Consider the following 56,097-nt stretch of genomic DNA (forward strand, 5'->3'; position numbering starts at 1 on the left):
CGGGAGCTGGTGCCCTATTCCGACCTGGACCTGCTCCTGGTGCACAACGGGCACAAGGGCGTGGACGAGATCGCCGAGAAGCTGTGGTACCCGCTGTGGAACTCCGGCATCGGCCTGGACCACTCGGTGCGCACGGTCGGCGAGGCGCTGCGCGTCGCGGCCGGCGACCTGCGCACCGCGTTGGGGTTGCTGGACATCCGCCACATCGCGGGCGACCAGGAGATCGGCCAACGGCTGGCCGACAGCGCCCGGCAGGCGTGGCGCACGGGGGTGCGCACGCGGTTGGACGAGATGGCCGAGTCGGCGTCACGGCGCTGGGCGCGCAGCGGCGAGATCGCGCACCGCGTGGAGCCGGACCTCAAGCACGGCCGGGGCGGGCTGCGCGACGTCACGCTGCTGGACGCGTTGAGCGCGGCGCAGCTGACCGACCGGCCGTCCGCCGAGGTCAACGAGGCCCGCAAGCTGCTGCTGGACGTGCGCACGGAGCTGCGCCGGGTGGCGCGCAAGCCGCGTGACGTGCTGCGCGCGCAGGACGGCGACGAGGTCGCCACCGCGTTGGGCATGCAGGACCGCTTCACGCTGGCCCGCTCGATGTCGTCGGCCGCGCGCACGATCGTCTACGCGGTGGACGTGGCCATGCGCACGGCGCGTGCGGCGGTGCCCAAGCGCGGGCTGGGCGTGTTCGCCCGCTCCCCGCTGCGCCGGGCACCGGCCCGACGCCCGCTGGACGAGGGCGTGGTGCTGCACGGCTCCGAGGTGGCGCTGGCGCGTGACGCCATGCCCAGCCGCGACCCGGCGCTGCTGCTGCGGGTCGCCACGGCCGCCGCCCGCAGCAAGCACCCGATCGCCCCGGGCACGTTGACCAAGCTCGCCGACTCCGCGCCCGAGCTGCGCCAACCGTGGCCCGCGGAAGCCCGCGACGAGCTGCTGGCGCTGCTGGGCACCGGCACGGGCCTGATCGACGTGGTCGAGGCGCTGGACCGCACCGGCCTGTGGGGCAGGTTGTTCCCGGAGTGGGGCGCGGTGCGCGACCTGCCGCCCCGCGACGCCGCGCACACCTGGACCGTGGACCGCCACCTGGTGCAGGCCACCGCGCACGCGGCACGCCTGGTGACCAGGGTCTCCCGGCCGGACCTGCTGCTGCTGGGCACGCTGGTGCACGACATCGGCAAGGGCAGGCAGGCCGACCACTCCGAGGTCGGCGCGGCGATCACCACCCAGATCGCCGAACGGCTCGGCCTGTGGCCGCAGGACGTGGCCACGCTCACCGCCATGGTGCGGCACCACCTCCTCCTGCCGCACACGGCGACCCGCCGTGACGTGGAGGACGAGGCGACCGTGCGCCGCGTGGTGGACACCCTCGGCGGCGACCCGGTGCTGCTGGAGCTGCTCTACGCGCTGGCCGAGGCGGACGCCGTGGCCACCGGGCCGGGTGTCTGGTCGGACTGGAAGGCCTCGCTGATCAGCGACCTGGTCGCGCGCTGCCGCACGGCGATGGCGGGCGACCCGCTGCCCGAGCCCGAGCCGTTGGACCAGCGCCAACAGGATCTCGCGCGGGCCGTGCTGGCCGGCGGCAAGCCCGACGTGCTGATCGACCCGGGCCACCACGCCGCCACCGTCACGGTGGTCGCGCCCGACCGGCCGGGCACGCTCTCCCGGGCCGCGGGCGTGCTCGCGCTCAACTCCCTCGAGGTGCACGCCGCGTCGCTGCGCTCGCACGAGGGTGCGGCGGTCGACGTGTTCACCGTGTCGCCCCGGTTCGGCTCGCTGCCGGACGTGACCCTGTTGCGCGAACAGCTCACCAGGGCGTTGGACGGCTCCCTCGCGCTGGCCGACAAGCTGGCCGCGAAGGAGCGCGACTACGGCGGCCCGCCGCTGGACCCGCCGCCGCCGAAGGTGCTGTGGTTCGACGACGAGTCGACCGGTGCGGTGGTGCTGGAGCTGCGCGCGGCCGACCGGATCGGGCTGCTGCACCACGTCGCCGACGCGTTGGAGCAGTCCGGTGTGGACATCGCGTGGGCGAGGGTGTCCACGCTGGGTTCCACGGTGGTGGACTCGTTCGCCATCACCGTGCCGACCGGCCTGGACACCGCCCAGCGCCGACGGGTCGAACGGGCCGTGCTGCTGGCCGCCCGCTGAGGTTGCGTAGGTCTACGCACAACCGACCGAGGGGGCTCACGCTGCCGGTGGACCCCCGTGCCGGGAGAGGCTTCTCCCCGTGGCGCGGGGGGACCGCCGGCGTTCGGGGGGACGCGGCGGGGACGGCGCCACCGCGTGATCGGGAGCGGCCCGTCGAGGGGTTGGGCCGCCCCCGATCACGCCGGAACTCGTGGACGTCCGAAACGTCTCTTTAGTATGGATGCGATGACCGCTGTCGCCGTGAGGCCGCGCTCGCTGGTCGTGCTGGCCGGACTGCCGGGAGCGGGGAAGTCGACGCTGCTCGCCGCCGCCGACACGGACGGCGCGCCCGCCGTGGTGCTGGATTCCGACCAGGTGCGCACCAGGCTCCGCGCCTTGGTCCCCGCTGCCCTGCCCTACCGCTTCTACCGGCCGCTGGTGCACCTGGTGCACCGGCTTCGCATCGTCTGGTTCGCGGTGACCGCGGGCGGCCTGCTGCTCGTGCACGAGCCGTCCACCCGACCGACCACCCGCGCCGGCCTGGTCGTCGTCGGCGCGCTCACCAACCGGCCCCGGCACTTCCTGTGGCTCGACGCGAGCCCCGAGGAGGCGCTGTCCGGCCAGGTCGAGCGGGGGCGGCTGATCCGGTCGCGCTCGTTCGCCCGGCACGTGCGCCGCGCGGCCAGGCTGGGGCCCCGGTTCGCGGCGGGCGTGCCGCCGCGCGGCTGGCACGGCCTGACCCTGCTGACCCGGCGTGACCACCTGCGCCTGTCGGTGACGCCGACGTGAACGGCTACCCTGAGGGCGAGGAACCCACCGACGACGTGCGAGGTCTGGCGGCATCGTGTTCAACACCCTTTCCGACCGGCTCACCTCGGTCCTGCAGAACCTGCGGGGCAAGGGGCGGCTGTCCGAGGCCGACATCGACGCCACCGCGCGCGAGATCCGGGTCGCGCTGCTGGAGGCCGACGTCGCGCTGCCCGTGGTGCGCACGTTCATCGCGAAGGTCAAGGAGCGCGCCAAGGGCGCCGAGGTCAGCCAGGCGCTGAACCCGGCCCAGCAGGTCGTCAAGATCGTCAACGAGGAGCTGGTCGGCATCCTCGGCGGGGAGACCCGCAGGCTCAACCTGGCCAAGAACCCGCCGAGCGTGATCATGCTCGCCGGCCTCCAGGGCGCCGGCAAGACGACCCTGGCGGGCAAGCTCGCCAAGTGGCTCAAGGGCCAGGGCCACACCCCGATCCTGGTGGCGTGCGACCTCCAGCGACCCAACGCGGTCACGCAGTTGCAGGTGGTCGGCCAGCGGGCGGGCGTGCCCGTGTTCGCGCCCGAGCCCGGCAACGGCGTCGGCGACCCGGTCGACGTGGCCCGCAAGGGCATCGAGGAGGCCAAGCGGGCGCAGCACGACATCGTCGTGGTCGACACCGCGGGCCGCCTCGGCGTGGACGAGGAGATGATGCGCCAGGCCGTCGACATCCGCGCCGCCGTGCAGCCCGACGAGGTGCTGTTCGTGGTCGACGCGATGATCGGCCAGGACGCGGTGAACACCGCCACGGCGTTCCGCGACGGCGTGGGCTTCACCGGCGTGGTGCTGACCAAGCTCGACGGCGACGCCCGCGGTGGCGCGGCGCTGAGCGTGCGCGAGGTCACCGGCCAGCCCATCCTGTTCGCCTCGAACGGCGAGAAGCTGGAGGACTTCGACGTCTTCCACCCGGACCGGATGGCGAGCCGGATCCTGGGCATGGGCGACATGCTCACCCTGATCGAGCAGGCCGAGCAGGCGTTCGACGCCGAGCAGGCCGAAGCCGCCGCGGTCAAGATGGGCTCCGGCCAGCTCACGCTGGAGGACTTCCTGGAGCAGATGCTGGCCCTGCGCAAGATGGGCCCCATCGCGAACCTGCTCGGCATGCTGCCCGGCGCGGGTCAGATGAAGGACCAGCTGGCCAACCTGGACGAGAAGCACCTGGACCGGGTGCAGGCGATCATCCGGGGCATGACCCCGGCCGAGCGCGACGACCCCAAGATCATCAACGCGTCCCGCCGGTTGCGCATCGCCAACGGTTCGGGCGTGCGGGTCAGCGACGTGAACGACCTGGTCAACCGCTTCTTCGAAGCCCGCAAGATGATGAGCCAGATGGCCGGCCGCTTCGGGCTGCCGGGCGCGGGCGGCAAGAACAACCGCAAGGGCAAGGGGAAGAAGGGCAAGAAGGGCAAGGGCCGCGGCCCCACGCCGCCGAAGGTGCGCGGCGGGTTCCCCGGCATGCCCGGCATGATGCCCGGCATGCCCGGCATGCCGCCCCAGGGCGGCGGGCCCGCGCTCCCGCCCGGCCTGGGCGGCTTCGACCAGCTCCCGCCCGGCTTCGACCCGTCGAAGCTGAAGTTCGACAAGTGAGCGGCCTGCACCTGCGGGGCGTCGTGCTCCCCGAGGGTGGCGACCCGCGGGACGTCTGGGTGGTCAACGGGCGCATCCGCACGAACCCGGTGCCGGGCGCGAGGACCGTCAGCACCGGCGGCTACCTGGTGCCCGGCCTGGTCGACGCGCACTGCCACGTCGGCCTGGGCGCCAAGGGCGCGGTCGACCTGCCCGAGGCCGTCGACCAGGCGCTGGCCGACCGGCAGGCGGGCACGCTGCTCATCCGCGACTGCGGCTCGCCGCTGGACACGCGCCCGTTGCAGGAGCGGCTGGACCTGCCCCGGATCATCCGCGCGGGCAGGCACCTGGCCAGGCCCAAGCGGTACATCAAGTACCTGGGCGTCGAGATCGAGGACCCGGCCGACCTGCCGTCCGCCGTGGCCGAGCAGGTCGAGGCGGGCGACGGCTGGGTGAAGCTGGTCGGCGACTGGATCGACCGGGAGACCGGCGACCTCGCGCCGCTGTGGACCGAGGACGTGCTCACCGAGGCGATCAAGGTCGCGCACGAGGCCAAGGCCAGGGTCACCGCGCACGTCTTCGGCGAGGACGCCCTGCCCGCCCTGCTCAACGCGGGCATCGACTGCATCGAGCACGGCACGGGCCTGACCGACGACACGATCGCGCAGATGGCCCGCGCCGGGACCGCGCTGGTGCCGACGCTGATCAACGTCGAGAACTTCCCGGCCATCGCGGCGGGCGCGGACAAGTACCCGACCTACCAGGGCCACATGCGGGACCTGTACGCCCGCAACCGCGAGACGATCGCCAAGGCGGTCGAGGCGGGCGTCCCGGTGTTCGCGGGCACGGACGCGGGCGGCGGCATCCGGCACGGCCGGATCGTGGACGAGGTCAAGGCGCTGCACGGCGTCGGCATGAGCACGACCCGGGCACTGGGCGCCGCCTCCTGGGCCGCGCGCGAGTGGCTGGGCTTCCCGTCGCTCACCGAGGGCGCGGCGGCCGACATCGTCGTCTACGACGGCGACCCGCGCGACGACCTCGACGCCCTGCGCCACCCCAAGCTCGTCATGCTGCGCGGCCGGATCCACGCCTGACCCGATCACGGAGGAAATCCGTGATCAGACCGGGTGGCGAGGAGTTCTTCCGCCACCCGTGGCGAGTGCTGCCGCCGTCAGGGTGATCTTGAACGACCTCGGGCAGCACTCCGCCCCGCCGGCCCACTACGTTCGGACGAGTGGAGGAACAGCGGGACCGGGACACCGGCCGGGCGCACTGGGGCTTCCTGGCGTTCTTCACCGGCCTGGGCGGCTACCACCTGGCGATCCTCGTGTTCACCGCCGCGACGGCCGACCGCTTCGCCGAGGTCGACATCACCGACCCGCCGGTGCTGGGCCCGCTCCTGCTGCTCGTGTTCCTGCCCAACGTCCTGCTCGGCCTCGGCCCGGTGGTCGTCTCGTGGCGCCGCGGCGACGGGCCGGCCAAGGACTTCGGCCTGATGCCCACCGCGCGGGACTTCAAGGTCGGTCTTGCCGCCGGCGGCGCGGCGCTGCTGGCCGCCTGGCTGCTGGGCGCGCTGCTGCTGCGCATCAACCCGGACCGGTCCGGCTCGTTGGACGAGATCGAGGCCCTCTCCGGCGGCCGCACGATCTGGCTGGCCGCGGCGGCCCTGTTCGTCTTCCTCGGCGCGCCGCTGACCGAGGAACTGCTCACCAGGGGCGCGCTGTGGCAGGGGCTGGCGCACTACCGCATCCCCAAGTTCGCGATCCTGGCCCTCACCGCGCTGGTCTTCGCGTTCCTGCACGAGGAGAGCTGGCGCGTGCTGAGCCTGTTCGCCCAGGGGCTCGCCATCGGCGCGGCCCGCATGATCACCGGCCGGGTGGCCTCCAGCGTGGTGGCGCACGCCACGAACAACCTGCTGCCCGCCGTCTACCTGTACATCGGCTGACTAGGGTGGATGGCTGTGACACGACCGGATGAACCGCCGCCGAGCCTGATCGCCAGCGTCCGCGCGGTGGGACGGGAACCGGAAGCGGTGCCCGCCGGCCAGCGGTGGGGCTTCGGCGCGTTCCTGTTGGTCGAGGCGGTGTTCATCCTCAGTGCGGTGTTCATCACGGCGGTGGCCCGCACCTCGGGCACGGACATCGGCTCCTCGGTGACGTTCGTGCTGGTCGGCTCGATGGTCCCCACGGTCCTGGCCGCCGCCGTCGCGGTCACCATCACCTACCTGCGCGGCAACGGCCCGTTCCGGGACCTGCGGCTGGCCTGGGACTGGGCCGACGTCAAGGTCGGCCTGAAGCTGGGCGCGCTCGGCCTGGTGCTCACCTACGTGGCCGCGGTGATCTGGTCGAGGGCCGTGGGCGACAAGAACGCCACCTCGGCGATCGGCGAGCTCGTGGACGGTGCGGGGCTGCCCGTCTCCGCCGCCGTCGCGATGTTCCTCTACGTGTGCTTCGTGGGCCCGGTGTGCGAGGAAGTGATCTACCGCGGCCTGCTGTGGGGCGCGATCGAGCGGCAGCGCTGGAGCCGGTGGGCGGCGTTCGTGCTGACCACCCTGATCTTCGCGGCGAGCCACCTCGAACCCCTGCGGACGTCGTTGCTCATCGTCATCGCGCTGCCCATCGGCATCGCCCGCCTCATCACCCGACGGCTCACCGCCAGCGTGGTGGCGCACGTCATCAACAACTTCCTGCCGGGGCTGACCCTGCTGCTCGTCTCCGTTGGAGTGATGCCCGCGTGATCGACCTCAACAGCGACCTCGGCGAGGGCTTCGGCATCTGGCGCCTGGGCGACGACGAGGCCCTGCTCGGCATCGTGACCAGCGCGAACGTGGCCTGTGGCTTCCACGCGGGCGACCCGTCGACCATGCGCCGGGTGTGCCGGCAGGCCGCGGTCGCGGGCGTCGCGGTGGGCGCCCAGGTGTCGTACCGGGACCTGGCGGGCTTCGGCCGCCGGTTCATCGACGCCGACCCGGTCGAGCTGGCCGACGAGGTGCTGTACCAGATCGGGGCGCTGGACGCGTGCGCCAAGGCCGCCGGGACCGCCGTCGAGTACGTCAAGCCGCACGGCGCGCTCTACAACGCCACCGTCCACCACGACAGGCAGGCGCAGGCCGTGGTGGACGGGGTCAAGGCGTTCGGCGACCTGCCCGTGCTCGGCCTGCCCGGCTCCCGCCTGCTCCACCACGCCGAACGGGCGGGCCTGCGCCCGGTGCGGGAGGCGTTCGCCGACCGCGCGTACACCCCGCAGGCCACGCTCGTGCCGCGCACCGAGCCGAACGCCGTGCTCACCGGCACGGACGAGGTCGTCGCGCAGGTCCTGCGGCTCGCTCAACGCGGTGAACTGGTCGCCGTGGACGGCTCGGTGATCGAGGCGGAGGTCGACTCGATCTGCCTGCACGGCGACACGCCGGGCGCGGTCGAGCACGCGAAGCGGGTGCGCGCGGCACTGGAGGACGCGGGCGTCACCGTGGCCCGATTCGTGCCGCGCTAGGCCCGTCTGGCAGAATGGTTGGTTGTTCGCCGAGGTCGGTCCCTCTCACCGTGCCATGGCGCCCCAGACACCTGGGCTTTCACCACCCGTGCCCCACTCGGGTGAGGACTGCCCGCACCTGAGCACACGAGAGCACGAGGAGCACCCACACCCGTGGCCGTCAAGATCAAGCTTCAGCGGCTTGGCAAGATCCGTCAGCCGTACTACCGGATCGTCGTCGCCGATGCCCGCACCCGCCGCAACGGCAAGGCCATCGAGACGATCGGCAAGTACCACCCGAAGGAAGAGCCGTCGTTCATCGCGGTGGACAGCGACCGCGCGCAGTACTGGCTGGGCGTCGGCGCGCAGCCGACCGAGTCGGTCCAGCGCCTGCTCGAGATCACCGGTGACTGGCAGAAGTTCAAGGGCCTGCCGGGCGCCGAGGGCACGCTGAAGGTCAAGGAGCCGAAGCCGAGCAAGGCGGACCTGTTCGCCGCCGCGCTGGCCGCCGCGGGCGACGCCCCGTCCACCGAGGCGACCACCCCGAAGAAGAAGTCGGCCAAGAAGGACGACGCCAAGAAGGCCGACGCCGAGGCCACTGCCCCCGAGGCCGCCAAGGACGAGGCGTGAGCTTGTTGGCTGACGCCCTCGAACACCTCGTTCGGGGCATCGTCGACCACCCGGACGACGTCCGGGTGAACCTGGTCACGACCCGCCGCGGTCGCACGCTCGAGGTCCACGTCCACCCGGACGACCTCGGCAAGGTGATCGGCCGCAGCGGCCGCACCGCGACCGCCCTGCGCACCGTGATGGCCGGTATCGGTGGTCGTGGCGTGCGCGTCGACGTGGTCGACACCGACCGCTGAACGCGCGCATGGACGTCGTCGTCGGCCGAGTGGCCAAGGCGCACGGGATCAGCGGCGAGCTCGCCGTCGACGTGCGCACGGACTCACCCGAGACCCGGTTCGCCAAGGGCTCGGTGCTGGCCGCCAAACTGCGTGACGGCACGTCCCGGAACCTCACCGTCGCAGCCGCCCGGAACCACTCCGGGCGGCTGCTGGTGCGTTTCGAGGAAGTGCTGACCCGTGACGTCGCCGAGACGCTGCGCGGCACGTTGCTGCTCGGCAGCACCGAGGACCTGCCGCCCACCGGCGACCCGGACGAGTTCTACGACCACGAGCTCGAAGGGCTGACCGCGCAGCTCGCGGACGGCACGGAGGTCGGCACCGTGCTGGAGGTCGTGCACGGTCCCGGCGGCGAGCTGCTGGTGGTCAAGCGCCCGAACGGCCAGGAGACCCTGGTGCCGTTCGTGCGCGAGATCGTGCCGACGGTGGACGTCGCCGGCCGGCGCGTGGTGCTGGACCCGCCCGAGGGCCTGCTCGATGCGGATTGACGTCGTCACGATCTTCCCCGAGTACCTGGACCCGCTGCGCGCCGCCCTGCTGGGCAAGGCGATCGACAAGGGCCTGATCAGCGTCGGCGTGCACGACCTGCGCGACTGGACGCACGACGTGCACAAGGCCGTGGACGACAGCCCGTACGGCGGTGGTCCCGGCATGGTGATGAAGCCCCAGGTGTGGGGCGAGGCGCTGGACGAGGTGTGCACCCCGGCCACCCGCCTGATCGTGCCCACGCCCGCCGGTCGGCCGTTCACCCAGCGCATGGCCCACGAGCTGGCCGCCGAGGAGCACCTGGTGTTCGCCTGCGGCCGGTACGAGGGCATCGACCAGCGGGTGGTGGACGACGCGTCCCGCCGGATGCGCGTGGACGAGGTCTCCATCGGCGACTACGTGCTGGTGGGCGGCGAGGTGGCGGTGCTGGTGGTGGTCGAGGCCGTCGCCCGGCTGCTGCCCGGCGTGCTCGGCAACCCGAAGTCGGCCGCGGAGGACTCGTTCTCCGACGGCCTGCTGGAGGGACCCAGCTACACCCGGCCCGAGGTGTGGCGCGACCTCGCCGTGCCGGAGGTGCTGCGCTCGGGCAACCACAAGGCGATCGACCGGTGGCGGCGCGACCAGTCGCTGCGCCGCACCCGCGAGCGCCGGCCCGAACTGCTCGACGCCCTGCCCGAAGGCGCGCTCGACAAGCACGACCGCGCGCTGCTGGAGGGGCTGGACTAGGGGCGATTTCTCCCCGCCGCCCCTCGTCTGGCACACTGGACAGGTTGCTGCACCCGGTTCAACTCATCCGGCGTGCGCTAGGCCCGCCCCCGTGCGCGTGTGTAACTCGAGATGTTCCGCGCCCTGGGGGAGTACGCAATACACGTGAGGACGAGGACGGACCACCGATGAACACCCTGGACGCTCTTGACGCCCAGTCGCTGCGCTCCGACATCCCCAGCTTCCGGCCGGGCGACACGCTGAAGGTCCACGTCCGCGTCATCGAGGGCTCCCGCGAGCGGGTCCAGGTGTTCCAGGGCGTCGTGATCCGCCGCCAGGGCGGCGGCATCCGTGAGACCTTCACCGTCCGCAAGGTCTCGTTCGGTGTCGGCGTCGAGCGCACCTTCCCGGTGCACTCCCCGAACATCGCCGAGATCGAGGTCGCCTCCCGCGGTGACGTCCGCCGGGCGAAGCTGTACTACCTCCGCGACCTGCGCGGCAAGGCCGCGAAGATCAAGGAGAAGCGCGAGGCCAAGCCGGCCTCCTGACGCCGGGCACACGCGGAAGCAGTAGCCTGCCCACGTGGCAGATCCCGTGCACCGCTCCGCTGACGAAGACGGTCAGGATCCCGCAGTCGAGTCCACTCCGGACTCGGCTGCGGGCGGCAAGTCGAAGAAGGACAAGAAGAAGCCGCCGCTCTGGCGCGAGCTGCTCGTGCTCGGGGCCACGGCGCTCGTCCTCACGGTCCTGATCCAGACGTTCCTCGCGCGGGTGTACGTGATCCCGTCGCAGTCGATGGAGCAGACCCTCCACGGCTGCCCCGGTTGCAACAACGACCGGGTGCTGGTGGACAAGCTGGTCTACGACTTCACCGACATCGAGCCGGGCGAGGTCGTGGTCTTCCGCGGCCCCGAGACGTGGGGCAACAACGACTTCGCGTCCAACCGCTCGGACAACCCGGTCGTCGCGGGCATCCAGTCGGTGGCCTCGCTGGTGGGCCTCGCGCCGCCGGACGAGCGCGACTTCGTCAAGCGCGTGATCGCGGTCGGCGGGCAGACCGTCGAGTGCTGCGACGAGCAGCACCGCGTGAAGGTCGACGGCAAGCCGCTGGACGAGCCGTACATCTACTGGCAGCCCGGCACGTCACCGGAGAACCACGACCCGTTCGAGCCGGTCAAGGTCCCCGAGGGCCACCTCTGGGTGATGGGTGACAACCGCACGAACTCCACCGACTCCCGCAAGCAGGGCGGCGGCGGCCTGGCGGGCACCGTGCCGGAGGAGAACGTCATCGGCAAGGCTCGGGTCATCGTGCTGCCGCCGTCGCGCTGGCAGGGCATCGGCGACCACAACCCGCAGGCCGTGGCGCTCGGCGCGCCCGCCTGGCAGGGCGCCATCCCGGCGGGCGCGGGGCTGGCCGCGGCGTGGCCGCTGGTGTTCTTCGGCCGGAAGTTGCGCAGGCGGTTGACCAGGGCCTCACAGCCCTGATCGGTACGCTGAGCACGTGGTAGACGTCGCACCGTCGCGCGGGCCCTCCGACGAGGAGGGCCCGGAGCACGAGGAAAAGGTCGAGCAGTGGCGTGCCCGCACGCGCAAGGCGGCCAAGCGCAAGGGCTCGTTCTGGAAAGAGCTGCCGATCCTGATCGGTGTCGCGGTGGTGCTCGCGGTGCTGATCCAGTCGTTCCTGGCGAAGGTCTACATGATCCCGTCGGAGTCGATGGAGCAGACGCTGCACGGCTGCTCCGACGGCTGCTTCGGCGACCGGGTGCTGGTCGACAAGCTCACCTACGACTTCAGCGAGCCCGAACCCGGGGACGTGATCGTCTTCCACGGCCCGGACAGCTGGATCAACCAGGACTTCGTGGCCGCGGAGCCCGCGAACCCGGTGGTCAGGGCGGTGCAGGGCCTCGGGTCGCTGCTCGGGTTCCCCTCGGCGAACGAGGAGGACTTCGTCAAGCGGGTCATCGCGGTCGGCGGGCAGACCGTGCAGTGCTGCGACGACCGCAACCGGGTCATGGTCGACGGCAAGCCGCTGGACGAGCCGTACGTGTACTGGGCGCCGGGTCGCAGCACCTCGCAGGAGTCGTTCGCCGAGCTGAAGATCCCCGAGGGCTACCTGTTCGTGCTGGGTGACAACCGCAACGACTCGTGCGACTCGCGGTGCCAGGGCGACGGGCGCGAGGGCGGCCTGGTGCCGGTGGGCAACGTGGTGGGCAAGGCGCGGGTGATCGTGCTGCCGCCGGCGCGCTGGCAGGGCGTGGGTGACCACAACCCGCAGGTCGTTGCCATCGGCGCACCCGCGTGGCAGGACGCGCTGCCCGCCGGCGCGGGTCTGGCCGCGGCGTGGCCGGTGCTGCTGCTGGGCAGGCGGGTGAGGTCGCGGTTGCGGGGTTCGCGGCTGAGATAAGGTCGACAGGTGATCCGCAAGCCGCCTCGCGTCCAGGTTCGGCAGACGGCGGGCATCTGGGCCTTCGAGGCCGCGTTGGACCGGCGCGGGTTCGGCCCGGTGGCCGGCGTGGACGAGGCCGGTCGGGGCGCCTGCGCGGGACCGCTGGTCGTGGCGTCGTGCGTGCTCAAGCCGGGTGACGCGGCGAAGTTCGACGGGCTCACCGACTCGAAGCTGCTCACCGCCGCCGCGCGCGACCGGATGTACGACCTGGTGCTCAAGCGCGCGCTGGACTACGCGGTGATCGTGATCCCGGCCGCCGAGGTCGACCTGATCGGCGTGCACGTGGCGAACATCGAGGGCATGCGGCGTGCCGTCGCACGATTGGGTGCACATCCGGGGTACGTCTTGACCGACGGCTTCCCGGTGCCCGGTCTCACCGCGCCGAACATGCCGGTGGTCAAGGGCGACCGGGTGGCCGCGTGCGTGGCGGCGGCGTCCGTGCTGGCCAAGGTCACGCGGGACCGGATCATGACCGGCCTGCACGAGGAGCTGCCCGTCTACGGGTTCGACGTGCACAAGGGCTACAGCACGCCGGAGCACGCGGCGGCGCTGGCGGAGCACGGCCCGAGTGCGCAACACCGCTGGTCGTATGCGAACGTGGCCGCCGCGGCGCAACGGCACGGGCTGGAACCGCCGCACCGGGTGGCGCGCGGCGTGGTCGCCGCCGCCGTGGTCCAGAATGGGACAACCCCGCAGACCAGCGGTGGCAGGCTCGCGACGAGGAGGGGCGCGGATTCGATGATTACCCGCGCGGAGGCGTAATGAGTGCAGAGGATCTCGAGAAGTACGAGACCGAGATGGAGTTGTCGCTGTACAAGGAGTACCGCGACATCGTCAGCCAGTTCTCGTTCGTCGTGGAGACCGAGCGGCGGTTCTACCTGGCCAACTCGGTGGACGTGCAGGTCCGCAACGCGGACGGCGAGGTCTACTTCGAGGTGCGGATGTCCGACGCGTGGGTGTGGGACATGTACCGCCCCGCCCGGTTCGTGAAGAACGTCCGGGTCATCACCTTCAAGGACGTCAACGTCGAGGAGTTGGACAAACCGGAGCTCAGGCTGCCCGAGGACGGCCCGTTCAACTCCTGACACCCGCAAAGTCGCAGGGGCCCGCCCGATGGGGCGGGCCCCTTTGCGTGTTCCGCCCATTACCACGTGGTACCGACAATTCCGTCGGAGCTGTCCACAGCCCCTGAAGTTGTCCACAGTCGGCGAACTCCCCATCGCCGGCTCTCCTCCCGCTCGGCAAGGTCGAACCAGGACCGATCGCGGAGGAGTGGGACATGAGCACGGCAACCGAGCTGGGCAGGCGCGGCGAGGACGCGGCCTGCCGGTACCTGGAGCACCAGGGGCTGTCGATCCTGGCGCGCAACTGGCGGTGCGACGACGGTGAGCTGGACGTCGTCGCCACCGATGGCGCGGTGTTGGTGGTGGTCGAGGTGAAGTGCCGATCGGGCACCACCCGCGGTGCGCCGCTGGAGGCCGTGACGCCGGAGAAGCTGGAGCGGGTGCGCAAGGCGGCCTTGCGCTGGCTGAGCGCGCACCGGGTCGGCCGGGTGGAGATCCGGTTCGACGTGATCTCGATCGAGTGGCCGCCCGAGGGCAAGGTCCGCCTGCACCACCTGCGGGGTGTGTGATGGCGCTCGCGCGGACGTGGTCGGTGGCGTTGTTCGGCGTGGACGGCGTGCCGGTGGAGATCGAGGCCGACGTGGGTGTCGGCACCGTGAAGACGCAGCTGCTGGGCCTGCCGGACGCCGCCCTGCACGAGTCGAAGGACCGCGTGAAGGCGGCGGTGCGCAACAGCGGGCACGACTGGCCGTCGCAACGCGTGACGCTGGGCCTGTCGCCGGCCACGCTGCCCAAGAACGGCTCCGGTTACGACCTGGCCATCGCGTGCGTCGTGCTGGCCGCCGCGCGGGCGATCCCGGGCGAACGCCTGGCCGACACGGTCCTGCTGGGCGAGTTGGCGCTCGACGGCCGGGTCCGTGCCGTCCGGGGCGTGCTGCCGGCGTTGCTGGCGGCCAGGCGGGCGGGCCTGACCGAGGCCGTCGTCCCGGCGGAGGTCCTGCGTGAGGCGGCGCTGGTCGAGGGCATGACGGTGCACGGAGCCACCACCCTGGCCGACGTCCTGCTGTGGCTGAGCGGCGAGCACCGGCTCCAGCACACCAGCCCGCCCGCGGTGTCCCCGCCACCGGACGGCCCGGACCTGGCGGACGTCATCGGGCAGCCGGAGGCCCGGTGGGCGCTCGAGGTGGCGGCGGCGGGTGGCCACCACATCCTGCTGACCGGTCCGCCGGGCACGGGCAAGACCATGCTGGCCCAACGCCTGGCGGGCCTGCTGCCGCCGTTGTCGCAGGAGGAGGCGCTGGGCGTGACCGCGGTGCACTCCATCGCCGGGCTCCTGACCCCGGAGTCCCCGCTGGTCACCACGCCGCCGTTCGTCTCGCTGCACCACTCGACGTCCACCGCGGCGTTGATCGGCGGCGGCACGGGCATGGCCAAGCCGGGTGCCATGAGCCGGGCGCACCGGGGCGTGCTGTTCCTGGACGAGGCGAGGGAGTTCGGCGCGGCCAAGCTGGAGGCCCTGCGCACGGCGCTGGAGGAGGGCGAGGTCCGGTTGGCGAGGCGGGACGGCATCGCCCGCTACCCGGCCCGGTTCCAGCTCGTGATGGCCACGAACCCGTGCCCGTGCGCCCCGCCGAAGGACATCGACTGCGTCTGCCTGCCGGCGGCCCGCAGGCGTTACCAGAGCAAGCTCTCAGGCCCCCTGCTGGACCGCGTGGACCTGCGAGTGGTGATGCGCCCGCTGACCGCCATGAGCGGCGTCGAAATCACCCCACCGGAACCGACCGCCGCCGTCCGCGAGCGGGTGCACAAGGCCAGGACCCGAGCCACCGAACGCTGGTCCGCCCACGGCTGGCTGACCAACGCCGAGGTCCCGGGCCCCGCACTGCGCCGCGAATACGCCCTGCCCAGACACGTGACCACCGTTTTGGACCGAGCCCTGACCACCGGGGCCCTGACGGGCCGAGGGGCCGACAGGTGCCTGCGCGTCGCCTGGACCCTGGCCGACCTGGCCGAAGTCGACCAACCAACCTCCGACCACGTGGCCGCCGCCCTGGAATTCCGAGAGCGCAGGAAATCATGACCACGAACCCCCACCTGTCCTCACCACCCCAAACCCCAACCCCGACCCCTCCACCTCACCAACCACCCTCACCCACCACCGCCCCACCGCTCGCCGTCACCCGGCCCACCGTCCCTCCACCGGCGGCCATTACCTCGCTGGCCTCGACCCCGCCACCCCACACCTCACCGGCCTCCACCTCACCGACCCAGGCCCCATCCACCACCCCGCAGATCTCCACCGCGCCGCCCTCGGCCTCAACCCCATCCACCGCCACCCGATCCACCACAACCCCATCCACCGCGGCCTCACCAACCGCCATGTCCCCAACCACCGGCCTGCTGCCCACTGCCTCACCGACCGCCACCCCACCCATCGCCGCTCTGCCGACCCTCACCCCGCCGACCCTCACCCCACTGACCTTCGCCCTGCCGAAACGCGCGCCGCTCACCGCAACCTCCCCGAGCCCTGGGCAACCGAACTCGGTCGCGCCGAATCCCGGACCACCGAGCCCTCCGCTTTCGAGCGCAGCGCCGCTTCACCCAGCCGTGCCGAGCCTCGCGTCACCGACCCCTGTGGAGCTGAACTTCCCGCATCCCCAAGACGTGTCGCTCGCCCCAGCCGCCCTCGTCTCGGCCCCGCTCAAGGCGGTCTTCGCCAACCCGGCAGCCCCCGTGCCCGCCGTGCCGCCATCACCGAAGGTTGCCGTCCAAGAGTCGGCACCCCACCCCAGCCGAGCGTGGCCGATTGCGGGCCCGGGCGGTGGCGAGGTGGACCGGTCGGTGGTCGGGGTTGGGTCCGGTTCCGGCTCGGCCGCCCGTTTCGGTCCGGATGAATGGTGGCGGTGGCCGTGAGCAGTGATCAGGTCCGGTTGGCGCGGGCTTACCTGTCGCGGGTGGCTGAGCCGCCGGCGGCGGCGCTGGCGCGGTTCGTCGCGGAGGTCGGGCCCGTTCAGGCGGCGGAGATGGTTCGGGCCGGTGAGGTGCCTTCCGGGGTGGACAGCCAGACGTCCGCGCGGCGGGCGCTCGACCAGGCGGAACAGGACTTGGAGGCGGCTGCGAAGGTCGGCGGGCGGCTGGTGGGACCCGAGGACGACGAGTGGCCCCGCTGGCCCTTCAACGCCCTGACCATCGCCGCCGCCAACGGGCTGCGGTGTGGGTTGGAGCCGTTGGCGTTGTGGGTTCGAGGCGAGGCGGATCTGGCCAAGATCACCGAACGGGCGGTCGCGGTGGTCGGCAGTCGGGCGGCTTCCGGGTACGGGCAGCACGTGGCCGGTGAGTTCGGGTTCGGGCTGGCGCAGGCCGGGGTCACCGTGGTGTCCGGCGCGGCCTACGGCATCGACGGGGCCGCTCACCGGGGCGCGATCACGGCCGGCGGGTTGACGATCGCCGTGCTGGCCTGCGGGATCGACGTCGCGTACCCGGCAGGCCACCGCGCCCTGCTCGAACGCATCCCGAGCCAAGGCCTGTTGGTGAGCGAGTACCCGCCGACGCACACCCCCGCGCGTCACCGGTTCCTGACGCGCAACCGCCTCATCGCCGCACTCGCCGAGGGCACCGTGGTCGTCGAGGCCGCACAGCGCAGCGGCGCCAAGAACACCGCGGCGTCCACGGCGGCGCTCGGGCGGGTGCTCATGGCGGTGCCCGGGCCGATCACCTCGGTCAGCTCGTCCGGGTGCCACGAGCTGCTGCGATCCGGGATCGCGCTGCCCGTGACGAGCGTCGCCGAGATCATCGAGTCGACCGGACGGCTCGGCGTCGACCTGGTCGAGGCGACCAAGAACACCGACACCGGACCGCCGCAGGGCGACGCGATGCGGGTCTTCGAAGCGTTGGGCCTGACGTTCGGACACAGCCCGGAGGCGATCTCCGTCGAGTCCGGTGTGGAGCTGGCCCGGGTGCGCGCATTGCTGCCACAACTGGAACTGGCCAGTCTCGCCGAGCGCACGGAAAGCGGTTGGAAGCGCTCCCAGGACGGGAGTTGGCGTGGCGATACTTGACCAAGAGCGCTCGAGGGCGGAGCGTCAGGGGCTATGTCCCCGCCGCCGCCCGCTCGGACACGTCGTGTCGACCTGGTTCGCCTGCGTCGCGCGCTGCCCGCGGACGTCGGCGAGGCCCTGGACCGCTACGAACGCCACCTCGCGATGGAACGCGGGCTGTCACCGCACACCGTGCGCGCGTACCTCGGCGACGTGGTCGCCCTGCTGGTCCACTTAGCCGGCGGCACGCCCGACAACGCCACCGTGGAAGCGATCGACCTGACCGGCCTGCGGTCGTGGCTGGCTTCCCAGCACTCCGCCGGCGCGAGCCGGACGACGATGGCCAGGCGTGCCGCTTCCGCCCGAACGTTCACCGCCTGGGCTTCCCGCAACGGCCTGCTCGCCACCGACCCGGGCCCCCGGCTGTCCGCGCCCCGCCCCCACCGCACCCTCCCCGCAGTGCTGCGGCCGGACCAGGCCGACGCCGCCATGGCGGCTGCCGAAGCAGGTGCGGAACAGGGCGATCCGGTTGCGCTGCGTGACCAAGCCGTGGTGGAGTTGCTGTACGCGACAGGCGTCCGGGTCGCCGAGCTGTGCGGGCTCGACCTCGACGACGTGGACTACTCCCAAAGGGTGATTCGAGTTCTGGGCAAGGGTAGTCGTGAACGCATGGTGCCGTTCGGCGTTCCGGCCGAACGGGCGGTACGGCGCTGGGTGGAACAAGGTCGATCCGCCCTGGTCAACGACCGTTCACAGCGCGCGCTGCTGCTCGGTGCGCGAGGCGGTCGGCTCGATCCCCGTACCGCCAGGCGGGTTGTCCACGATGTAGTGGGTGCGGTGCCCGAGACGGCCGACACCGGCCCCCACGGTCTCCGCCACTCCGCGGCCACGCACCTGTTGGAAGGGGGAGCGGACCTGCGCACCGTCCAAGAGCTACTTGGTCACGCTACGCTCGCAACGACTCAGCTCTACACACACGTCACCGTCGAACGGCTGAAGGCGATCCATGACCGAACCCACCCCCGCTCCTGACGTCGCAGGGGGAGGTTCGCGGACCGCAACCGTGACCTCTCCCTCCGCCGCGCACGTCGGGACCTCGTCGGCGGCGCGCACCGCGACTGGGACGAACGGTCACCACGTGGACGGCGAGTCGCTGGGCACGAACGGGCACGCGTTGCCCGCCGCCCCGGGCAGACCCGCGCACGCGGCGTCCGAGTCGAGGACCGCCGATGACGTGGAAGCCGGGATCATCGCGCTGTGGCACACCTACGGCGAATCGCGCCGGCAGGCCCTGCGCGACCGCCTCGTGCTGCACTACGCGCCGCTGGTGAAGTACGTGGCCGGCCGGGTCGGCACGGGCCTGCCCGCGCACGTCGACGTGGCCGACCTGATCCAGTCGGGCATCTTCGGCCTGGTCGACGCGATCGAGAAGTTCGAGCCCGAGCGAGGGCTGAAGTTCGAGACGTACGCGATGCAGCGCATCCGCGGCGCGATCCTCGACGACCTGCGCTCCCAGGACTGGGTGCCGCGCTCGGTGCGCAGCCGCGCCCGTGACGTCGAACGCGCCCTGGAACGCCTCGGCGGCCGCCTGCAACGCACCCCGACCGACCGCGAGCTCGCCGCCGAGCTGAAGATCGGCCTCGGCGAGCTGCGCGAGCTCTACGCCCAGCTCCAGCTCACCAGCGTGGTCGCCCTGGACGAGCTGATCGCCGCCGGCCGCAGCACCGGCGGCGCTGGTTCGTCGCTGGCCGAGTCCCTGCCGGACGAGGGCGCGGAGGACCCGATCGCCACCCTGGTCGACCAGGACAGCCGCCGCCAACTCGCCGACGCGATCGCCCAACTCGCCGAACGCGACCGCGTCGTGGTCACCCTGTACTACTTCGAGAACCTGACGCTGGCCGAGATCGGCAAGGTCCTGGGCGTCACGGAGTCCCGCGTGTGCCAACTGCACACCCGCGCGGTGCTCCGGCTGCGCACCAAGCTGAACGAGCAGCTGGACGCTTAGCGCTCGCCGGTCGGCGGGGCTCGGTCGCGGGCTTGGTGGCTCGGTGCGGAGGGGCGCTCGCCGGGTCGAGGGCAAACCGGCGGGGCGCTACCCGAAGTGGTGTTGATGCGCGGGGACGTCGGGCTCGTTGCGGGGCGCGAGCCGGTACCTCGGTCGAGGGAATTCAGGTTGAGGGCGACGCAGCGGCGGGTTGGCTCGCCGGTGCGGGGTGCGGGGTGCGGGGTGCGGGGTGCGCGGGTGTGGCGGTGCCGGGGGTGCCGGGGGTGCCGGGGGGTGAGGCGGTGCGCGGTGAGGCGGTCTGGCCGGTCGACTGTCTGAGTGGTGGCTGTGATGAGCGGTGGCGGGGGTGCGGCGGTGGGGCGGTGCCGGGGGTGCCCGGCGGTGTCGGGGATGTGGAGGGTGCGGTGTGGGCGGGTGCGAGACGAGGCGGGGTGAAGGCTGGCCGGTGCGGTGCGGTGCGGTGCGGTGCGGTGCGGTGCGGTGCGGTGCGGTGGGGTGGGGTGGGGTGGCGGTGCGGTGGGTGGCGTAGGTGCCGGGTGGGGAGGTCGGGGGCGGTGGTTGGCGGGTGGTCGGGTGGGTCAGGGTTGGTCAGGTGGTGGGGATGGAGGGGCAGTGGGGTGTGTGAGGTGGATGGCGGCTGGTAGGGGTGTTATCGCAGGTCAGAGTTAGTCTGGCGGGAGATGTGGGAGTGGTGGGTGGAGGGGGGAGTGCGGTTTGGGGTGGTCCGGCTTGGGAGGAGGCGGACGCGGCCGTTGGTCAGGAGGTGCAGTGGGTCCAGGTAGGTGTGGGTGTCGGGTGGGGTTCGGCGGATGGCGCCCCAGTGCAGGCAGGACGGGGTCGGGCAGCCCTCGTGGCCCGCGGTGAGGGTGCCGATCGGGGTTCCTCGGGGCACGTGTTGGCCTCGCTGGACGGTGGGGGTCACCGGTTCGTAGGTGGTGCGCAGGCCGCCCGCGTGCAGCAACGAGACCACCGTGCGGTGGGCTACCGGGCCCGCGTGCAGCACCACGGCGTCGGCGGCGGCCAGGACCGGTGTGCCCGGTGGGGCGGCCAGGTCGACGCCGCGGTGGCCGGCGGCGTACTCGGTGGCCGGGGCCTCGAAGGCTCGGACGACCTGGTGCGGTGGGGCCAGTGGCCAGGCGAAGCGCGGTGGCTTGGCGGCGTGGCCGGTCGGGGCCAGGGGTAGGGTCGTGGCGGCTGTCAAGGCCAGGACCAGCAGTGTTCGCATCGTGGGAGTCATGGGTCCAGCGTGGCGGCGCGGACCGGGGGCTACCAGTGGCTTCTCGCCACCTGTGGACAACTCGGTGGCCTGTGGACAACTGCGGGCCCGGTTCGTGGTTCTCCGGCCTGTCGGCGTACACTCGGTCCGCGGCCCGTGTGAGTGCGGGGCGACTTCGCGTGCCAATGCAGATCCGACCAAGTTTTCGGCGTGGTCGAGTCACGGCGTCCGGCGGTCCTGAGGTGAGACGCCTCCGGTTCGGACGGCGGCAGGGGCACCAGGGCGGCGGTCCGACCCGGCCCGCCGCGATGAACCGGAACGCGCGCCGGCCCACCGCCAGGCGCGCCTGAACGAAGAGGTGCGAACCCGGCCATGGCCGTCGTCACCATGAAGCAGCTGCTCGACAGCGGCGTGCACTTCGGGCACCAGACCCGTCGCTGGAACCCGAAGATGAAGCGCTACATCTTCACCGAGCGCAACGGCATCTACATCATCGACCTGCAGCAGACGCTGACCTACATCGACCGGGCTTACGAGTTCGTGAAGGAAACGGTCGCGCACGGCGGGTCGATCCTGTTCATCGGCACCAAGAAGCAGGCGCAGGAGGCCATCGCCAACGAGGCCCTCCGCGTCGGCATGCCCTTCGTCAACCAGCGCTGGCTGGGCGGCATGCTCACCAACTTCTCCACGGTGCACAAGCGCCTCCAGCGGCTCAAGGAGCTGGAGTCGATGGAGCAGACCGGCGGTTTCCAGGGTTTCACCAAGAAGGAAATCCTGATGATGAACCGCGAGAAGGACAAGCTGGAGCGCACGCTCGGCGGTATCCGCGACATGTCCAAGGTGCCCAGCGCCGTGTGGATCGTGGACACCAAGAAGGAGCACATCGCCGTCGGCGAGGCGCGCAAGCTGAACATCCCGATCGTGGCGATCCTCGACACGAACTGCGACCCGGACGAGGTCGACTACCCGATCCCGGGCAACGACGACGCGATCCGGTCCGCCGCGCTGCTGACCAAGGTCGTGGCCGAGGCCGCCGCCGCCGGTCTGATGGCGCGCTCGGGCGCTCGCACCCAGGCCGCCGACGGTGCCGACAAGCCCGAGCCCGGCCAGGACGAGCCGCTGGCCGAGTGGGAGCAGGAGCTGCTGGTCGGCGCGGACGCGCCTGCCGCTCCGGCTGCCGACGCCCCCGCCGCCGAGGCGCCCGCCGCCGAGGGCACCGAGCCCGTCCAGTCCTGATCCGCGCGCACGCCGCGCCTGCCTCGACCACGGCGGGCGCGGCGTGCGCACCGGGCCAGCACCGACCGGCTCACCACCGCACCACACCCCAGCGCGTACACGCGTCGGCGAGCGAAGCCGACGATCAGACCGCAGAAGGAACGGAAATCGCACGATGGCGAACTACACCGCCGCTGACGTGAAGCGCCTCCGCGAGCTGACCGCCGCAGGCATGATGGACTGCAAGAAGGCGCTTGAGGAAGCCGACGGCGACTTCGACAAGGCGGTCGAGATCCTGCGCATCAAGGGCGCCAAGGACGTCGGCAAGCGCGCCGAGCGCACGACCTCCAACGGCCTGGTCGTGGCCGAGGACGGCGTGATGATCGAGCTGCGCTGCGAGACGGACTTCGTCGCCAAGAACGCCGACTTCCAGGAGCTGGCCTCCCGGATCGTCGCGGTCGCCAAGGCCACCCGCCCGGCGGACGTCGAGGTCCTCAAGGCCACCGACCTCGACGGCAAGGCCGTCGACGCGGTCGTCCAGGAGTTCTCCGCCAAGATCGGCGAGAAGCTGGAGCTGGCGAAGGTCGCCGTCTTCGACGGCACCGTGACCACCTACCTGCACCGCCGCGCCGCCGACCTGCCGCCCGCCGTCGGCGTCGTGGTCGAGTACACCGGCGACAACGAAGAGGCCGCCCGCGGCGCCGCGATGCAGATCGCCGCGATGCGTCCCCGCTACCTCACCCGCGACGAGGTCCCCGCGGACGTGGTGGCCAACGAGCGCCGCATCGCCGAGGAGACCGCTCGCGAGGAGGGCAAGCCGGAGGCGGCGCTGTCCAAGATCGTCGAGGGTCGCGTGAACGGCTTCTTCAAGGACGTCGTGCTCCTGGAGCAGGCGTCCGTGACGGAGTCCAAGAAGACCGTCAAGGCCGTGCTGGACGAGGCCGGTGTCACCGTGACCCGCTTCGCCCGGTTCGAGGTCGGCCAGGCCTGATTCGCGTGAGGGCGGGGTTGCGCGCAGTCGTCGCGACCCCGCCCTTGCCGTGTCCAGAGGAGCACCTGTGAGCGCAGAGGTAGACCACGCGAAATCGGATCACGCCGACGACGAGCCGATCCACGGCTACCGCCGGGTGATGCTCAAGCTGGGCGGCGAGATGTTCGGCGGTGGCGGGGTCGGCGTCGACCCCGACGTCGTGCAGACCGTCTCACGCCAGATCGCCGCGGTCGTCCGAACAGGGGTCCAGGTCGCGGTCGTCATCGGCGGCGGCAACTTCTTCCGCGGCGCGGAGCTCCAGCAGCGCGGCATGGACCGCAGCCGCGCCGACTACATGGGCATGCTCGGCACCGTGATGAACTGCCTGGCCCTGCAGGACTTCCTGGAGCGCGAGCACGGCATCGAGACCCGGGTGCAGACCGCCATCACGATGGGCCAGATCGCCGAGTCCTACATCCCCCGCCGGGCCATGCGGCACCTCGACAAGGGGCGCGTGGTGATCTTCGGCGGCGGCGCGGGCATGCCGTACTTCTCGACCGACACCACGGCCGCGCAGCGCGCGCTGGAGATCGGTTGCGACGTCGTGCTGATGGCCAAGGCCGTGGACGGCGTCTACACGGCGGACCCCAAGACCGACCCGGACGCGCTGATGTTCGACAACATCACCCACCGGGAAGTGCTCGAACGGGGCCTGAATGTCGCCGACGCGACCGCGTTCAGCCTGTGCATGGACAACAACATGCCGATCATGGTCTTCAACCTGCTCACCGAGGGGAACATCGCGCGAGCCGTGCGCGGTGAGAAGATCGGCACGCTGGTGAGCACCCCCGGTGGTCGCCCGTCCTTCTAGACCTGCTGGGATTCGAGCCGAACTGCGCACACCAAGGGAGTCAGTCGTGATTGACGAGACCCTCCTCGACGCCGAGGAGAAGATGGAAAAAGCGGTGTCCGTGGCGAAGGAGGACCTGGCCGCGGTGCGCACCGGCCGTGCCAACCCCTCGATGTTCTCCCGCATCGTGGTCGAGTACTACGGTTCGCCCACCCCGCTCAACCAGCTGGCCAGCGTCGCCATCCCGGAAGCGCGCATGGCGGTGATCAAGCCCTACGACGCCAGCCAGCTCAACGCCGTCGAGAAGGCCATCCGCGACTCCGACCTGGGCGTGAACCCCAGCAACGACGGCTCGATCATCCGCGTGGTGATCCCGCAGCTGTCCGAGGAACGCCGCCGCGAGATGGTCAAGGTCGCCAAGGGCAAGGGCGAGGACGCCAAGGTGTCCATCCGCAACATCCGCCGCAAGGCGAAGGAAGAGCTGGACCGCCTGGTCAAGGACGGTGAGGTCGGCGAGGACGAGGGCACCAGGGCCGAGAAGGAACTGGAGAACGTCACCCACCGCTACGTCGCCCAGATCGACGAGCTCGTCAAGCACAAGGAAGCCGAGCTGCTCGAGGTCTAGTGACCTCGGCGGGTCCGGTCGGGAGTCCGCGCGCGGTGGCCGGTGGACGGCCGTGATGGGAGCACAACAGGTGTCAGGCGGCGGTGACCAGGGCGCGCCGGGGAAGAGTGCGTCACGCGCAGGGCGCAACCTGCCCGCGGCCATCGCCGTGGGCGTCGGCTTGGGCGCGGTCATCCTCGTCGCGCTGCTGACGGTGCGGCAGCTGTTCGTCGGCGTGGTCGCGATCGCCGTCGCGGTGGCGATGTACGAGCTGGCGGGCGCGTTGCGGCGCGGCGCGGGCATCCGCGTGGGCCTGGTGCCCGTGCTGCTGGGCGGTCAGGCCGTGGTGTGGCTGGCCTGGCCGTACGAGCGCGGCGGCGTGCTGAGCGCGTTCGTGGTGACGATCCTGGTGTGCCTGCTCTGGCGGCTCAAGGACGGCGCGGACGGTTACCTGCGCGACGTCACCGCGTCCATCTTCACGGTCGCCTACGTGGCCGTGTTCGCGGCCTTCGCGGTCATGCTGGTGGTGCCGGACGACGGCGTGTTCCGCGTCCTGGCGTTCCTGATCGGCGTGGTCCTGTCCGACACCGGCGGCTACGTGGCCGGCGTGCTGTTCGGCAAGCACCCGATGGCCCCCACCATCAGCCCGAAGAAGTCCTGGGAGGGTTTCGCGGGCTCGATGGTGGCGGGCATGGTCGGCGGTGCGCTCACCGTGGGCCTGATGCTGGACGGCCAGTGGTGGCAGGGCGTGCTGTTCGGCGCGGCCCTGGTGGTCACCGCGACCGCGGGCGACCTGGTCGAGTCGCTGATCAAGCGCGACCTGGGGATCAAGGACATGGGCACGCTGCTGCCCGGTCACGGCGGCCTGATGGACCGGATGGACTCGCTGCTGCCGTCCGCCGTGGTCGCCTGGCTGCTGCTGCACGTGTTCGTGCCCGGCTAGTCGTCGTACGGGTCGTCCACCCGGGTCTCGGTGGCGTCCTCCTCCGGCAACGGCGTGGTGCGGGACGGGTCGATGACCGAGAACACCGCGCCCGTGTGGTCGGCGACGACCGTGATCCGGCCGAACGGCGTGTCGTACGGCTCCACGGTCACGCGCCCGCCCAGCTCCAGCACCCGGGACGCGGCGGAGTCCGTGCCGATCTCCGGCGCGGCGGTGAAGTACACCATCCAGTGCGCCGGCGTGTCCGGCGCGAACGCCCGGCCCATCCGCTGACGCCCGAGCACGGTGTGCCCCTGCACGGCCCAGAGCGTGTAGTCGACCGCCTGACCATCACCGATCTGGGTGATCTCGTACCCGCACAGCTCGCCGAAGAACTCGTCCGCCGCCTGCCCGTCCCGCGTGTTCAGCTCGGCCCACGCGTACGCGCCGTGGCCGTCCGTGCCGAACACCCAATCGGGTGGAACGTGCCGGAAGCCGACCACCGCGCCGGTCGGGTCGGCGAGCACCGTGACGGTGTCCGAGGGCTCCCCGAGCACGTGCCCGCCCAACACCTGCGCCTTCTCCGCCGTGGCACGCGAGTGCGGCGTGTTCAGGTACAGCGTCCACGCGCTCGGCTGTTCGGCGACCACCAGTTCGGCCACCGGCACCCCGTCGACCAGCGCGATCGCGTTGCCCGGCGCGTCGGCGAAGTTCCAGCCGAACAGGCCCGAGTAGAAGTCGATCGCGGCCGGCAGGTCGGTGGTGGCGATGTCGACCCAGCACGGCGCTCCGTGGTGCTGCTCGGCCAGGGCGGGGGAATTGGGGACGATCGACACCACGTACCTCCTGCGAGCCGATTATTCGATCACGCTACGGCTCTAGAGTCGTCCCGTGAAGGGATTCGTACGCGCCGCGTTGGCCGCGGTCCGGCCGGTCGACGTCCTGCCGAGCCCGAACATCTGGCACTGGCCCGAGGTCTACGAGGTCGAGAACCGCGCGCAGGACGTGGACGGCGCGATCTGGAGCGCGCTGCGCGAGGAGTGCGACTGGGTCGGGCGGGACGTGGTGGACGTGGGCTGCGGCGACGGGTTCCACCTGCCGGTGTTCGCCCGACAGGCCCGTTCGGTGATCGGCGTCGAGCCGCACCCTCCGCTGGTGCAGCGCGCTCGGGCACGTGTGGCGGACGTGCCGAACGCCGAGGCGGTGGCCGGGCCCGCGCAACGCCTGCCGCTGCGTGACGCGACCGCGGACCTGGTGCACGCGCGCACCGCGTACTTCTTCGGCCCGGGCTGCGAACCCGGCCTGCGCGAGGCCGACCGCGTGCTGCGGCCCGGCGGCGCGCTGGCGATCGTGGACCTCGACGGCCTCGCCGAGCCGTACGGGCCGTGGTTGTGCGCCGACGAGCCGCGGTACAACCCCGTGGACGTGGAGCGCTTCTTCGCCGACCAGGGGTTCTCGTTGCGCCGCGTGCGCGCGCTGTGGCGGTTCGAGAGCCGTGCGGACCTGGAGGCGGTGTTGCGCATCGAGTTCTCCGCGGCGATCGCGGAGAAGGCCATCGCGCGCACGCCCGGCCTGTCGTTCGAGGTCGGCTACCGCGTGCACGTGCGGCGCAAGCCCGCCGGGATTGTGCTGCCCTGATAGCGCTCACATAGGATCCGGACCGTGGAGAACAGGAACGCGGGCAGGTTGGGTCGGCAGGTCGGGGTCGTGGGTCTGGGCTGCTGGCAGCTCGGCGCCGACTGGGGCCAGGTCGAGGAGTCCGACGCGCTGGCTGTGCTGCACGCGGCCGCCGACACCGGCGTGAACTTCTTCGACACCGCCGACGTCTACGGCGACGGCCGCAGCGAGACGCTGATCGGCAAGTTCCTCCGCGAGCGCGGCGACGCGGGCATCACGGTCGCCACCAAGATGGGCCGCCGCGTCGACCAGACGCCGGAGAACTACACCCGCGAGAACTTCCTGGCCTGGAACGACCGGTCGCGCGCCAACCTCGGCGTGGACACGCTCGACCTGGTCCAGCTGCACTGCCCGCCGACCCCGGTCTACTCGACCGACGAGGTGTTCGACGCGCTGGACGAGATGGTCGAGGCCAAGCGGATCGCCGCGTACGGCGTGAGCGTGGAGACCGTCGAGGAGGCGCTGACCGCGATCGCCCGGCCGGGTGTCGCGAGCGTCCAGATCATCCTGAACGCGCTGCGGCTCAAGCCGCTGGAGCGGGTGCTGCCCGCGGCGGCGGAAGCGGGCGTGGCGATCATCGCCCGCGTCCCGCTCGCCTCGGGGCTGCTGTCCGGCAAGTACACGGCGTCGACCACGTTCTCCGCGGACGACCACCGCAACTACAACCGCAACGGTGACGCGTTCGACGTCGGCGAGACGTTCTCCGGCGTGCCGTTCGAGGTGGGCCTGGAGGCGGTGGAGCGGCTGCGGCCCCTCGTGCCCGCCGGCGCGACCATGGCGCAGTTCGCGCTGCGGTGGGTCGTGGACCAGCCCGGCGTCACGGTGGTCATCCCCGGCGCCCGCAACGCCGAGCAGGCGCGCGCCAACTCGGCCGCCGCGGACCTCGCGCCGTTGCTGGCGGAGGCGCTGGACGAGGTCCGGGCTGTGTACGACTCGCTGATCCGGCCGCTGGTCCACGACCGCTGGTAGGTCACTCCTCGGCGGTGTCCTCCTCGACGTCGAGCTCGCCGAGGATCGCGTACAGCTTGCGGCGGGCCTCGCCGATCACCTCGACGGCGCGGGCCTGCTGTTCGCGCGTGCCCGCGTGGGCCATCTGCTGCATGGCCGCGTGCAGGTGGCGTGCCGCCGTGCGCAGCTTCGCCGCGTGCGCGCCCAGGTCGTCGGTGACCTGCTGCCAGGGCGGCGCGCCGTCGAGGTTCGCCGCCTCGTCCCGACCGGTCTCGGTCAGCGTGAACAGCTTCTTGCCGCCCGCCTCCTCGGTGGAGGCGACGAGGCCCTCGTCGGCCAGCAGTTGCAGGGTCGGGTAGACCGAGCCGGGGCTGGGGCGCCAGAGGCCGTCGGTGCGGCGGCCGATCTCCTGGATCATCTCGTAGCCGTGCATGGGGCGTTCGGCGAGCAGCGTGAGGACCGCCGCGCGGACGTTGCCCTTGCGCTGCCTGCCGCCGCGACCCCGGCCGTGGCCGAAGAAGCCCGGTGGCTCGGGCGGCAGGGGCGGTCCGGGGAACGGGCCGCCGCGGTCGAAGCCGCCGCCGCCGAACCCCCGTCGCGGGTCGCCGAAGCCGTGCTCGCGGTGCAGCCGGTGGTCGTGGTGCCGGTGTCCGTGTCCGTGGAAGTGCATCGTCTTGCTCCTTTACGTCGATCGGTTTCGACGTGTCGACGATATATCGGAACGTATCGCGATGCAACGGTGATGGCGGTCGCAGCCGCCGTGGTCCTGGGCACGTCGTGCGCGTGGGACACTGGACGGTGCTATGACTGCCCTCCCCCTCGTCTTCGACGCGCCCAAGCGCGGGCTGCCGCCGCGCCACCTCGCCGACCTCTCCGCCGACCAGCGTCGAGAGGCCGTCGCCGCGCTCGGTGAGAAGCCGTTCCGCGCCGCGCAGCTGTCGAACCACTACTTCGGCCGGTTGACCGTCGACCCCGACGCGATGACCGACATCCCCGCCGCCGCCCGGGAACGCCTGGTCAACGACCTGATGCCGCCGTTGTGGACGGAACTGCGCAGCGTCGAGGCGGACGGCGGCACGACGCGCAAGACGTTGCTGCGGGCGCACGACGGCACGTTGGTCGAGAGCGTCCTGATGCGCTACCCCGACCGCGCGACGCTGTGCATCTCGTCGCAGGCGGGCTGCGGCATGGCGTGCCCGTTCTGCGCGACCGGCCAGGGTGGGCTGACCCGCAACCTGTCCACCGCGGAGATCGTGGACCAGGTGCGGCGCGGCGCGGCGGCCATGCGCGACGGCGAGCTGCCCGGCGGGCCGGGACGGCTGTCGAACATCGTGTTCATGGGCATGGGCGAGCCGTTGGCCAACTACAAGCGCGTGGTCGAGGCGGTGCACCGGATCTGCGACCCCGCGCCGGAGGGCCTGGGCATCTCGCAGCGCTCGGTGACGGTGTCCACGGTGGGCCTGGTGCCCGCGATCCGGAAGCTGACCGAGGAGAACCTCCAGGTCCGCTTGGCCGTGTCGCTGCACACGCCCGACGACGAGCTGCGCGACACGCTCGTGCCGGTGAACACCCGGTGGAAGGTCGCCGAGGTGCTGGAAGCCGCCCGCGGCTACGCCGACCGCACGGGCCGCCGCGTGTCGATCGAGTACGCGCTGATCCGCGACATCAACGACCAGCCGTGGCGCGCGGACCTGCTGGGCAAGCTGCTGCGCAAGCACCTGGGCCAGCTGGTGCACGTGAACGTGATCCCGCTGAACCCCACGCCGGGCTCGAAGTGGGACGCCTCGCCCAAGCCGGTGGAACGGGAGTTCGTGCGCCGGGTCAACGACCAGGGCGTCGCCTGCACCGTGCGTGACACCAGGGGCCAGGAGATCGCCGCCGCCTGCGGTCAGCTCGCCGCCGAGGGCTGAGCCCCGACCAGCGCGACGGCCGCCGGTGTCCGGGGCCGTCGCGGGCGGGTGTCAGGCGACCTCGTTCAGCTTGCCCGTCGCCACGTCGAAGACGAAGCCCCGCACCGAGTCCTTCACCGGCACGAACGGGCTGTTGCGGATCCTGGCGATCGACTGGCGCACGTCCTCCTCCAGGTCGCTGAACGCCTCCGCGGCCCACGAGGGCTTGACGCCCGTCTCGTCCTGGATCGAGCGCTTGAACTCGTCGTCGGTGAACGTCAGCATGCCGCAGTCGGTGTGGTGGATCAGGATCACCTCGCGGGTGCCCAGCAGGCGCTGGCTGATCGCCAGCGAGCGGATCTCGTCCTCGGTCACCACGCCGCCCGCGTTGCGGATCACGTGGGCCTCGCCCTCGTTCAGGCCGAGCACCCGGTAGACGTCCAGGCGCGCGTCCATGCACGCCACGACGGCGACGCCCTTCGCGGGCGGAAGGGGGAGGGGGCCGGAGAAGTCGGCCGCGTAGGCCGCGTTGTTCGCCAGGAGTTCGTCCGTCACGGACATGCCGGAGTCCTCATCTGCGGGAGCGGGTGACGTGTGCGCTGCGTCACCGAGCCAACTGCCGCACCGGTCGTTCGGGCAACCGGTGCTCAGCCCGTGGGACCGATTGACCGCGTCCTACCCACTGTTCGGGCCAGGAGAGGACCGCTCACGTCGAAACCACCCGCGGACGGCGAAACTCCCGGCACGCACGAGCGCGCCGGGAGTTCGGGTGTCACGGGGGTCAGCGGCGCCAGGAGGTGCGGCTGCGGACCTGGTCCCAGATCAGCAGGCCGGCCATGGTGACGCCGGTCAGGACGACCCAGATGTCCTCGGTGCGGCCGTGGTGGTTGCCGATCAGCAGGGCGAACACGCCCAGGGTGGAGAGCCAGCCGGCGATCTTGATGCCCTTGGGGAAAGTGCCGTGCCAACCCCACTCGGCCGAGGGCTCCTCGTGGGGGTCGACCGACGGACGCTTGTCCAGTTCCGAGGACGAAGACACAGCCGCACGACCTTCCTGCCCGATCACGTTCACCAACGGCGTCATCGTCCCACACGCGCGCGCACGCCGGGACGTGAGGTGCGCGGCACCGCCGGGCCGATCGCGGACGTGCCGGTCGGCGGGCGTCACCTGCGTCAACTTTCGTCGGCGAGGGTCGAGACCAAGGAACGCGGCCGGCGGGCGGGCGGTTCTTTACCGTTGCCCCCGTGACGTCCGTCGTTCAACGGCTCCGGCCCGCCCTGCCGGATCTGCGGGAGGCGCCCGCCGCGTTCCTGCGCGCCCACGCCGAACGCCTCCGCCGGGTCACGCCCCTGCGCGTGGGCCGCGAGGTGCTGGCCGTCCTCGTGTTCGTCGGCCTGGACCTGTTCCCCGGCTGGGTCTCGGGCAGTTCGCCGCTGTCCGGCTGGGCGATGATCGCCCTGGGCATCGGGTACGTGGCGATCTACCTCACCAGGCTGCTGTTCCCCGCCGTGGCGCTGCTGGCCGCCACCTGGGTCGTCTTCAGCTCCGAGCACGGCGGCATCGCGTTGGTGGTCATGCTCGCCTACGCCGCCGGCTACCGGATCGCGCCGTGGCAGCGCGCGCTGCTCACCGGCGTGCTCGCGCTCGCCCTGCACATGTTCGCCTGGGGCGTGTCCACGCCGGGCCTGTCCGGGCCGTTCGGCCAGTGGGTGATGCTGACCGTCTACTGCATGGTCGTGGCGCTGCCGTTCCTGGTCGGCCGGTACGCCGCGCAGCGCAACGCCCTGGTCGCGGCCTTGCAGGAGCGCGAGGAACGGGTGGTGCGCGAGCGGCGGATGGTGTCGCGCCAGGTGCGGCTGCGCGAGCGCAACCGGATCGCCCAGGACATGCACGACAGCCTCGGCCACCGGCTCAGTCTCATCTCCGTGCACGCGGGCGCGTTGACCATGGACACCGGCCTGGACGAGCGCCAGCGGGAGGCGGTGCGGGTGCTGCGCAGCGCGGCCCTGACCGCGATGGAGGAGCTGCGCGGCGTCATCGGCGTGCTGCGGCGCGACGAGGAACCGGAAGAGGACCAGGTGCGCCGGACGGTCGACGCGATCGACGAGCTGGTCGACGGCGCGCGGCGGGCCGGCGTGCGGGTCAGCCTGGTCCGCGGCGGCCAGCCCGTGCCGCTGCCCGCGAAGGTCAGCCACGCCGCGTACCGCATCGCGCAGGAGGGCCTGACCAACGCCAACAAGCACGCGCCGGGCGCGAGCGTGCAGGTCACCGTGAAGTACGAGCCGGACGCGCTGGTCGTGGAGGTGCGCAACAACCCGCCCCGCGCCAAGCCCGCGGGCGGCGGTGGGTTCGGGCTGATCGGGCTCGGTGAGCGGGTGCGGCTGGCGGGCGGCATGCTGCACGTCGGCGAGCTGCCGACCGGCGGGTTCCGGATCGCGGCCGTGCTGCCGTACGAGGACACGGCGGCGGCGGGCGATGAGCCGTCGGACGACCCGGTGGACGGCGAGGCGTCCGCGCCGGCCAAGCCGACCGGCATCCGCAAGTGGGCGGGCGTCGGTTCGATCGTGCTGGCGGGGGTCGTCGTGCTGGTGGTCGTCGGCGGCTACACGTGGATCGGGTCGCAGCCCGTCACCAAGGTGGTGTCCCAGGAGCTGTACGACTCGGTGTCGGTGGGGCAGTCGCAGGCCGAGGTGATGGCGAGGCTGCCGGGCGGGGCGGAGCCGCCGTTGGGCGACATCAGGTCCAAGGCCGCACCCGAGCCCCCGGGTGCGCGGTGCGAGTACCGCGTGGCCGACGTGCAGACCTACTCGTCCCGGGCGACCAAGATCGTGCGGTTCTGCTTCGCGAACGGCACCCTGGTCGAGAAGAACACCCACTTGCAGGGGATGTGAACGTGATCCGGGTCCTCATCGCCGACGACGAGCCGCTGATGCGCGCGGGCATCAAGGCCATCCTCGGCACCGCCGACGACATCGAGGTGGTCGCCGAGGCCGGTGACGGGCGGGAAGCCGTCCGGCTCGCCCTGGAACGGCGGGTGGACGTCGCCGTGCTCGACATCCGCATGCCCCGCCTGGACGGCCTGGCCGCCGCGCGCGAGCTGCGCACCGCCGCCCCGTCGGTGCGGGTGGTGATGCTCACCACCTTCGGCGAGGACGACAACATCGTCCGGGCCCTGTCCGACGGCGCGGCCGGGTTCCTGCTGAAGGACTCCGCGCCGGAAGAACTGCTCCGCGCCGTGCGCGCGGTTCACTCGGGCGAGGCGTACTTGTCGCCCATGGTGACGAGCCGGGTGGTGGGGATGGTGGCGCAGGTGGGCCAGCCGCGCCGCCAGGAGGCGATGCGCCAGGTCGAAGGGCTGACCGAGCGCGAGGTCGAGGTGCTGGCGCTGCTCGGGCTGGGCATGTCCAACGCCGACGTGGGGCAGCGGCTGCACATGAGCGAGGCGACCGTGAAGACCTACGTGAGCAGGCTGCTGGCCAAGCTGGGGCTCACCAACCGGGTGCAGGCCGCGCTGCTGGCGCGGGACGCGGGCCTGGCCAACTGACCGCGCACACGGGTGTGCCCCGCCGATTGCTCGACGGGGCACACTCAGAGTAGTTGTCGACTACGAGCGTCGTCATGCCCTGGCGCGGTTGCCGGTCACCATCCGGTAGATGCCGAGCACGATCAGCGAGCCGAGGATGGCGAGCAGCCAAGTGCTCAGGTCGAAGAAGGTGTTGATGTCGGTACCGAAGATGGCACGGCCGACGAAGCCACCGATGATGGCGCCGACGATGCCGAGCAGCATCGTGATGATGATGCCGCCGGGGTCCCGACCAGGCATGATGGCCTTGGCGATGGCACCCGCGATGAGGCCGAGGACGATCCAACCCAAGATGCCCACGGGGGCTCTCCTTCCTGAAGGCCGCGACGGGCGGATCCGTCGGGCGCTTGATCGAGGAATGCCCACGTTCGAGTGAGACCACGCGTGCGTTATCGTTCCGTTATCGAAGTACCGCTGTGCGGCCTATCAGGAAGCCTCGGGAACAATGGGTGGTGATGAGCACACCACGCACGATCCTGGTCCTCGGGTCGACCGGGTCGATCGGCACCCAGGCCCTGGACGTCGTCGCCGCCAACCGCGACCGGTTCTCCGTGGTCGGACTGGCCGCGGGCGGCGCGGACCCGGCCGCCCTCGCCGCCCAGGCGCTGGACTTCGGGGTCCGGGCCGTGGCCGTCGCCCGCGCCACCGCGGTCGAGGACGTCACGCTGGCCCTCTACGCCGAAGCGCAAAAACGCGGTTACTCGCGCGGCGCCTTCACGTTGCCGCGAATTTACGCCGGTCCGACCGCAATGACCGATTTGGTGGATTCGACGCCGGCCGACGTGGTGCTCAACGGCATCACCGGCTCCATCGGCCTGGCGCCCACCCTGCACGCGCTCAAGACCGGCGCCACGCTCGCCCTGGCCAACAAGGAGTCGCTGATCGCGGGCGGCCCCCTGGTGCTGCGGGCGGCCAGGCCGGGCCAGCTCGTGCCGGTCGACTCCGAGCACTCCGCGCTGGCCCAGTGCCTGCGCGGCGGCCGCGCCGACGAGGTCGCCAAGCTCGTCCTCACCGCCTCCGGCGGCCCGTTCCGCGGCCGCACCCGCGCCGACCTGGCCGGCGTCACGGCCAGTGACGCCCTGGCGCACCCCACGTGGTCGATGGGCCCGGTCATCACGGTCAACTCGGCCACCCTGGTCAACAAGGGGCTGGAGCTGATCGAGGCGCAGCTGCTGTTCGGCGTGCCCTACGACCGCATCGACGTGGTGGTGCACCCCCAGTCGATCGTGCACTCGATGGTCACCTTCACCGACGGCTCCACGCTCGCCCAGGCCAGCCCGCCGGACATGAAGCTGCCGATCGCGCTGGCCCTGGGCTGGCCCGACCGCGTCCCGGGCGCCGCCGCCGCGTGTACTTTCGATGTCGCGACGGCGTGGACGTTCGAGCCGCTGGACGACGAGACGTTCCCGGCGGTGCGACTGGCCAGGCAGGCGGGCTCCGGCGGCGGCTGCCTGCCGGCGGTCTACAACGCGGCGAACGAGGAGGCGGTCGCGGCCTTCCTCGGCGGCGGCACGTCGTTCACCTCCATCGTGGACACTGTGGAACGGGTGCTCGCGGAGGCGGACGGCTGGGCGCACGAGCCGGTCGACGTCGACGAGGTTCTCGCGGCGGAGCAATGGGCCCGGGCGCGGGCGCGGGAACTCGTGGCCACTTCGGTGGGGTCTGGAAGGGACTGACGTGCTCGTTTTCCTGGGCATCCTGCTGTTCGCCCTGCTCATCGGCATCTCGATCGCGCTGCACGAGCTGGGCCACCTGGCCACGGCGAAGATGTTCGGGATGAAGGTGACCCGGTACTTCATCGGGTTCGGGCCGAAGATCTGGTCCTTCCGCCGGGGCGAGACCGAGTACGGCCTCAAGGCCATCCCGGCGGGCGGCTTCTGCGAGATCACCGGCATGACCGCCCTGGAGGAGGTCGCGCCGGAGGACCAGCACCGCGCGTTCAACCGGCAGAAGACCTGGAAGCGCGTGGTCGTGCTGTCCGCGGGCTCCGTCACGCACTTCATCGTCGGCTTCGTCATCCTCTACTTCATGGCCTTCACCATGGGCATCCCGAACCTGCGCGACAGCGCGGTGATCGCGGAGGTGGCCCCGTGCGTGCAGAACAGCACCGACGCCGCGTGCGCCCCCGGCGCCCCCTCACCGGCCAAGGACGCGGGCTTCCGGGCCGGCGACGAGATCGTGGCGGTGGCCGGCGCGTCCACGCCCACGTGGTCCGACGTGCTGACCAAGACCCGCGAGCGGACCGGCCCGACCGAGTTCCGGGTGCTCCGCGACGGCGAGGAGCTGACCCTCACCGCCGACGTGGCCCGCGTCGAGCGCGAGCTGGAGCGCAAGGACGGCACCCGCTACAAGGAGGAAGTCGGCGCGATCGGCGTCATCCAGCAGCGCAACTTCGAGTACAACGCGATCACCGCGTTCGGCGGCGCGACGCAGTTCACCGGCACGATGTTCGAGAACACCTGGCGCGGCCTGATCAACTTCCCGAAGAAGATCCCGGCCGTGATCGAGGCCATCGGCGGCGGCGAGCGCGACATCGACAGCCCGGTCAGCGTGGTCGGCGCGAGCCGGCTCGGCGGCGAGGCGGTCGACCGCGGTCTGTGGCAGCTGTTCTGGCTGATGCTGGCGGGGCTGAACTTCTTCGTGGGTGTGTTCAACCTCCTGCCGCTGCTGCCGCTTGACGGTGGTCACATTGCCGTCAACCTGTACGAACGGGTGCGAAACTGGATCCGGAAGCTGCGCGGCCTGCCCGCCGGAGCGCCCGTCAACTACCTGCGGTTGCTGCCGCTGACCTACTTCGTGATCTTCGTCGGCGGCTCGGTGACGCTGTTGACGATCACCGCCGACATCGTCAACCCCATCAAGCTCTTCCAGTGATCCCAGTGAGAGGTGCCAGTTCATGAGTGACGGCGTCATGCTCGGTCTTCCGGCGATGCCTCCTCCGGTGTTGTCGGAGCGGCGCAAGACCCGCCAGCTCATGGTGGGCTCGGTCGGTGTCGGCAGTGAGTTCCCGGTCTCGGTGCAGTCGATGACGACGACCGTCACGGCGGACGTGAACGCGACGTTGCAGCAGATCGCGGAGCTGACCGCGGCGGGCTGCGACATCGTGCGGGTGGCGTGCCCGTCGCAGGACGACGCCGACGCGCTGGCCGCGATCGCGAAGAAGTCGCAGATCCCGGTGATCGCGGACATCCACTTCCAGCCGAAGTACGTGTTCGCGGCCATCGAGGCCGGGTGCGCGGCGGTGCGGGTCAACCCCGGTAACATCAAGAAGTTCGACGACAAGGTCAAGGAGATCGCGCAGGCGGCCCGCGACCACAACACGCCGATCCGCATCGGCGTGAACGCGGGCTCGCTGGACCCGCGGCTGATGGCGAAGTACGGCAAGGCGACGCCCGAGGCGCTGGCGGAGTCGGCGCTGTGGGAGGCGTCGCTGTTCGCCGAGCACGACTTCCACGACCTGAAGATCTCGGTCAAGCACAACGACCCCGTGGTGATGATCCGAGCCTACGAGCTGCTGGCCGAGCAGTGCGACTACCCGTTGCACCTGGGCGTGACCGAGGCCGGTCCGGCGTTCCAGGGCACGATCAAGTCGGCGGTGGCGTTCGGCGCGCTGCTGCGGCAGGGGATCGGCGACACGATCCGCGTGTCGCTGTCCGCGCCGCCCGTCGAGGAGGTCAAGGTCGGGCACCAGATCCTCCAGTCGCTCAACCTGCGCCCGCGCAAGCTGGAGATCGTCTCGTGCCCGTCGTGCGGGCGGGCCCAGGTCGACGTCTACACGTTGGCCGAGCAGGTCACCGCCGGTCTGGAGGGCATGGAGGTGCCGCTGCGGGTCGCCGTGATGGGCTGCGTGGTGAACGGGCCGGGCGAGGCGCGTGAAGCGGACCTGGGCGTGGCGTCGGGCAACGGCAAGGGCCAGATCTTCGTCAAGGGCCAGGTGATCAAGACCGTGCCCGAGCACCAGATCGTGGAGACCCTGATCGAAGAGGCCATGCGCATCGCCGAGGAGATCGGCGAGACCGCCGAGGGCGGCGAGCCGGTCGTGACGGTCGGCTGAGCGGGTGGCGGACGCGCGGGGAACGGTCTCCATCTGGCAGGCTTGACGGCGTGCTGAGGTTGGCTGGCGCGCGCTTGCTCGACGAGCGGGACCTGTCCGAGGTGCTCGCCGTGCTCGCGGCCGACCCGGTGGCGTCCTGCATGGTCGCCGCCCGGGTCGAGGCCGCGGGCCTGGACCCGTGGCGGCTCGGCGGCGAGGTGTGGGCGTACGACCACCGGTCGCTGCGCGGCGGCCGGCTCGACGCGCTGTGCTTCGCCGGGCCGAACCTCATCCCGCTGCGCGGCAACACCGCCGCGCTGCGCGGCTTCGCCGACCGCGCCCGCCGCCGCGGCCGCATGTGCTCGTCGCTGGTCGGACCCGCCGAGCAGGTGCTGGGCCTGTGGGAGGAGCTGTCCCCGGACTGGGGCCCGGCCCGCGAGGTGCGCGCCGACCAGCCGCTGATGGCGCTGGGCACCGGCCCGTCGATCCCGCTGGACCCGCTGGTGCGGCAGGTCCGGCCCGACGAGCTGGACCGGTACCTGCCCGCCGCGATCGCCATGTTCATCGAGGAGGTCGGCGTCGACCCGTGCGCCGAGGACGGCGGCGCGTCCTACCGGGCGCGGGTGGCCGAGCTGATCGCGGGCGGGCGGGCGTTCGCCCGGTTCGAGGGCGGCGAGGTCGTGTTCAAGGCCGAGATCGGGGCCATGTCGGCGCAGGTCGGCCAGATCCAGGGCGTGTGGGTGCGGCCGGACCGGCGCGGCCGGGGCATCGGCGCGGCGGGCACCGCGGCCGTGGCCGAACGCCTGGTCAAGGGCCTGGGCCGGACCGCGTCGCTGTACGTGAACTCCTACAACGACGTGGCCAAGGCGGCGTACCGCAAGATCGGCTTCTCCCAGGTCGGCCAGTACGCGACCGTGCTGTTCTGAGGCCGACGCGCCGCGCCGCCGGCGGCACCCGGCATACTCGGCGCCGTGATCGCGCGCAAGGTGGCCCTCTTCGGGGTGGTCCTGCTGCTCGTCAGCGGCTGCGGCCTGTTCTCCTCCCGGCCCGGTCCCGACCAGGTGGCGGGCGACTTCCTGGCCAAGCTGGCCGCCGGTGACGTCGACGGCGCGGCCGGCCTGACCGACGACCCGGGCGGGGCCAAGGACGTGCTCGGCAAGGTCCGGGAGGTGCTCAAGCCCCAGGGCCTGGGCGCCAGGGTCGAGCAGGTGCGCTCGGCGGGCGAGTCGACCACCGCCGACGCGACCGCGCAGCTGGACTGGGACCTCGGGCACGACCACGCGTGGAGCTACCAGACGAAGTTCGACCTGCGGCGCGAGGACGAGGACTGGAAGGTGCACTGGGCGCCCTCGGTCGTGCACCCGAAGCTCGCCGTGCAGCAGACGCTGGGCGTGGCCGACGTGAAGCCCGCGCTCGCGCCGGTGCTGGACCGCGACGGGACGCCGTTGCTCGCGCCGGAGCAGGTCGTGTCGATCCTGCTCGACGCGAAGGAAGCGGGCGACGTGAACGCGGTGGCCCAGGCGCTGGCCGCGGCGCTGACGCCGATCGACGCCGCGATCACCCGGCAGTCGATCCTGGACGGGGTGGCGAAGGTGCCCGCCGGTCAGGTCTACCAGGTGGCCGCGCTGCGCGACGCGGACTACCAGACCGTGAAGCCCGCCATCTACGAGCTGCCGGGGGTGCGGTTCACCACGCAGACGAGCCTGCTCGCGCCGTCGCGCACGTTCGGCTCGCAGGTGCTGCCCGCCGTGCGCAAGGCGGTGGAGGAGGAGATCGCCGGCAAGTCCGGGGTCCGCGTCTACACGGTGAACGCGGCCGGTGACGAGGTCGAGGCCCTGCACGAGCAGGATCCGGAGCCCGCGCAGGCGATCTCGACCGCGTTGAGCCGGGCCGTGCAGGTGGCGGCGGAGGACGCGCTGGAGCCCGTGGCGCAGGCGGCGATGCTGGTGGCGTTGCAGGCGTCGACCGGCGAGATCCTGGCCGTGGCGCAGAACGGCCCGGCCGACGCGGAGGGCCCGGTGGCGCTGACCGGCCGCTACCCGCCCGGGTCCACGTTCAAGATCGTGACGGCGGCCGCGGCCCTGGCGTCCGGGCAGGCCACGGCGGACAGCCCGCTGCCGTGCCCCGGCAGGACGGTGATCGACGGGCGGCGCGTGGTGCCGAACGACCACGAGTTCGACAAGGGCACGATCGGGCTGCACTCGGCGTTCGCGTTCTCGTGCAACACCACGTTCGCGCAGCTCGCGGCCGGGATGGCGCCGGACGCGCTGACCAAGGCCGCGGACTCGTTCGGCCTGGGCGTCGACTTCGAGATCCCGGCGATCACCACGATCACGGGTTCCGTGCCGCCCGCCTCGGACGTGGTGGAGCGGGCGGAGGACGGCTTCGGCCAGGGCAAGCTGCTGGCCAGCCCGTTCGGCATGGCGGTGGTGGCGGCGACGACGGCGACGGGCAAGGTGCCGGTCCCGACGCTGCTGAAGGGCCGGGAGACGAAGGTCGACCACACCCCGACCCCGCCCGCGCCCGCCGTGCTGGAGCCGTTGCGCGCGATGATGCGCGAGGTGGTCGAGACCGGCACCGCGCCGCAGCTCAAGCCGTACGGGGACGTGCGCGGCAAGACGGGCACGGCGCAGTTCGGCGACGGGACCAACTCCCACGGCTGGTTCGTCGGCTACCGCGGCGACGTGGCCTTCGCGACCCTGGTGCTCGGCACGAACAGCTCCGCCCCGGCGGTCGACGCCTCCGCCCGCTTCCTGGCCGCGCTGGGCTGAACGGCGCAACATCAATGTGATACCATGTTTCACATGGAGAGCATCGGGCTTCGCGACCTGCGCCACCACACGAGCGAGTACGTGCGGCGTGCCGAGGCCGGAGAACGGATCGCGGTGACCGATCACGGTCGTGTGGTCGCTGAGATCGGGCCTCCGCAGAACGGGACGTCGAGCCTGAGGGACGAGCTCATCGCCAACGGTGAGCTGCTCCGCGGTCGAGGCGGGCGGTTGCCGGAACCCCTGCCCGCCACGTCCGGCACGCCGATCTCGGAAGTGCTGCGCCAGATGCGTGAAGCGGAGCGTTGGTGATCTACCTCGACACCTCGGCACTGGCCAAGCTGGTGCGGACCGAGGCGGAGACGTCCGCGCTGCGGACCTGGTTGGACGACCGAGCCGGCGCTCGGTTGGTCAGCAGCTCGCTGGCCAGGGTCGAGCTGATCCGAGCAGTGCGCGCGGAAGGCGACGAGGCGATCAGGCAGGCCATGTTGCTCCTGGTGGAGCTCGACCAGATGACCATGACCATGGACCTCTTGGACGCGGCGGGCGCGTTGCCGCTGCCGCTCAAGTCCCTCGACGCCATCCACCTCGCGTCGGCCTTGCGGCTGCGTGGTGACCTCGACGGGTTCGTGGCCTACGACAAGCGGCTCCTGACCGCCGCCGACGAGATGGGGCTGCCGATCGCCTCCCCCGGAACGGTCGAGGCGACCGCGTAGGGGACACGTGGCGCATGCCTCATCACGCTGAGCCGTAATCTGGGGGCATGTCCGTGCGTGCCGTCCTCAAGCCAGGTGTGCTGTCCCCACGCCGTCCGGTGCCCGCCCACATCGAGCGGCCCGAGTACGTCGACCGGCCCGAACCCAAGCGCAACACCGATCCCTGGGTGCAGCCGCCCGAGGTGATCGAGGCGATGCGCGTGGCGGGCCGGCTCGCGGCGCAGGCGTTGCAGGAGGCGGGCAAGGTGATCGTGCCCGGCGTGACCACCGACGAGATCGACGCGGTCGCGCACGAGTTCCTGTGCGACCACGGCGCGTACCCGTCCACGCTCGGCTACCGCGGCTTCCCGAAGTCCTGCTGCACCTCGCTCAACGAGGTCATCTGCCACGGCATCCCCGACTCGACCGTGGTCGAGGACGGTGACATCGTCAACGTCGACGTCACCGCCTACATCGGCGGCGTGCACGGCGACACGAACGCCACCTTCCTCGCGGGCGACGTGAGCGAGGAGGCCCGCCTGCTGGTCGAGCGCACGCACGAGGCCACCATGCGCGCGATCAAGGCGGTCAAGCCGGGACGCCAGCTCAACGTGGTGGGCCGCGTCATCGAGTCCTACGCCAACCGCTTCGGCTACGGCGTGGTGCGCGACTTCACCGGCCACGGCATCGGCCGCACCTTCCACAGCGGTCTGGTCGTGCTGCACTACGACGCGCCGCACGTGCCCACGATCATCGAAGAGGGCATGACCTTCACCATCGAGCCGATGATCACCCTCGGCGGCATCGAGCACGACCTGTGGAAGGACGGCTGGACGGTCACCACCCGCGACAAGAGCTGGACCGCCCAGTTCGAGCACACGATCGTGGTGACCGCGGACGGCGCGGAGATCCTCACCGTCTGCTGAGCAGCGGCACCAGCGCCGCGGCCACCTCCCGGGGCGACGTCACGGCCCCCAGGTGGTGGCTGTCCAGCTCGACCACCGGCCAGCCCCGCTCACGCGCCGCCGACGCGGCGGCGGTGTAGGCGGGGCTGAGCTTGACGTACGAGCACGGCCCGGCCCACGCCACGGTGGGCCGGGGCTCCTTGAGGAACGCCAGCGGCACCTCGGGCGCCTCGGACACGATCTCCTCCAGCAGGCGCACGTCCGGCACCATCGCCGACAGCGCCTCGGGCGCGAACCACAGGTCCCAGCGCGGCATCAGCCCGTCCCGCGAGATGGCCTTCAGGTGGGCCATGCGCTCGGCGGGCGCGTCGTCGCGCCAACTGCGGCCGGGCGTGGGCAGGTCGGCGTCGAGGAACACCAGGCCGCGCACGGGCGTCTCCAGCGCGTCGGCGAACGCGGGCAGCAGCGGTCCGGCGCCGCTGTGCCCGACGAGCACCAGGTCGCCTTCCACCGGGGAGTCCTCCACCGCGTCGGCGAACACCCCGAGCAGCCGCTGGTGCACGGGCGCGGCGTTGACCGTGACGCGCAGGTCGAGCAGCACGACGGGGTGGCCGAGCTCGGCCAGCGCCTCGGCGAGCGGGCGCAGGCTCGCGGGCCCGAGGTAGGGGCTGTGCACCAGGACCGCCGTGGCGGGGACGTCGACCATGCCGTGGATGATGTCAGCCGGGACCGACAGCTAGGGGACGTTGTGCGCAGTGCGTTGCTGGTGGCCGGCACGACCTCGGACGCCGGGAAGAGCGTGCTGGCGGCCGGTCTGTGCAGGTGGTTGACCCGGCGAGGGGTGCGGACGGCGCCGTTCAAGGCGCAGAACATGTCCAACAACTCCGTGGTGACGCCCGACGGCGGCGAGATCGGCCGGGCGCAGGCGTTGCAGGCCGCCGCGTGCGGGTTGGAGCCGAGCGTGCGGTTCAACCCGGTCCTGCTCAAGCCCGGAGGTGACCGCAGCTCGCAGGTCGTGGTGCTGGGGCGGGCCGTGGGCGAGGTGTCGGCCCTGTCCTACCGCGAGCGCAAGGCGGAGCTGTTCGCCACGGTCCTGGCCACGCTGGACGGCCTGCGCGACGACTTCGAGGTCGTGGTCTGCGAGGGCGCGGGGTCGCCCGCCGAGATCAACCTGCGGGCGAACGACATCGCGAACATGGGCTTGGCGCGGGCGGCGGACCTGCCGGTGCTCGTGGTCGGCGACATCGACCGGGGCGGGGTGTTCGCGCACCTGTTCGGCACGCTGGCGCTGCTCGACCCGGCCGACCAGGCGCTGGTGGCCGGGTTCGTGGTGAACAAGTTCCGCGGCGACCCGGCGTTGCTCGAACCGGGGCTGCGGCAGCTCGACGCGCTGACCGGGCGCCCGGTGCTGGGCGTGCTGCCGTGGCGGGAGGAGCTGTGGCTGGACGCCGAGGACTCGCTGTCCTACGCGGCCGACGGCGTGATCGGGCGGCCACGGCCGCCGCACGGCGACCAGTGGCTGCGGGTGGCCGTGGTGCGGTTGCCGCGGATCTCCAACGCCACGGACGTGGAGGCGCTGGCCTGCGAGCCGGGCGTGTCGGTGCGGTTCGTGACCGAGCCGTCGCGGCTGGCCGACGCCGACCTCGTGGTGGTGCCGGGCTCGAAGGCGACCGTGGCCGACCTGCGCTGGCTGCGCGCCACGGGGCTGGCCGACGCGATCGCCGCGCACGACGGGCCGGTGCTCGGCATCTGCGGCGGGTTCCAGATGCTCGGCCGCACGATCGACGACGCGGTGGAGTCACGCGCGGGTGAGGTGGCCGGGCTGGGCCTGCTGGACGTGGATGTGCGGTTCGAGCCGGACAAGACGCTGCGCCGGCCGCGCGGCGACGCGTTCGGCGAACCCGTGACGGGCTACGAGATCCACCACGGCGTGGTCGTGCGCAACACCGAGGCCGGTCTGGTGACGCTGCCGGACGGCACGCCGGAGGGCGCGCTGCGCGGCCGGGTCGCCGGCACGCACTGGCACGGGCTGCTGGAGAACGACGCCTTCCGCCGCGCGCTGCTGCGCTGGGCCGCGGGCCACGCGGGCCGGGACGGGTTCACCCCCGCGCCGGACGTGGACTTCTCCGCCCGCCGGGCCGCGCAGCTCGACCTGCTCGGCGACCTGGTCGCCGACCACCTCGACACCGACGCGGTGTGGGCGTTGCTGGAGCAGGGTGCGCCGCCGGGGCTGCCGGTCATCCCTCCCGCTGGTGCGCCACCTGTCGCCTGACGGCTCCCGCCCTCGGTGCGCGCGCGGCCGGCAAGCCGTGCGGTGGTGCCACCGGTGGGGCGGGAGCCGGGTCGACGACCGGGCCTCGGGACGGTCGGCGGGCGGCGGCTCGGCCGGCAAGCCGGGCGCACCTGTCCGCGTGGTGCCGTCGAGGGCCGTGCGGTCGCATCCGTGCGTGGGGGACCAGGGGTGTCCGGGTGGACGTCCGCCTAGAAGTCCGCGCCGACGCGGAGGGACGTGGGGAAGCAAGCGCGCACGTCACACCTCCGCTCACGGGTAGTTGCACAGTGAAGGTGCCCGCGGCGGACCGGGGGATACGTCGCCCGTTCGGGTCACGGGGTCCGGCGGGCGGTCGCGAGCACGGCCCAGTCGGGTTCCGCGGCCTGCTCCACCCACCCCTGCGGCCACTTCCGCCGCAGGTCACGGGTCCGTGCCCGGGCACCGGCCAGCTTGGCGGCGGTGTGCACGCCGAAGTCCGCGCCGCCCTCGAACTCCGCGCCCCGGAACACCGAGTCGCCGAACGAGACGCGGCGGAAGTCGGCCAGGTCGCGGAAGCACGTGTCGCGGAAGTCCGCGGTCCCGGCGAACTCGGTGCCGCGGAACGTCGCCGGGCCGACGAACGTGGTGCCGGCGAACGACGCCGCCCTGATCCGGGCGTGCGTGAGGGTCAGCTTGACCAGGGTGGCGTGGGACAGGTCGAGCGCGATGTCGGCCCAGAACGCCTCGGGCCGGTCGGGGCGCAGGTGGGCGGCCAGCAGGGCGGTCGCGGTCTGCCGCACCTCCAGCTCCTGGAACCGGTGCGCGTCACGCGGCCCCAGGCGTGTCCTGGCCCGCGCCTCCGGGGGCGGGGTGAACGGCATCCGCAGGTAGGCGCAGACCAGGTGCACGATCGTCTGCCGGTGCGCGGGGTTGCCCTGCGCGAGCCGTTCCAGCGCGTACAGCCCGGCCAGCCGCACCGGCGCCTTGTCGCTGCCCAGCTGGTCGGCGGCCTTGCCGTACAGCTCGGTGACGCGGCGCTCGGTCGCGTCGTGGTCCTTCTGGACCAGGTCCAGCTCCGCGCAGCGCTGGCGGCGTGCGGTGAGCAGCAGCGCCGCCGCGCCGCCCGTGCCGAGCACGATGCTGGAGGCGGTGCGGACCACGTCCAGCCGCACGCCGTCCTGCGGCTCACCGGACCCGAGCGTGACCAGCAGGACCGCGACGGACCCGACCGCCACGACACCCAGGCCGACCGCCCAGAACACGATCGTCCTGGCCGACAGCACGCGGTGGTCCACGGCGTCAAGCCCATCGGACCGCCGGCGGGCCGTCAATCACCGATGCGGGCGGTAGAGGGGTTCACGGCGTCGTCGAGCCGACCAGCTCCGGTGCCGGCTCGGGCGCGCGGGGCTCGCGGCGCTTGATGGTGGTCGCGGCCATGCCGGCGACCACCAGGGCGGCGGCGGCCAGGCGCACGGCGGTGACCGCCTCGTCCAGCAGCAGCCAACCGGACAGCATCCCCGCGACCGGCACCAGCAACGCGAACGGCACCACGGCGCTGGCCTCGTAGGTCCGCAGCAGCAGGTTCCACAGGCCGAAGCCGAGCAGCGTGGACACCCAGGCGATGAACAGGATCGCGCCCACGCCGGTCCAGCTCAGGCCGCGCAGCGCGGCCAGGTCGGCGGCCGGGCCCTCGAAGACCAGGGACAGCCCGAGCAGCGGCAGCACGGCGACCGCGCTGACCCAGACGATGAAGTTGATCGGGTCCGGCGGCCGGGCGTAGCGGGTGGCGACGTTGGCCACGCCCCACGCCACCGCGCCCAGGACCACCAGCAGGAAGGCCGAGATCGGGCTGCTCACGCCGTAGTCGAACGCGATCACCACGATCCCCGCCGCCGCCACGCCCATGCCGAGCAACTGCACGGGCCGCGGCCGTTCGCGCAGCAGCACGGCCGCGAACAGCACGGTGAAGAACACCTGGCTCTGCAACACCAGCGACGACAGCCCGGCGGGCATCCCGGCCGCCATCCCGACGAACACCAACCCGAACTTGGCCACGCCCAGCGCCAGCGCGACCGCGACGACCCACTTCCACGCCACCTTGGGCCGGCCGACGAACCACAGCGCGGGCACGGCGGCGGCCAGGAAGCGCAGCGCGGAGAAGAACAGCGGCGGGAAGTCGCGCAGGCCCACCTTGATGACGACGAAGTTGACACCCCAGATGGTGGCGACGAGCACCGCGATCGCGACGTGACGTGGTTTCACGCCTCCGAGTCTCAGGGCCCGCACCGTTTAGCACTAGCGACATCTGGTGAACCTTTTGGTTTAGGATCGCTACATGTTGGATCTCGGACGGCTCCGCGCGCTGCACGCGGTCGCCCAGCACGGCTCGGTGGGTGCGGCGGCCACGGCGCTGGGCTACACCCCGTCGGCGGTGTCGCAGCAGATCGCCAAGCTGGAACGGGAGACGCGCACCACGCTGCTGGAACGCCGGGGCCGCGGCGTGGCGCTGACCGACGCGGCGCACCTGCTGTCGGCCACGGCGGGGCAGGTGCTCGCGCTGGTCGAGCACGCCGAGGTGGCGTTGGAGGAGCAGCGCGGCGCGGCCGTGGGCGAGCTGCGGGTCGGCGCGTTCGCCACCGCCGCGCGCGGCCTGCTGCCCGCGACCGTGGTGCGGCTGGCCGAACGACACCCGCAACTGGACGTGCGGCTGGTCGAGCTCGACCCACCGGACTGCCTGGAGGCGGTGGCGCGCGGCGAGCTGGACCTGGCCGTCACGCACGACTGGGTCAACGCGCCGCTGGCCGTGCCCGAACCGGTGTCGCGGACGCGGCTCGGCGAGGACGTGGCGGACGTGCTGCTGCCGTCCGCGCACCCGTTGGCGGAGCGGGACGCCGTGGAGCCGGAGGACCTGGCGGGCGAGCGGTGGATCTGCCAGCCGGAGGGCACGATCTGCCACGACTGGCTGGTCAACACCTTCCGCGGCGCGGGCATGGAACCCGACCTGGCCTACCGGATCGCCGAGTACGAGACGCAGTTGTCGTTGCTGGCCAAGGGGATCGGCGTGGCGCTGCTGCCCCGGCTGGGCCGCGGCGCGTTGCCGGACTCGGTGCGCGCGGTGCCGTTCCGGCCGACGCCGACGCGGCGGGTGTTCGCGGTGTGGCGCACGCAGGCCGGTCGACGTCCCGCCGTGACGGCGACGTTGGCGGCGTTGCGGGACTGCTGGGAGCAGCGGGAGACGGCTTGAGGCGGCGGTCCGGGGATAACGATCGCGCAACCCGGTGGTACGGCGCGCCGGTTCGCGACGACTATCGGAGTGGGCCGTCGGGGGACTCGTGATCGCGTGCCCGCACCAAGCCACTCCCCAGGGGGCCTCCCGCGGAAATCCGCCGCCGGGGGAGGCCCCCGCCCCGACGCGCGAGCCTCACCGGGTCGGGAGGTCGAGGAAGAACGCCCGGATGTCGTCGGCCAGCGGCCCCGGTTGCTCCAGCGCCGCGAAGTGCCCGCCCCGGTCGAACTCGGTCCAGCGCACGATGGTGTTGGTGCGTTCCGCGATCCGCCGCACGGGCAGGAAGACCTCGCGCGGGAACACGGCCACCCCGGTGGGCGTGGTCGACGGCGTCACGCGGGTCCAGGCCGACGACGCCTCCTTGTACAGCCGGGCGGACGAGCCCGCGGTGCCGGTGAACCAGTAGACCGACGCGGTGGCCAGCAGCACGTCCCGGTCCACCGCGCCCCCGGCGGGATCGGTCCACTCCTCGAACTTCTCCGCGATCCAGGCGAGCTGGCCGACGGGCGAGTCGTGCAGCGCGAAGGCGAGCGTGTGCGGGCGCGTGCCCTGGATGGCCGCGTAACCGGACCTGTCCCGGAACGAGTCGTACCCGGCCAACCGCTCGAAGTCGGCGTCGGTGAGCCCGGACGGGTCGCCGCCCGGGAACGTGGGCAGCAGGGTGAGGTGCACGCCGACGACGTGCTCGGCGTCGACCACGCCGAGCTCGCGGGACACCGCCGAGCCCCAGTCGCCGCCGTGCGCGCCGTAGCGGTCGTAGCCCAGCCGGCGCATCAGCTCCGCCCACGCGCGGGCGATGCGCCCGACGTCCCACCCTCGTTCACGGGTCGGTCCGGAGAAGCCGAAGCCGGGCAGCGACGGGATGACGAGGTGGAAGTCCCGTGACAACGGCTCGATGACGTCGAGGAACTCCACGACCGAGCTGGGCCAGCCGTGGGTCAGCACGATCGGCAGCGCGTCCGGACGCGGCGAGCGGACGTGCAGGAAGTGCACGGTCTGGCCGTCGATCCGGGTGGTGAACTGCGGGTGGGCGTTGAGCCTCGCCTCCCAGGCGCGCCAGTCGTGGTGGTGCAGCCAGTGGTCGACCAGCTCGCGCAGGTGGGGCACCGGCACGCCGTAGTCCCACCCGGCGTCGGGCAGGTCGGCGGGCCAGCGCGCGGCGGCGAGGCGTGCCCGCAGGTCGTCGAGGTCGGCCTGCGGGACCTCGACCCGGAACGGCGCGATGGCTTCGGCGTCGGTGCCGATGGTGTCGGCGGTGTCGGTGGCTGTGACGGCGGCGTCGGTGGCGTTGCCGGCGGGGGTCGCTGCGGTCATGACCTCGACTGTAGGCATGATCGCGGGCGCCGTCGGCGCGCGGTCCCGGCGGTCGGCGTCAGTCCTTGTGGCGTTCGAGCAGGTCCTCCAGGAAGCCGCCCGCCTCGGCGGCGGCGCGGGCCGCGTCCCGTTCGCGCACGGCGTCGAGCAGGCCGGCGTGCGACACCTGGTCGTGGTCGGTCTCCACGGTGGCCGTGATGCTGGCCCGGACCGCTTCGGTCAGCCCCTGGTACAGCTCGGCGAGCAGGGTGTTGTGCGAGCACTGGACCAGCAGCACGTGGAACGCCGTGTCCCGCTCGACCAGCCGCTCCCAGTCCTTGGCGGCCATCGCCTCGTCGCGTTCGCCCAGCAGCTCCTGGAGCCTGCGGACCTCGTCGTCGGTGCGGTGGGTCGCGGCCAGGCGGGCTCCCTCGACCTCCAGCGTCCGGCGGACCTGGAGCACCTCGCGCAGCTCGCTGCCGCACAGCCGGCGGACCGCGCCGGACAGCTCGCTGGTGGCGCGGACGAACGTGCCGTCGCCCTGGCGCACCTCCAGCAACCCGGCGTGGGACAGCGCGCGCACCGCCTCCCGCACGGTGTTGCGACCCACGCCCAGGGCGGTGACCAGCTCCGGCTCCGGCGGGATGCGGCGGCCGACCGGCCATTCACCGGCGGCGATCGCTCCCCTCATCTGGTCGATCACCTGGTCGACGAGCCCGGCCCGCCGAGTAGTGGCCAACGGCACAGCGTCATCCTTTCATCCGAACATCCCATGTCTGCGATAGTAGTCCGGTGCCAATCCAGCAGACCCGGCCAGACTGGTCACCGTCGAACGCCCACATTGCCACCGATGGTGGTGCCAATGCGACGATCGCCGACCATCCTGGCCGCACTGCTGCCGGTGAGGTGCGGCGGAACCGCCAAGTTGCCCTGGTCGGCAGCACCCTGTTGGCGATCGGCGTAGCGCTGGCCGCCGCGAACCTCCGCCCGGCCGTCACGAGCCTGGCCTCCGTGCTGGGTGACGTGCGCACGGCGCTGGGCGTCTCGACCGCGTGGACGAGCCTGCTGACCGCCGTGCCGACGCTGTGCTTCGGCATCGCCGCCTTCCTCGCGCCCTGGCTGGGCCGGCGGCTCGGGATGGCGCGGGCGGTCGCGCTGTCGTTGCTGGTGCTGACCGTCGGCCTCGTGCTGCGGGTGGTGGACGGTCCGATGGCGGTGCTCGGCGGCACGTTCATCGCGTGCGCCGGGATCGCGGTGTGCAACGTGCTCATCCCGGTCGTGGTGAAGGAGTCGTTCCCGGGCCGGGTCGGTCTCGTGACCGGTGTCTACACGGCCGCGCTGGCGGCCGGGGCGGCGGTGGGCGCGGCCTTCACGCCGGGCCTGGAGTCCGCGTTCGGCTCGTGGCGGCCGGCCGTCGGGGCGTGGGCGTTCCTGTCGTCGGCGGCGCTGGTGCTGTGGCTCGCGGGCGCGCGGCACGGGTTCTCCGCCCGGCCCGTGACCCGGTCGGTGAAGGCCGGGCGCTCGTTGCTCCGCAGCCCGCTGGCCTGGGTGATCACGGTGTTCTTCGGGTTGCAGTCGCTGCTGGCCTACACGGTGATGGGCTGGCTGCCGCAGATCCTGGTCGACTCCGGCGTCGACCGGACGACCGCCGGGCTGCTGCTGGCCATCACGATGGTGCTCGGTGTGCCGGTGAGCCTGGTCGTCCCGCCGCTGGCGGCGCGCTGGGCCGGGCAGTCGTGGCTGGTCCTGGTGCTGGGTGCGCTGTCGGTGCTGGGCGTGCTGGGCCTCGCGCTCGCGCCCGCCGCCGCGCCCGGGCTGTGGGTCGTGCTGATCGGCGTGGGGATGGGCATGTTCCCGCTCGCGCTGGTGATGATCTCGCTGCGCACGTCGTCCGGCGCGGACACCGCGCGGCTGTCGGCGATGGCGCAGAGCATCGGGTACCTGATCTCGGCCGCCGGGCCGTTCGCGTTCGGCGTGCTGCGCGGGGTGACCGGGACGTGGACCGCGTCGATGCTGGTCCTGGTGGGTCTGCTGGTCGCACTGACCGCGCTGGGGTGGGTCGCGGGTCGGCCGCGGACCGTGTAGTCGGAGGCGTCGCGGATCGCACGCCGCAGTTCGTGTGAGGCATCGCGCGGGCGATCGCACGGCGGATCGTGCGGGCGATCGCATAACTGATAACGCCTCGACTTGTCCGCGCGATGTGTCGGTTACGGACACGAACGGGAGATCCGGTCGCACGAGGGGTACGACCGGGTCTCCCGTCGACTCCGGGGCCGACGCCGAGGTCGGCGCGGGTCGCGCTACCCGTTCAGCGGCAGGTTGAGCAGCGCGTTCTCGATCACCTCGGGCATCGCCGGGTGGATCCAGTACTGGCCGCGGGCCATCGTCCGCGCGTCCAGGCCGAAGCTCATCGCCTGGATGACCGGCTGGATCACGCTCGACGCCTGCGGCCCGATCACGTGCGCACCGAGGATGAGGCCGGTGTCCGGGTCCGCCAGCACCTTCGCGAAACCCGTGTCGTCCTCCATCGCCCAGCCGTAGGCGATCGACGCGTACGCCTGCGACGCGGCCACGTACCGCACGCCGCGCTCGACGGCCTGCTCCTCGGTCAACCCGACCGACGCGACCTGCGGCGACGAGAACACGGCGGCCGGCACGAACCGGTGGTCGGAGGAGATCGGCTCGTCCGGGTGCAGCAGGTTGTGCTGCACGACCCGCGCCTCGTGGTTGGCCACGTGCTTGAGCTGGTACGCCGAGCTGACGTCGCCCATCGCGTAGATGCCCTCGACGGACGTGCGCTGGTGGGAATCGACGACCACGCGCCCGTCGGGGTGCACGGCGACGCCGGTGGCGTCCAGGTCGAGCAGGTCGGAGTTCGGCGTGCGGCCGACCGCGACCAGCAGCTCGTCGGACTCCACGACCTCCGCGCCGTCCGGGCCCTCCAGGTGCAACCGCACCACGCCGTCGACCCGCTCGGCCCGCACCGCCTTGCGCTTGAGCCGCACGTCCCACTTCTGCGACGCAACCTCGGTGAACCGGGCGGCGACCTCGCGGTCCTCGTGCCGCAGGAGCAGGTCGGACCGCCCGACCACGGTCACCGCCACGCCGAACGACGAGAACACGTGCGCGAACTCCGCCGCGACGAACCCGCTGCCCAGGATGGTGAGGCGGGCGGGCAGCGCGTCGAGCCGCATGATCGTGTCGCTGGTGTGGTAGCCGACCGCGTCGAGGTCGGCGACGTCCGGGATCACCGGGCGGCTGCCCGCGGCCAGCACGAACCGGTCCGCGGTGATCACCTCGCCGGTGCCCGTGTCGAGGGTCTTCGGGCCGGTGAACCGGGCCGTGCCCTCGTAGACGGTGACGTTGGCGTTCTCCTCGGCCCGCCAGCGGCGGCCGCCCGCGGAGATGGGGTCGATGCGGCCGAAGATCCGGTCGCGCACGTCGGTCCACCGCACGCCGTCGAGGTGGGCGTCCACGCCCAGCCGCGCGCCCGAGGCGGGTGCGGCGGCGACGTCGGCGGTGTGCACGAACATCTTGGTGGGGATGCACCCGACGTTCAGGCACGTGCCGCCGAAGACGCCCTTCTCGACGATCGCGATGTTCCAGCCGGCGAACCGCTCGTCCGCGATGGAGTTGCCGGAACCGGTGCCGATGATGACCAGGTCGAAGTGCCTCACGTCGTGCTGCAACCCGTGAGGTGAGGCGCTTGTTCCCGGCGGTGGCCGCCGGTCATCAGTGGGCGTAGGTCGGCGCGATGATCGCGCGGGCCAGGGTGTGGAACGCCAGGTTGAAGGCGACCACGGCGGGGGACGCGTCGCCGTCGACGTCCAGCTTGTCGACGTCGACGGCGTGCACCACGAAGTAGTAGCGGTGCACCTGGTCGCCGGGCGGCGGGGCCGCGCCGCCGAACGCGCGGGTGCCGAAGTCGCTGCGCACGTGGAACGCGCCGTCGGGCAGGGTGTCGTCCGACGCGCCCGCGCCGGTGTCGAGCGAGGTCACCGAGGCCGGGATGTTCACCGCGACCCAGTGCCAGAAGCCCGACGGGGTGGGCGCGTCCGGGTCGAAGCAGGTCACCACGAAGCTCTTGGTCTCCGGCGGGAACCCGCTCCAGCTCAGCTGCGGCGAGGTGTTGCCGCCCTCGAACACCTGCTCCTGCGACAGCGGTTGGCCGTCGGACACGTCGGTCGAGCTGACCGTGAACGACGCCACCTGCGGCAGCAGCGAGTACGGGTCGGGGGCCACGGGGCGTTCGAGGCTCATCGGGTCCTCCACGTGATCTTGCGGGCCGGACCCGCACGACCTTATCGCCGGCGTGCGGGCGACGCAGCGAGGTGGTGTGGTGGGTCGGGGTCGGGCTTGCGAGCAACCTGAGTGATCGTCGTAGCGTCTCCAGTCGAGTGAGCGCCACCTGGATGGGTGACGCCTGGTCGAGGGGGATTCCGGGATGAGACCCAGGGGAGTGGCGGTTCTGCTCGCCGTCATCGCAGTGGTGGGCGGTTGTTCGGCGCAGCCGGAGGATCGGCAGGAGCCGCCGGCCGCGCCGAGTACCGCTGCGACGACCACCACGACGACAACGACGACCACCACCGCGCCGCCCACGGCCCTGCCGGGGCCGGGTGGGACCACCATTCCCGTCTTCCAGCAGCCCTACGCCTTCGGCACGTCCCAGCAGCAAGCGCCCCCGGTCGTGGACGGCCTGGTGCCGGTCGTGCGGCGGATCGAGACCAACCAGCCCTACGTGTTCATCACGATCGACGACGGCGCGGTCCGCCACCCGGCCGCGGTGGAGCTGATGCGCAAGAGCGGCGTGCAGCCGACGTTGTTCCTCAACTCCAAGCACGTGGACGGGCACGCCGACTACTTCAAGGGGTTCGAGGGCCTCGCCACCGTGCACGCCCACACCGCGACGCACCCGGACCTCACCGGCACGTCGTACGACTTCCAGCGGCAGGAGATCTGCGGCAACGCGGAGCTGCTGCGTGCGCAGCTGGGCGCGCGGCCGAAGCTGTTCCGGCCGCCGTTCGGCAACTTCGACCAGACCACCCGGCGGGCGGCGGCCGACTGCGGGTTCTCGGCGCTGGTCATGTGGACGGCGGCGGTCAACGACGGGGTGGTGCAGTTCCAGGCGGGCGGTCGGCTCAACGCCGGTGACATCGTGCTCATGCACTTCCGGCAGACGTTCGTGGAGGACTTCCTGGCGTTCTTGCAGCGGTGCAGGGTCGACGGGTTGACGCCGGTGGTGCTGGACGACTTCCTGGTCGATCCGAAAGCGTCCGTGTGATCTTTACCTTTTGACGCCGGATGAAGTCGCGGTGAACGCCCACGGTGGGCCGGTTCCCGGTTGGTCCGCCGACCGCGAACCGGTTTGTGCAGGTGCCGCGTTGCGCGTTCGCCTTGGCGGTCCCGGTCCGGTGGCTCGGGTTCCGGGTGCTCTGCAACTCCAAGATCGACGGACCGGATGAGCATCGTGGTGATCCGCGTCCGGAACACGGGCAGCTACGCCGGGTATCTGCTGTGTTGGATTTGTGCGGGTTGAGGTGAGGGGTAGGGCGGGTTCGGGGTGTGGTGGTCGGTGGTCAAGCCCGGCCCGATTTGACATGGGTTCGAGTGCTTCAGGCTGGTCGAAGCCATGTCGAATCGGGCCTCTGCGGGCTGGTGCCTGGTCCGTTGTGGGGTGGTCAGGCCGCTGCGGTCGTGGTTGCGGTGGTCGGTTCCAATGCGAGGTTGAGCACTTCTTGGACATCCGCGACGAGGTGGACGGTCAGTTCGTCGAGGACCGTTTCCGGGACGTCGTCCAGGTCCGGTTCGTTGCGTTGGGGTAGCAGGACGGTGGTGATGCCGGCGCGGTGGGCGGCGAGGAGTTTTTGCTTGACGCCGCCGATCGGCAGGACGCGGCCCGTCAGGGAGACCTCGCCGGTCATGGCGACGTCGGAGCGGACCGGGCGGCCCGAGAGCAGGGACGCCAGGGCCGTGGTCATGGTGACGCCGGCGGAGGGGCCGTCCTTCGGGACCGCGCCGGCCGGGACGTGGATGTGGACGCCCCGGTTGGCCAGGGCTTCGGCGCGGTTGTCGTTGGAGCGCAGGTAGGACAGGGCGATTTGGGCCGATTCCTTCATGACGTCGCCCAGTTGCCCGGTCAGGGTGACGCCCGACGCGCCCGTTTCGGCGGGGGCCAGGGATGCCTCCACGAACAGGACGTCGCCGCCTGCTCCGGTGACCGCCAGGCCCGTCGCGACGCCGGGGACGGCGGTGCGCTCGGCCGATTCCGGGGTGTGCTTGGGCGAGCCCAGGTAGGTGCGGAGGTCGGGGACGTCGACGGTGACCGGGAGTTCGGTCTGGTTCAGGGCGACCCGGGCGGTGACCTTGCGGAGGATTCGGGCGAGGGAGCGTTCCAGTTGGCGCACGCCCGCCTCGCGGGTGTACTCGCCGGCCAGTTTGCGCAGCGACGGTTCGGTGATCGTGACGTCCTCGGGGGTGAGGCCGGCGCGTTCGACCTGGCGCGGCAGGAGGTGGTCGCGGGCGATGGTGACCTTCTCGTCCTCCGTGTAGCCGTCGAGCTGGACCAGCTCCATCCGGTCGAGCAGGGGGCCCGGGATGGATTCCAGGACGTTCGCGGTCGCCAGGAAGACGACGTCGGAGAGGTCCAGTTCGACCTCCAGGTAGTGGTCGCGGAACGTGTGGTTCTGGGCCGGGTCCAGGACTTCGAGCAGTGCGGCGGTCGGGTCGCCCCGGTAGTCGGCGCCGACCTTGTCGATCTCGTCGAGCAGCACGACCGGGTTCATCGAGCCCGCTTCGGAGATGGCGCGGACGATCCGGCCCGGCAGCGCGCCGACGTAGGTGCGGCGGTGGCCGCGGATCTCGGCTTCGTCGCGGACGCCGCCCAGGGCGACGCGGACGAACTTGCGGCCCATGGCGCGGGCGACGGACTCGCCCAGGGAGGTCTTGCCGACGCCGGGAGGGCCGACCAGCGCGAGGACCGCGCCGGAACGGCGGCCGCCCACGACGCCCAGGCCCCGGTCGGCGCGGCGGCGGCGGACGGCGAGGTACTCGGTGATGCGTTCCTTGACGTCGTCCAGGCCCGCGTGGTCGGCGTCGAGCACGGCACGAGCGCCCGCGATGTCGTAGGCGTCCTCGGTGCGGTCGTTCCACGGCATGTCGAGGACGGTGTCGAGCCAGGTCCGGATCCAGCCGACCTCCGGGGACTGCTCGGCGGTGCGCTCCAGCTTGTCGACCTCGGCCAGGGCCGCCTTGCGGACGTTGTCCGGCAGGTCCGCGCCTTCGACGCGGGCGCGGTAGTCCTGCTCCTCGGTGGCGGGCTTGCCGTCCAGCTCGGCCAGTTCCTTGCGGATCGCGGCCAGTTGCTGGCGCAGCAGGAACTCGCGCTGCTGC

At 72.0% G+C, this 56,097-nt stretch carries 58 protein-coding genes (2 of these 58 only partly in view); 43 read left to right on the forward strand and 15 right to left on the reverse strand.

Annotation, left to right across the window (positions count from 1 at the left end; genetic code table 11):
• The 18 genes from LZG04_RS33790 to LZG04_RS33875 form a co-directional block, all read left to right on the forward strand.
• Nucleotides 1-2,139, forward strand: the 3' portion of a protein-coding gene (locus LZG04_RS33790; protein WP_233824823.1) for a [protein-PII] uridylyltransferase. Its footprint begins 216 nt before the window's first position; the window shows 2,139 of its 2,355 coding nt (coding positions 217-2,355); its start codon lies off the left edge, out of view; the stop codon is at nucleotides 2,137-2,139.
• Between the two features lie 225 nt (nucleotides 2,140-2,364).
• Nucleotides 2,365-2,907: an AAA family ATPase gene (locus LZG04_RS33795; protein ID WP_233824825.1), complete on the forward strand. Its 543-nt coding sequence runs from the start codon at nucleotides 2,365-2,367 to the stop codon at nucleotides 2,905-2,907.
• 55 nt (nucleotides 2,908-2,962) lie between these two features.
• Entirely contained in the window at nucleotides 2,963-4,507 is a 1,545-nt protein-coding gene (gene ffh, locus LZG04_RS33800; protein ID WP_233824827.1) for a signal recognition particle protein, read from the forward strand.
• Nucleotides 4,504-5,580, forward strand: a complete 1,077-nt coding sequence (locus tag LZG04_RS33805; protein ID WP_233824829.1) for an amidohydrolase family protein — start codon at nucleotides 4,504-4,506, stop codon at nucleotides 5,578-5,580. The genes ffh and LZG04_RS33805 overlap by 4 nt, the downstream gene beginning before the upstream one ends.
• Before the next feature lie 140 nt (nucleotides 5,581-5,720).
• Nucleotides 5,721-6,431, forward strand: coding sequence for a CPBP family intramembrane glutamic endopeptidase (locus LZG04_RS33810; protein ID WP_233824831.1), 711 nt, complete (start codon nucleotides 5,721-5,723; stop codon nucleotides 6,429-6,431).
• Between the two features lie 9 nt (nucleotides 6,432-6,440).
• Complete coding sequence (locus tag LZG04_RS33815) at nucleotides 6,441-7,223, forward strand: CPBP family intramembrane glutamic endopeptidase (RefSeq protein ID WP_233824833.1); 783 nt, start codon at nucleotides 6,441-6,443, stop codon at nucleotides 7,221-7,223.
• The gene (locus LZG04_RS33820; RefSeq protein WP_233824835.1) at nucleotides 7,220-7,975 is read left to right on the forward strand and encodes a LamB/YcsF family protein; all 756 of its coding nucleotides are present in this window, start codon (nucleotides 7,220-7,222) and stop codon (nucleotides 7,973-7,975) included. The genes LZG04_RS33815 and LZG04_RS33820 overlap by 4 nt, the downstream gene beginning before the upstream one ends.
• A 153-nt stretch (nucleotides 7,976-8,128) precedes the next feature.
• The gene (rpsP, locus tag LZG04_RS33825; protein ID WP_233824837.1) at nucleotides 8,129-8,584 is read left to right on the forward strand and encodes a 30S ribosomal protein S16; all 456 of its coding nucleotides are present in this window, start codon (nucleotides 8,129-8,131) and stop codon (nucleotides 8,582-8,584) included.
• Nucleotides 8,581-8,820 (forward strand): RNA-binding protein, encoded by a 240-nt coding sequence (locus tag LZG04_RS33830; protein WP_015104447.1) that lies wholly within the window; start codon nucleotides 8,581-8,583, stop codon nucleotides 8,818-8,820. Before rpsP ends, LZG04_RS33830 begins: the two co-directional genes overlap by 4 nt.
• Nucleotides 8,821-8,828: 8 nt before the next feature.
• Nucleotides 8,829-9,347 carry a ribosome maturation factor RimM gene (gene rimM / locus LZG04_RS33835; RefSeq protein WP_233824839.1) on the forward strand — a complete coding sequence of 173 codons (519 nt, stop codon included), beginning with the start codon at nucleotides 8,829-8,831 and terminating at the stop codon, nucleotides 9,345-9,347.
• Nucleotides 9,337-10,071 carry a tRNA (guanosine(37)-N1)-methyltransferase TrmD gene (gene trmD / locus LZG04_RS33840; protein WP_233824842.1) on the forward strand — a complete coding sequence of 245 codons (735 nt, stop codon included), beginning with the start codon at nucleotides 9,337-9,339 and terminating at the stop codon, nucleotides 10,069-10,071. The genes rimM and trmD overlap by 11 nt, the downstream gene beginning before the upstream one ends.
• Nucleotides 10,072-10,238: 167 nt before the next feature.
• Nucleotides 10,239-10,598, forward strand: a complete 360-nt coding sequence (gene rplS, locus LZG04_RS33845; protein ID WP_073896548.1) for a 50S ribosomal protein L19 — start codon at nucleotides 10,239-10,241, stop codon at nucleotides 10,596-10,598.
• Nucleotides 10,599-10,632: 34 nt separating this feature from the next.
• The gene (gene lepB / locus LZG04_RS33850) at nucleotides 10,633-11,535 is read left to right on the forward strand and encodes a signal peptidase I (RefSeq protein ID WP_233824844.1); all 903 of its coding nucleotides are present in this window, start codon (nucleotides 10,633-10,635) and stop codon (nucleotides 11,533-11,535) included.
• A gap of 16 nt (nucleotides 11,536-11,551) precedes the next feature.
• A complete protein-coding gene (gene lepB, locus LZG04_RS33855) occupies nucleotides 11,552-12,454 on the forward strand; it encodes a signal peptidase I (RefSeq protein WP_233824846.1) in 903 nt (300 codons plus the stop codon).
• A 9-nt stretch (nucleotides 12,455-12,463) separates the two neighbouring features.
• Entirely contained in the window at nucleotides 12,464-13,258 is a 795-nt protein-coding gene (locus tag LZG04_RS33860) for a ribonuclease HII (protein WP_233824848.1), read from the forward strand.
• Nucleotides 13,258-13,581, forward strand: coding sequence for a DUF2469 domain-containing protein (locus tag LZG04_RS33865; RefSeq protein WP_033431454.1), 324 nt, complete (start codon nucleotides 13,258-13,260; stop codon nucleotides 13,579-13,581). Before LZG04_RS33860 ends, LZG04_RS33865 begins: the two co-directional genes overlap by 1 nt.
• Before the next feature lie 194 nt (nucleotides 13,582-13,775).
• Nucleotides 13,776-14,129: a YraN family protein gene (locus LZG04_RS33870; protein WP_233824850.1), complete on the forward strand. Its 354-nt coding sequence runs from the start codon at nucleotides 13,776-13,778 to the stop codon at nucleotides 14,127-14,129.
• Nucleotides 14,129-15,640, forward strand: coding sequence for a YifB family Mg chelatase-like AAA ATPase (locus LZG04_RS33875; protein ID WP_233824852.1), 1,512 nt, complete (start codon nucleotides 14,129-14,131; stop codon nucleotides 15,638-15,640). Before LZG04_RS33870 ends, LZG04_RS33875 begins: the two co-directional genes overlap by 1 nt.
• 55 nt (nucleotides 15,641-15,695) lie before the next feature.
• Here the strand turns inward: LZG04_RS33875 and LZG04_RS33880 are convergent, their stop codons facing one another.
• Complete coding sequence (locus LZG04_RS33880; protein WP_233824854.1) at nucleotides 15,696-15,941, reverse strand: hypothetical protein; 246 nt, start codon at nucleotides 15,939-15,941, stop codon at nucleotides 15,696-15,698.
• Nucleotides 15,942-16,469: 528 nt separating this feature from the next.
• Here LZG04_RS33880 and dprA point away from each other — a divergent pair.
• Genes dprA through LZG04_RS33895 form a run of 3 tightly spaced genes read left to right on the forward strand, consistent with a single transcriptional unit; the run spans nucleotide 16,470 to nucleotide 19,602 of the window.
• Nucleotides 16,470-17,618, forward strand: a complete 1,149-nt coding sequence (dprA, locus tag LZG04_RS33885; RefSeq protein ID WP_233824856.1) for a DNA-processing protein DprA — start codon at nucleotides 16,470-16,472, stop codon at nucleotides 17,616-17,618.
• Nucleotides 17,619-17,651: 33 nt separating this feature from the next.
• Nucleotides 17,652-18,629: a tyrosine recombinase XerC gene (locus LZG04_RS33890; RefSeq protein WP_233824859.1), complete on the forward strand. Its 978-nt coding sequence runs from the start codon at nucleotides 17,652-17,654 to the stop codon at nucleotides 18,627-18,629.
• On the forward strand, nucleotides 18,604-19,602 hold the full coding sequence (locus LZG04_RS33895) for a FliA/WhiG family RNA polymerase sigma factor (protein ID WP_233824861.1): 999 nt from the start codon (nucleotides 18,604-18,606) through the stop codon (nucleotides 19,600-19,602). Before LZG04_RS33890 ends, LZG04_RS33895 begins: the two co-directional genes overlap by 26 nt.
• Nucleotides 19,603-20,251: 649 nt before the next feature.
• Here LZG04_RS33895 and LZG04_RS33900 read toward each other — a convergent pair.
• Nucleotides 20,252-20,839, reverse strand: a complete 588-nt coding sequence (locus LZG04_RS33900; RefSeq protein WP_233824863.1) for a M23 family metallopeptidase — start codon at nucleotides 20,837-20,839, stop codon at nucleotides 20,252-20,254.
• Nucleotides 20,840-21,190: 351 nt separating this feature from the next.
• Between LZG04_RS33900 and rpsB the strand changes: the two genes are divergently transcribed.
• From rpsB to LZG04_RS33925, 5 genes are all read left to right on the forward strand, one after another.
• Nucleotides 21,191-22,054, forward strand: a complete 864-nt coding sequence (gene rpsB / locus LZG04_RS33905) for a 30S ribosomal protein S2 (protein ID WP_233824865.1) — start codon at nucleotides 21,191-21,193, stop codon at nucleotides 22,052-22,054.
• Nucleotides 22,055-22,208: 154 nt separating this feature from the next.
• Nucleotides 22,209-23,024: a translation elongation factor Ts gene (gene tsf / locus LZG04_RS33910; protein ID WP_233824867.1), complete on the forward strand. Its 816-nt coding sequence runs from the start codon at nucleotides 22,209-22,211 to the stop codon at nucleotides 23,022-23,024.
• Between the two features lie 139 nt (nucleotides 23,025-23,163).
• Nucleotides 23,164-23,874 carry a UMP kinase gene (gene pyrH / locus LZG04_RS33915; RefSeq protein ID WP_233824979.1) on the forward strand — a complete coding sequence of 237 codons (711 nt, stop codon included), beginning with the start codon at nucleotides 23,164-23,166 and terminating at the stop codon, nucleotides 23,872-23,874.
• A 46-nt stretch (nucleotides 23,875-23,920) separates the two neighbouring features.
• Nucleotides 23,921-24,478: a ribosome recycling factor gene (frr, locus tag LZG04_RS33920; RefSeq protein ID WP_233824869.1), complete on the forward strand. Its 558-nt coding sequence runs from the start codon at nucleotides 23,921-23,923 to the stop codon at nucleotides 24,476-24,478.
• A 55-nt stretch (nucleotides 24,479-24,533) separates the two neighbouring features.
• A complete protein-coding gene (locus tag LZG04_RS33925; protein ID WP_374202944.1) occupies nucleotides 24,534-25,400 on the forward strand; it encodes a phosphatidate cytidylyltransferase in 867 nt (288 codons plus the stop codon).
• On the opposite strand, the gene LZG04_RS33930 is transcribed toward LZG04_RS33925, so the two are convergent.
• A complete protein-coding gene (locus LZG04_RS33930; RefSeq protein WP_233824871.1) occupies nucleotides 25,397-26,215 on the reverse strand; it encodes a VOC family protein in 819 nt (272 codons plus the stop codon). The two genes, LZG04_RS33925 and LZG04_RS33930, sit on opposite strands and share 4 nt — an antisense overlap.
• Before the next feature lie 55 nt (nucleotides 26,216-26,270).
• On the opposite strand from LZG04_RS33930, the gene LZG04_RS33935 reads away from it, so the two are divergent.
• Both LZG04_RS33935 and LZG04_RS33940 read left to right on the forward strand, forming a co-directional pair.
• Nucleotides 26,271-27,017 carry a class I SAM-dependent methyltransferase gene (locus LZG04_RS33935; RefSeq protein ID WP_233824872.1) on the forward strand — a complete coding sequence of 249 codons (747 nt, stop codon included), beginning with the start codon at nucleotides 26,271-26,273 and terminating at the stop codon, nucleotides 27,015-27,017.
• A 24-nt stretch (nucleotides 27,018-27,041) separates the two neighbouring features.
• The gene (locus LZG04_RS33940; protein WP_233824874.1) at nucleotides 27,042-28,025 is read left to right on the forward strand and encodes an aldo/keto reductase; all 984 of its coding nucleotides are present in this window, start codon (nucleotides 27,042-27,044) and stop codon (nucleotides 28,023-28,025) included.
• Nucleotide 28,026: 1 nt separating this feature from the next.
• Here LZG04_RS33940 and LZG04_RS33945 read toward each other — a convergent pair whose 3' ends face one another.
• Entirely contained in the window at nucleotides 28,027-28,674 is a 648-nt protein-coding gene (locus LZG04_RS33945; RefSeq protein ID WP_233824876.1) for a PadR family transcriptional regulator, read from the reverse strand.
• Between the two features lie 133 nt (nucleotides 28,675-28,807).
• Between LZG04_RS33945 and rlmN the strand changes: the two genes are divergently transcribed.
• Complete coding sequence (gene rlmN, locus LZG04_RS33950) at nucleotides 28,808-29,914, forward strand: 23S rRNA (adenine(2503)-C(2))-methyltransferase RlmN (protein WP_233824878.1); 1,107 nt, start codon at nucleotides 28,808-28,810, stop codon at nucleotides 29,912-29,914.
• 51 nt (nucleotides 29,915-29,965) lie between these two features.
• Here the strand turns inward: rlmN and LZG04_RS33955 are convergent, their stop codons facing one another.
• Both LZG04_RS33955 and LZG04_RS33960 read right to left on the reverse strand, forming a co-directional pair.
• A complete protein-coding gene (locus LZG04_RS33955) occupies nucleotides 29,966-30,454 on the reverse strand; it encodes a carbonic anhydrase (protein WP_233824880.1) in 489 nt (162 codons plus the stop codon).
• A 220-nt stretch (nucleotides 30,455-30,674) separates the two neighbouring features.
• Nucleotides 30,675-30,932, reverse strand: a complete 258-nt coding sequence (locus LZG04_RS33960) for a DUF2631 domain-containing protein (RefSeq protein ID WP_233824882.1) — start codon at nucleotides 30,930-30,932, stop codon at nucleotides 30,675-30,677.
• Between the two features lie 206 nt (nucleotides 30,933-31,138).
• Between LZG04_RS33960 and LZG04_RS33965 the strand changes: the two genes are divergently transcribed.
• On the forward strand, nucleotides 31,139-32,785 hold the full coding sequence (locus tag LZG04_RS33965; protein WP_233824884.1) for a histidine kinase: 1,647 nt from the start codon (nucleotides 31,139-31,141) through the stop codon (nucleotides 32,783-32,785).
• A 2-nt stretch (nucleotides 32,786-32,787) separates the two neighbouring features.
• Entirely contained in the window at nucleotides 32,788-33,438 is a 651-nt protein-coding gene (locus LZG04_RS33970; RefSeq protein ID WP_233824887.1) for a response regulator transcription factor, read from the forward strand.
• A gap of 72 nt (nucleotides 33,439-33,510) precedes the next feature.
• Here the strand turns inward: LZG04_RS33970 and LZG04_RS33975 are convergent, their stop codons facing one another.
• Nucleotides 33,511-33,777 carry a GlsB/YeaQ/YmgE family stress response membrane protein gene (locus LZG04_RS33975; RefSeq protein WP_233824889.1) on the reverse strand — a complete coding sequence of 89 codons (267 nt, stop codon included), beginning with the start codon at nucleotides 33,775-33,777 and terminating at the stop codon, nucleotides 33,511-33,513.
• 155 nt (nucleotides 33,778-33,932) lie between these two features.
• Here LZG04_RS33975 and dxr point away from each other — a divergent pair, with 155 nt between their 5' ends.
• From dxr to map, 8 genes are read left to right on the forward strand one after another with little or no spacing between them, the layout of a single operon-like run.
• Nucleotides 33,933-35,153, forward strand: a complete 1,221-nt coding sequence (gene dxr, locus LZG04_RS33980; RefSeq protein ID WP_233824891.1) for a 1-deoxy-D-xylulose-5-phosphate reductoisomerase — start codon at nucleotides 33,933-33,935, stop codon at nucleotides 35,151-35,153.
• A 1-nt stretch (nucleotide 35,154) separates the two neighbouring features.
• Nucleotides 35,155-36,351, forward strand: coding sequence for an RIP metalloprotease (locus tag LZG04_RS33985; protein WP_233824893.1), 1,197 nt, complete (start codon nucleotides 35,155-35,157; stop codon nucleotides 36,349-36,351).
• Between the two features lie 22 nt (nucleotides 36,352-36,373).
• Nucleotides 36,374-37,531, forward strand: coding sequence for a flavodoxin-dependent (E)-4-hydroxy-3-methylbut-2-enyl-diphosphate synthase (gene ispG, locus LZG04_RS33990; RefSeq protein WP_233824895.1), 1,158 nt, complete (start codon nucleotides 36,374-36,376; stop codon nucleotides 37,529-37,531).
• 50 nt (nucleotides 37,532-37,581) lie between these two features.
• Nucleotides 37,582-38,436: a GNAT family N-acetyltransferase gene (locus LZG04_RS33995; RefSeq protein ID WP_233824897.1), complete on the forward strand. Its 855-nt coding sequence runs from the start codon at nucleotides 37,582-37,584 to the stop codon at nucleotides 38,434-38,436.
• 45 nt (nucleotides 38,437-38,481) lie between these two features.
• Entirely contained in the window at nucleotides 38,482-40,281 is a 1,800-nt protein-coding gene (locus LZG04_RS34000; protein ID WP_233824899.1) for a penicillin-binding transpeptidase domain-containing protein, read from the forward strand.
• A 33-nt stretch (nucleotides 40,282-40,314) separates the two neighbouring features.
• Nucleotides 40,315-40,590, forward strand: a complete 276-nt coding sequence (locus LZG04_RS34005) for a type II toxin-antitoxin system Phd/YefM family antitoxin (protein ID WP_233824901.1) — start codon at nucleotides 40,315-40,317, stop codon at nucleotides 40,588-40,590.
• A complete protein-coding gene (locus tag LZG04_RS34010) occupies nucleotides 40,587-40,994 on the forward strand; it encodes a type II toxin-antitoxin system VapC family toxin (protein ID WP_233824903.1) in 408 nt (135 codons plus the stop codon). The genes LZG04_RS34005 and LZG04_RS34010 overlap by 4 nt, the downstream gene beginning before the upstream one ends.
• A gap of 47 nt (nucleotides 40,995-41,041) precedes the next feature.
• Entirely contained in the window at nucleotides 41,042-41,899 is an 858-nt protein-coding gene (map, locus tag LZG04_RS34015; protein WP_233824905.1) for a type I methionyl aminopeptidase, read from the forward strand.
• Here map and LZG04_RS34020 read toward each other — a convergent pair.
• Entirely contained in the window at nucleotides 41,886-42,584 is a 699-nt protein-coding gene (locus LZG04_RS34020; protein ID WP_233824907.1) for an alpha/beta hydrolase, read from the reverse strand. The genes map and LZG04_RS34020 overlap by 14 nt on opposite strands.
• A gap of 42 nt (nucleotides 42,585-42,626) precedes the next feature.
• Here LZG04_RS34020 and LZG04_RS34025 point away from each other — a divergent pair, with 42 nt between their 5' ends.
• Nucleotides 42,627-44,150: a cobyric acid synthase gene (locus LZG04_RS34025; RefSeq protein ID WP_233824909.1), complete on the forward strand. Its 1,524-nt coding sequence runs from the start codon at nucleotides 42,627-42,629 to the stop codon at nucleotides 44,148-44,150.
• Between the two features lie 332 nt (nucleotides 44,151-44,482).
• Here the strand turns inward: LZG04_RS34025 and LZG04_RS34030 are convergent, their stop codons facing one another.
• Together LZG04_RS34030 and LZG04_RS34035 are read right to left on the reverse strand one after the other, a co-directional pair.
• Nucleotides 44,483-45,424 (reverse strand): pentapeptide repeat-containing protein, encoded by a 942-nt coding sequence (locus LZG04_RS34030; protein WP_233824911.1) that lies wholly within the window; start codon nucleotides 45,422-45,424, stop codon nucleotides 44,483-44,485.
• Between the two features lie 61 nt (nucleotides 45,425-45,485).
• Complete coding sequence (locus LZG04_RS34035) at nucleotides 45,486-46,391, reverse strand: EamA family transporter (protein ID WP_233824913.1); 906 nt, start codon at nucleotides 46,389-46,391, stop codon at nucleotides 45,486-45,488.
• 73 nt (nucleotides 46,392-46,464) lie between these two features.
• Here LZG04_RS34035 and LZG04_RS34040 point away from each other — a divergent pair, with 73 nt between their 5' ends.
• The gene (locus tag LZG04_RS34040; RefSeq protein ID WP_233824915.1) at nucleotides 46,465-47,373 is read left to right on the forward strand and encodes a LysR family transcriptional regulator; all 909 of its coding nucleotides are present in this window, start codon (nucleotides 46,465-46,467) and stop codon (nucleotides 47,371-47,373) included.
• A gap of 177 nt (nucleotides 47,374-47,550) precedes the next feature.
• Here the strand turns inward: LZG04_RS34040 and LZG04_RS34045 are convergent, their stop codons facing one another.
• Nucleotides 47,551-48,729, reverse strand: a complete 1,179-nt coding sequence (locus LZG04_RS34045; protein ID WP_233824917.1) for an epoxide hydrolase family protein — start codon at nucleotides 48,727-48,729, stop codon at nucleotides 47,551-47,553.
• Between the two features lie 58 nt (nucleotides 48,730-48,787).
• Nucleotides 48,788-49,453, reverse strand: a complete 666-nt coding sequence (locus LZG04_RS34050) for a FadR/GntR family transcriptional regulator (protein WP_233824919.1) — start codon at nucleotides 49,451-49,453, stop codon at nucleotides 48,788-48,790.
• 125 nt (nucleotides 49,454-49,578) lie between these two features.
• Between LZG04_RS34050 and LZG04_RS34055 the strand changes: the two genes are divergently transcribed.
• Nucleotides 49,579-50,793: an MFS transporter gene (locus LZG04_RS34055; protein ID WP_374202947.1), complete on the forward strand. Its 1,215-nt coding sequence runs from the start codon at nucleotides 49,579-49,581 to the stop codon at nucleotides 50,791-50,793.
• Nucleotides 50,794-51,008: 215 nt separating this feature from the next.
• Here the strand turns inward: LZG04_RS34055 and LZG04_RS34060 are convergent, their stop codons facing one another.
• Together LZG04_RS34060 and LZG04_RS34065 are read right to left on the reverse strand one after the other, a co-directional pair.
• Entirely contained in the window at nucleotides 51,009-52,385 is a 1,377-nt protein-coding gene (locus LZG04_RS34060) for a mycothione reductase (RefSeq protein WP_233824929.1), read from the reverse strand.
• Nucleotides 52,386-52,440: 55 nt separating this feature from the next.
• Nucleotides 52,441-52,968 (reverse strand): YbhB/YbcL family Raf kinase inhibitor-like protein, encoded by a 528-nt coding sequence (locus LZG04_RS34065; protein ID WP_233824938.1) that lies wholly within the window; start codon nucleotides 52,966-52,968, stop codon nucleotides 52,441-52,443.
• Between the two features lie 184 nt (nucleotides 52,969-53,152).
• On the opposite strand from LZG04_RS34065, the gene LZG04_RS34070 reads away from it, so the two are divergent.
• Complete coding sequence (locus LZG04_RS34070) at nucleotides 53,153-53,989, forward strand: polysaccharide deacetylase family protein (RefSeq protein ID WP_233824940.1); 837 nt, start codon at nucleotides 53,153-53,155, stop codon at nucleotides 53,987-53,989.
• A 397-nt stretch (nucleotides 53,990-54,386) separates the two neighbouring features.
• Here the strand turns inward: LZG04_RS34070 and lon are convergent, their stop codons facing one another.
• Nucleotides 54,387-56,097, reverse strand: the 3' portion of a protein-coding gene (gene lon / locus LZG04_RS34075; protein WP_233824942.1) for an endopeptidase La. 644 nt of this gene lie beyond the right edge of the window; 1,711 of the gene's 2,355 nt are visible here — the last part of the coding sequence; its start codon lies beyond the right edge, outside the window; its stop codon occupies nucleotides 54,387-54,389.

It is taken from the genome of Saccharothrix sp. S26, from assembly GCF_021390395.1.
GTDB lineage: Bacteria > Actinomycetota > Actinomycetes > Mycobacteriales > Pseudonocardiaceae > Actinosynnema.

Bases quoted from the DNA above. Each gene is read 5' to 3' on its own strand.
- LZG04_RS34040 (WP_233824915.1), top strand. From the start codon at position 46,465: ATGTTGGATCTCGGACGGCTCCGCGCGCTGCACGCGGTCGCCCAGCAC.
- LZG04_RS33890 (WP_233824859.1), top strand. From the start codon at position 17,652: ATGTCCCCGCCGCCGCCCGCTCGGACACGTCGTGTCGACCTGGTTCGC.
- LZG04_RS33895 (WP_233824861.1), top strand. From the start codon at position 18,604: ATGACCGAACCCACCCCCGCTCCTGACGTCGCAGGGGGAGGTTCGCGG.
- dxr (WP_233824891.1), top strand. From the start codon at position 33,933: ATGAGCACACCACGCACGATCCTGGTCCTCGGGTCGACCGGGTCGATC.
- rplS (WP_073896548.1), top strand. From the start codon at position 10,239: ATGAACACCCTGGACGCTCTTGACGCCCAGTCGCTGCGCTCCGACATC.
- LZG04_RS33870 (WP_233824850.1), top strand. From the start codon at position 13,776: ATGAGCACGGCAACCGAGCTGGGCAGGCGCGGCGAGGACGCGGCCTGC.
- LZG04_RS33880 (WP_233824854.1), bottom strand. From the start codon at position 15,941: ATGGCGGTTGGTGAGGCCGCGGTGGATGGGGTTGTGGTGGATCGGGTG.
- LZG04_RS34045 (WP_233824917.1), bottom strand. From the start codon at position 48,729: ATGACCGCAGCGACCCCCGCCGGCAACGCCACCGACGCCGCCGTCACA.
- LZG04_RS34070 (WP_233824940.1), top strand. From the start codon at position 53,153: ATGAGACCCAGGGGAGTGGCGGTTCTGCTCGCCGTCATCGCAGTGGTG.
- tsf (WP_233824867.1), top strand. From the start codon at position 22,209: ATGGCGAACTACACCGCCGCTGACGTGAAGCGCCTCCGCGAGCTGACC.
- LZG04_RS33865 (WP_033431454.1), top strand. From the start codon at position 13,258: ATGAGTGCAGAGGATCTCGAGAAGTACGAGACCGAGATGGAGTTGTCG.
- map (WP_233824905.1), top strand. From the start codon at position 41,042: ATGTCCGTGCGTGCCGTCCTCAAGCCAGGTGTGCTGTCCCCACGCCGT.
- LZG04_RS33900 (WP_233824863.1), bottom strand. From the start codon at position 20,839: ATGACTCCCACGATGCGAACACTGCTGGTCCTGGCCTTGACAGCCGCC.
- LZG04_RS33875 (WP_233824852.1), top strand. From the start codon at position 14,129: ATGGCGCTCGCGCGGACGTGGTCGGTGGCGTTGTTCGGCGTGGACGGC.
- rlmN (WP_233824878.1), top strand. From the start codon at position 28,808: ATGACTGCCCTCCCCCTCGTCTTCGACGCGCCCAAGCGCGGGCTGCCG.
- LZG04_RS34065 (WP_233824938.1), bottom strand. From the start codon at position 52,968: ATGAGCCTCGAACGCCCCGTGGCCCCCGACCCGTACTCGCTGCTGCCG.
- LZG04_RS33955 (WP_233824880.1), bottom strand. From the start codon at position 30,454: ATGTCCGTGACGGACGAACTCCTGGCGAACAACGCGGCCTACGCGGCC.
- rimM (WP_233824839.1), top strand. From the start codon at position 8,829: ATGGACGTCGTCGTCGGCCGAGTGGCCAAGGCGCACGGGATCAGCGGC.
- LZG04_RS33795 (WP_233824825.1), top strand. From the start codon at position 2,365: ATGACCGCTGTCGCCGTGAGGCCGCGCTCGCTGGTCGTGCTGGCCGGA.
- trmD (WP_233824842.1), top strand. From the start codon at position 9,337: ATGCGGATTGACGTCGTCACGATCTTCCCCGAGTACCTGGACCCGCTG.
- LZG04_RS33945 (WP_233824876.1), bottom strand. From the start codon at position 28,674: ATGCACTTCCACGGACACGGACACCGGCACCACGACCACCGGCTGCAC.
- rpsB (WP_233824865.1), top strand. From the start codon at position 21,191: ATGGCCGTCGTCACCATGAAGCAGCTGCTCGACAGCGGCGTGCACTTC.
- LZG04_RS33925 (WP_374202944.1), top strand. From the start codon at position 24,534: ATGGGAGCACAACAGGTGTCAGGCGGCGGTGACCAGGGCGCGCCGGGG.
- ispG (WP_233824895.1), top strand. From the start codon at position 36,374: ATGAGTGACGGCGTCATGCTCGGTCTTCCGGCGATGCCTCCTCCGGTG.
- LZG04_RS34005 (WP_233824901.1), top strand. From the start codon at position 40,315: ATGGAGAGCATCGGGCTTCGCGACCTGCGCCACCACACGAGCGAGTAC.
- LZG04_RS33815 (WP_233824833.1), top strand. From the start codon at position 6,441: ATGGCTGTGACACGACCGGATGAACCGCCGCCGAGCCTGATCGCCAGC.
- pyrH (WP_233824979.1), top strand. From the start codon at position 23,164: ATGCTCAAGCTGGGCGGCGAGATGTTCGGCGGTGGCGGGGTCGGCGTC.
- LZG04_RS34020 (WP_233824907.1), bottom strand. From the start codon at position 42,584: ATGGTCGACGTCCCCGCCACGGCGGTCCTGGTGCACAGCCCCTACCTC.